At 71.7% G+C, this 57671-nt stretch carries 41 protein-coding genes, 1 tRNA gene and 2 pseudogenes; 25 read left to right on the top strand and 19 right to left on the bottom strand.

Annotation, left to right across the window (positions count from 1 at the left end; genetic code table 11):
• Nucleotides 1–26 precede the first annotated feature (26 nt).
• From HAV40_RS14700 to HAV40_RS14685, 4 genes are all read left to right on the top strand, one after another.
• Entirely contained in the window at nt 27–1784 is a 1758-nt protein-coding gene (locus tag HAV40_RS14700) for an ABC transporter substrate-binding protein (protein WP_166381544.1), read from the top strand.
• 113 nt (nt 1785–1897) lie between these two features.
• Nucleotides 1898–2911, top strand: coding sequence for an ABC transporter permease (locus tag HAV40_RS14695; protein ID WP_166381543.1), 1014 nt, complete (start codon nt 1898–1900; stop codon nt 2909–2911).
• Nucleotides 2908–4035, top strand: a complete 1128-nt coding sequence (locus HAV40_RS14690; protein WP_166381542.1) for an ABC transporter ATP-binding protein — start codon at nt 2908–2910, stop codon at nt 4033–4035. Before HAV40_RS14695 ends, HAV40_RS14690 begins: the two co-directional genes overlap by 4 nt.
• Nucleotides 4032–5039: an ABC transporter ATP-binding protein gene (locus tag HAV40_RS14685; RefSeq protein ID WP_166381541.1), complete on the top strand. Its 1008-nt coding sequence runs from the start codon at nt 4032–4034 to the stop codon at nt 5037–5039. The genes HAV40_RS14690 and HAV40_RS14685 overlap by 4 nt, the downstream gene beginning before the upstream one ends.
• 247 nt (nt 5040–5286) lie before the next feature.
• On the opposite strand, the gene HAV40_RS14680 is transcribed toward HAV40_RS14685, so the two are convergent.
• Nucleotides 5287–7503: a DNA polymerase III subunit gamma and tau gene (locus tag HAV40_RS14680; RefSeq protein WP_166381540.1), complete on the bottom strand. Its 2217-nt coding sequence runs from the start codon at nt 7501–7503 to the stop codon at nt 5287–5289.
• Between the two features lie 248 nt (nt 7504–7751).
• Between HAV40_RS14680 and HAV40_RS14675 the strand changes: the two genes are divergently transcribed.
• Nucleotides 7752–9422 (top strand): ABC transporter substrate-binding protein, encoded by a 1671-nt coding sequence (locus HAV40_RS14675; protein WP_166381539.1) that lies wholly within the window; start codon nt 7752–7754, stop codon nt 9420–9422.
• A gap of 182 nt (nt 9423–9604) precedes the next feature.
• Entirely contained in the window at nt 9605–10672 is a 1068-nt protein-coding gene (locus HAV40_RS14670) for a hypothetical protein (RefSeq protein ID WP_166381538.1), read from the top strand.
• Here HAV40_RS14670 and HAV40_RS14665 read toward each other — a convergent pair.
• Together HAV40_RS14665 and HAV40_RS14660 are read right to left on the bottom strand one after the other, a co-directional pair.
• Nucleotides 10669–10896 (bottom strand): annotated as a pseudogene (locus HAV40_RS14665) (hypothetical protein); the annotation flags it as partial. The gene HAV40_RS14670 and the pseudogene HAV40_RS14665 sit on opposite strands and share 4 nt — an antisense overlap.
• 79 nt (nt 10897–10975) lie before the next feature.
• Nucleotides 10976–11608: an HNH endonuclease family protein gene (locus HAV40_RS14660; RefSeq protein WP_409364963.1), complete on the bottom strand. Its 633-nt coding sequence runs from the start codon at nt 11606–11608 to the stop codon at nt 10976–10978.
• Between the two features lie 139 nt (nt 11609–11747).
• Here HAV40_RS14660 and HAV40_RS14655 point away from each other — a divergent pair, with 139 nt between their 5' ends.
• The gene (locus tag HAV40_RS14655) at nt 11748–13205 is read left to right on the top strand and encodes an MFS transporter (RefSeq protein ID WP_166381536.1); all 1458 of its coding nucleotides are present in this window, start codon (nt 11748–11750) and stop codon (nt 13203–13205) included.
• A 106-nt stretch (nt 13206–13311) separates the two neighbouring features.
• Here HAV40_RS14655 and leuA read toward each other — a convergent pair whose 3' ends face one another.
• Nucleotides 13312–15024 carry a 2-isopropylmalate synthase gene (gene leuA, locus HAV40_RS14650; RefSeq protein WP_409364960.1) on the bottom strand — a complete coding sequence of 571 codons (1713 nt, stop codon included), beginning with the start codon at nt 15022–15024 and terminating at the stop codon, nt 13312–13314.
• A 284-nt stretch (nt 15025–15308) separates the two neighbouring features.
• Nucleotides 15309–16085 carry a hypothetical protein gene (locus HAV40_RS14645; RefSeq protein ID WP_166381534.1) on the bottom strand — a complete coding sequence of 259 codons (777 nt, stop codon included), beginning with the start codon at nt 16083–16085 and terminating at the stop codon, nt 15309–15311.
• A gap of 297 nt (nt 16086–16382) precedes the next feature.
• Between HAV40_RS14645 and HAV40_RS14640 the strand changes: the two genes are divergently transcribed.
• The gene (locus tag HAV40_RS14640; RefSeq protein ID WP_166381533.1) at nt 16383–17648 is read left to right on the top strand and encodes an aspartate kinase; all 1266 of its coding nucleotides are present in this window, start codon (nt 16383–16385) and stop codon (nt 17646–17648) included.
• 2 nt (nt 17649–17650) lie between these two features.
• Nucleotides 17651–18712, top strand: a complete 1062-nt coding sequence (locus HAV40_RS14635; protein ID WP_166381971.1) for an aspartate-semialdehyde dehydrogenase — start codon at nt 17651–17653, stop codon at nt 18710–18712.
• A 73-nt stretch (nt 18713–18785) separates the two neighbouring features.
• On the opposite strand, the gene HAV40_RS14630 is transcribed toward HAV40_RS14635, so the two are convergent.
• The 4 genes from HAV40_RS14630 to HAV40_RS14615 form a co-directional block, all read right to left on the bottom strand.
• Entirely contained in the window at nt 18786–20237 is a 1452-nt protein-coding gene (locus HAV40_RS14630; RefSeq protein ID WP_166381532.1) for a diguanylate cyclase, read from the bottom strand.
• 442 nt (nt 20238–20679) lie between these two features.
• The gene (locus tag HAV40_RS14625; RefSeq protein ID WP_166381531.1) at nt 20680–21252 is read right to left on the bottom strand and encodes a GNAT family N-acetyltransferase; all 573 of its coding nucleotides are present in this window, start codon (nt 21250–21252) and stop codon (nt 20680–20682) included.
• Between the two features lie 121 nt (nt 21253–21373).
• Nucleotides 21374–21447: transfer RNA gene (locus tag HAV40_RS14620), tRNA-Pro, on the bottom strand.
• Between the two features lie 58 nt (nt 21448–21505).
• Nucleotides 21506–22381: a metallophosphoesterase gene (locus HAV40_RS14615; protein WP_166381530.1), complete on the bottom strand. Its 876-nt coding sequence runs from the start codon at nt 22379–22381 to the stop codon at nt 21506–21508.
• 72 nt (nt 22382–22453) lie between these two features.
• Between HAV40_RS14615 and HAV40_RS14610 the strand changes: the two genes are divergently transcribed.
• Nucleotides 22454–22909, top strand: coding sequence for a GatB/YqeY domain-containing protein (locus HAV40_RS14610; protein ID WP_166381529.1), 456 nt, complete (start codon nt 22454–22456; stop codon nt 22907–22909).
• Between the two features lie 60 nt (nt 22910–22969).
• Here the strand turns inward: HAV40_RS14610 and HAV40_RS14605 are convergent, their stop codons facing one another.
• The gene (locus tag HAV40_RS14605) at nt 22970–25363 is read right to left on the bottom strand and encodes a transglycosylase domain-containing protein (protein WP_166381969.1); all 2394 of its coding nucleotides are present in this window, start codon (nt 25361–25363) and stop codon (nt 22970–22972) included.
• A 526-nt stretch (nt 25364–25889) separates the two neighbouring features.
• Here HAV40_RS14605 and HAV40_RS14600 point away from each other — a divergent pair.
• Nucleotides 25890–26186: a WhiB family transcriptional regulator gene (locus HAV40_RS14600; protein ID WP_166381528.1), complete on the top strand. Its 297-nt coding sequence runs from the start codon at nt 25890–25892 to the stop codon at nt 26184–26186.
• A gap of 64 nt (nt 26187–26250) precedes the next feature.
• On the opposite strand, the gene bagB is transcribed toward HAV40_RS14600, so the two are convergent.
• Genes bagB through HAV40_RS14585 form a run of 3 tightly spaced genes read right to left on the bottom strand, consistent with a single transcriptional unit; the run spans nt 26251 to nt 29413 of the window.
• Nucleotides 26251–27366 (bottom strand): ArsA family ATPase, encoded by a 1116-nt coding sequence (gene bagB, locus HAV40_RS14595; RefSeq protein WP_166381527.1) that lies wholly within the window; start codon nt 27364–27366, stop codon nt 26251–26253.
• A gap of 9 nt (nt 27367–27375) precedes the next feature.
• A complete protein-coding gene (gene bagA, locus HAV40_RS14590; RefSeq protein ID WP_166381967.1) occupies nt 27376–28359 on the bottom strand; it encodes an ATPase BagA in 984 nt (327 codons plus the stop codon).
• 22 nt (nt 28360–28381) lie between these two features.
• Nucleotides 28382–29413, bottom strand: coding sequence for an Rv0361 family membrane protein (locus tag HAV40_RS14585; protein ID WP_166381526.1), 1032 nt, complete (start codon nt 29411–29413; stop codon nt 28382–28384).
• A gap of 136 nt (nt 29414–29549) precedes the next feature.
• Between HAV40_RS14585 and HAV40_RS14580 the strand changes: the two genes are divergently transcribed.
• The 7 genes and pseudogenes from HAV40_RS14580 (at nt 29550) to HAV40_RS14550 (ending at nt 39085) form a co-directional block, all read left to right on the top strand.
• The gene (locus HAV40_RS14580) at nt 29550–29708 is read left to right on the top strand and encodes a Sp36 family protein (protein WP_120317449.1); all 159 of its coding nucleotides are present in this window, start codon (nt 29550–29552) and stop codon (nt 29706–29708) included.
• A 37-nt stretch (nt 29709–29745) separates the two neighbouring features.
• Nucleotides 29746–30207 carry a RidA family protein gene (locus HAV40_RS14575; protein WP_166381525.1) on the top strand — a complete coding sequence of 154 codons (462 nt, stop codon included), beginning with the start codon at nt 29746–29748 and terminating at the stop codon, nt 30205–30207.
• A 196-nt stretch (nt 30208–30403) separates the two neighbouring features.
• Entirely contained in the window at nt 30404–31105 is a 702-nt protein-coding gene (locus HAV40_RS14570) for an MBL fold metallo-hydrolase (protein ID WP_166381524.1), read from the top strand.
• 7 nt (nt 31106–31112) lie between these two features.
• On the top strand, nt 31113–34724 hold the full coding sequence (locus tag HAV40_RS14565) for an adenylate/guanylate cyclase domain-containing protein (protein WP_166381523.1): 3612 nt from the start codon (nt 31113–31115) through the stop codon (nt 34722–34724).
• Nucleotides 34725–34754: 30 nt separating this feature from the next.
• Nucleotides 34755–35534 (top strand): annotated as a pseudogene (locus HAV40_RS14560) (serine/threonine-protein kinase); the annotation flags it as partial.
• Nucleotides 35535–35789: 255 nt separating this feature from the next.
• Complete coding sequence (locus HAV40_RS14555; RefSeq protein WP_166381522.1) at nt 35790–37067, top strand: carboxyl transferase domain-containing protein; 1278 nt, start codon at nt 35790–35792, stop codon at nt 37065–37067.
• Nucleotides 37064–39085, top strand: coding sequence for an acetyl/propionyl/methylcrotonyl-CoA carboxylase subunit alpha (locus tag HAV40_RS14550; RefSeq protein WP_166381521.1), 2022 nt, complete (start codon nt 37064–37066; stop codon nt 39083–39085). Before HAV40_RS14555 ends, HAV40_RS14550 begins: the two co-directional genes overlap by 4 nt.
• A gap of 330 nt (nt 39086–39415) precedes the next feature.
• Here HAV40_RS14550 and HAV40_RS14545 read toward each other — a convergent pair whose 3' ends face one another.
• Both HAV40_RS14545 and HAV40_RS14540 read right to left on the bottom strand, forming a co-directional pair.
• Nucleotides 39416–40492, bottom strand: coding sequence for a chaplin family protein (locus tag HAV40_RS14545; RefSeq protein ID WP_166381520.1), 1077 nt, complete (start codon nt 40490–40492; stop codon nt 39416–39418).
• 504 nt (nt 40493–40996) lie between these two features.
• Nucleotides 40997–41674, bottom strand: coding sequence for a Crp/Fnr family transcriptional regulator (locus HAV40_RS14540; protein ID WP_120317442.1), 678 nt, complete (start codon nt 41672–41674; stop codon nt 40997–40999).
• A 251-nt stretch (nt 41675–41925) separates the two neighbouring features.
• Between HAV40_RS14540 and HAV40_RS14535 the strand changes: the two genes are divergently transcribed.
• The 5 genes from HAV40_RS14535 (at nt 41926) to HAV40_RS14515 (ending at nt 46554) form a co-directional block, all read left to right on the top strand.
• On the top strand, nt 41926–43098 hold the full coding sequence (locus HAV40_RS14535; RefSeq protein ID WP_409364961.1) for a CapA family protein: 1173 nt from the start codon (nt 41926–41928) through the stop codon (nt 43096–43098).
• A 10-nt stretch (nt 43099–43108) separates the two neighbouring features.
• Nucleotides 43109–43849: an endonuclease III gene (gene nth, locus HAV40_RS14530; RefSeq protein ID WP_203671225.1), complete on the top strand. Its 741-nt coding sequence runs from the start codon at nt 43109–43111 to the stop codon at nt 43847–43849.
• 92 nt (nt 43850–43941) lie between these two features.
• Nucleotides 43942–44688, top strand: a complete 747-nt coding sequence (locus HAV40_RS14525) for a TlpA family protein disulfide reductase (RefSeq protein ID WP_166381518.1) — start codon at nt 43942–43944, stop codon at nt 44686–44688.
• The gene (locus tag HAV40_RS14520) at nt 44685–45371 is read left to right on the top strand and encodes an NUDIX hydrolase (protein WP_203671227.1); all 687 of its coding nucleotides are present in this window, start codon (nt 44685–44687) and stop codon (nt 45369–45371) included. The genes HAV40_RS14525 and HAV40_RS14520 overlap by 4 nt, the downstream gene beginning before the upstream one ends.
• Nucleotides 45372–45375: 4 nt before the next feature.
• Entirely contained in the window at nt 45376–46554 is a 1179-nt protein-coding gene (locus HAV40_RS14515; RefSeq protein ID WP_166381517.1) for a MarP family serine protease, read from the top strand.
• A gap of 65 nt (nt 46555–46619) precedes the next feature.
• Here the strand turns inward: HAV40_RS14515 and mycP are convergent, their stop codons facing one another.
• Both mycP and eccD read right to left on the bottom strand, forming a co-directional pair.
• Nucleotides 46620–47846, bottom strand: coding sequence for a type VII secretion-associated serine protease mycosin (mycP, locus tag HAV40_RS14510; protein WP_420837235.1), 1227 nt, complete (start codon nt 47844–47846; stop codon nt 46620–46622).
• A gap of 148 nt (nt 47847–47994) precedes the next feature.
• A complete protein-coding gene (eccD, locus tag HAV40_RS14505) occupies nt 47995–49446 on the bottom strand; it encodes a type VII secretion integral membrane protein EccD (protein WP_166381515.1) in 1452 nt (483 codons plus the stop codon).
• A 120-nt stretch (nt 49447–49566) separates the two neighbouring features.
• On the opposite strand from eccD, the gene eccCa reads away from it, so the two are divergent.
• Complete coding sequence (gene eccCa / locus HAV40_RS14500) at nt 49567–53574, top strand: type VII secretion protein EccCa (RefSeq protein WP_166381514.1); 4008 nt, start codon at nt 49567–49569, stop codon at nt 53572–53574.
• Nucleotides 53575–53775: 201 nt separating this feature from the next.
• Here the strand turns inward: eccCa and HAV40_RS14495 are convergent, their stop codons facing one another.
• Nucleotides 53776–54267, bottom strand: coding sequence for an inorganic diphosphatase (locus HAV40_RS14495; protein WP_155391294.1), 492 nt, complete (start codon nt 54265–54267; stop codon nt 53776–53778).
• Between the two features lie 802 nt (nt 54268–55069).
• On the opposite strand from HAV40_RS14495, the gene dacB reads away from it, so the two are divergent.
• Complete coding sequence (gene dacB, locus HAV40_RS14490) at nt 55070–56608, top strand: D-alanyl-D-alanine carboxypeptidase/D-alanyl-D-alanine endopeptidase (RefSeq protein ID WP_166381513.1); 1539 nt, start codon at nt 55070–55072, stop codon at nt 56606–56608.
• 5 nt (nt 56609–56613) lie between these two features.
• Here dacB and tilS read toward each other — a convergent pair whose 3' ends face one another.
• Complete coding sequence (gene tilS, locus HAV40_RS14485; RefSeq protein WP_239086157.1) at nt 56614–57513, bottom strand: tRNA lysidine(34) synthetase TilS; 900 nt, start codon at nt 57511–57513, stop codon at nt 56614–56616.
• Between the last annotated feature and the right edge of the window lie 158 nt (nt 57514–57671).

The following is a 57671-nucleotide window of genomic DNA, read 5'->3' as shown; positions in this document are numbered from 1 at the left end:
GACCGCTCCCCCCAGGGAGGAAGTTAGTGAGAAACAAGGGAAGGGTGCTGGCGGCGGCCTCGGCCGTCTTCGCACTCGCGGTGACCGCAGCCTGCGGCTCCGGCGATGACACTCCGAAGACCCAGGAGGTGAAGCCGGAGTTCAACGCCGCGCTCACCTCGGTGTTCAACCCGTCTGACAAGCCGGGTGGCACGCTCAAGATGGCCATCTCGTCGGACTGGGACTCTGTCGACCCCGGCGACACCTACTACGGCCTCTCCTGGAACCTGGTCCGCCTCTACGGCCGGTCGCTGGTCATGTTCAAGCCGGTTCCCGGGTCGGGCAGCTCCGAGCTGGTCCCGGACCTCGCCGACAGCCTGGGCGTGCCCAGCGACGGCGGCAAGACCTGGACGTACAAGCTGCGCGCCGGCGTCAAGTTCGAGGACGGCACGCCGATCACGTCGAAGGACGTGAAGTACGGCGTCATGCGGTCGATGGACAAGGAGGTGCTGGTCAACGGCTACACCTACTTCAACGACACGCTGGCGCTCGAGGCCGACTACAAGGGCCCGTTCAAGGACAAGGCCGCCGACACCAAGGCGATCGAGACCCCGGACGACCAGACCATCGTCTTCCACCTGAAGCAGGCCTTCGGCGGCTTCGACTACTTCGCGATGCTGCCGGCCACGGTGCCGGTGCCGGCCGCGAAGGACACCGGTGTGAAGTACAAGGAGCACGTCGTGGCCTCCGGCCCGTACATGTTCGACACGTACGAGGCGGGCAAGGGCTTCACGCTCAAGCGCAACCCGAACTGGGACAAGGCGACCGACCCGAACCGCAAGGCGCTGCCGGACGCGTACGACGTCAAGATCGGCCTGAACGCCGACGACATCGACAACCAGCTGATCTCGGGTGACCTGCACGTCGACATCGCGGGCACCGGCGTGCAGCCGGCCGCGCTGCCGAAGGTGCTGCAGAACAACGACATCAAGGCGTACGCCGACAACCCGGCCGTCGCTCGCCTGTGGTACACGTCGATCAACCCCAAGGTCGCTCCCTTCGACAAGAAGGAGTGCCGCGAGGCCGTCATGTACGCGATGGACCGCACGTCGTACCAGGCCGCTTTCGGTGGCGAGTTCGCCGGTGGCCAGATCGCGACGAGCATCATGCCGCCCCAGATCCCGGGCTACGCGCCGACGGACATCTACCCGGCGGGTGCGGACAAGAAGGGCGACCTGGACAAGGCGAAGGCCGCACTGCAGGCCTGTGGCAAGCCGGACGGCTTCGACGTGACGATGGGCTTCCGGGCCGAGCGTCCCAAGGAGAAGGCGACCGCCGAGGCGTTCCAGCAGGCGCTGGCCCGCGTGGGCATCAAGGTCACCCTGAAGGGCTTCCCGACCGGCGACTACTTCTCGCTGTACGCGGGCAAGCCGTCCTACCGCAACAGCCCGTCCACCGGCCTCGGTCTGATGACCAACGGCTGGGGCGCGGACTGGAACGACGGCTTCGGCTTCCTGTCGCAGATCGTGGACAGCCGGGTCATCCGTGACTCGGGCGGTTCGTCCAACCTCTCCGTCATGCTCCCCGAGGTCGACGCCCTGATCGACCAGGCGGTTGCCGAGACCGACGTCAAGAAGCGCGAAGCGCTCTGGGCCCAGGTCGACAAGCGCGTCATGGAAGAGGCGGTCATCCTGCCGGGTGTCTGGGCCAAGGCTCTGACGCTGCGCGGCAAGGGCGCGACCAACGTCTTCGTCAACGAGGCGTTCGGCCAGTACGACTACCTCTCCATGGGTGTGGCGCAGTAAGCAGCACACCTGCTCCAACCCACCTGGCAATCATCAAAGGTAGGTGAAGGCGCAGGGTGGCCGGTCCGGCCGGGCTCGAATGCCCGGCCGGACCGGCTGCCCAAGCCGAAATCGTGGTCACTTTCTTCATCCGCCGGACCATCGGCGCAGTGCTGATGCTGTTCGTGGTCAGCATCGCGACGTTTCTGATCTTCTTCGGTCTGCCCCGCCTCGCCGGTGCGACGCCCGAGACCTTCGCCGCGCGATACCTCAGCCGCACCGCCGACGCGCATGCACAGCAGGTGTTCGCCGAGAAGCTGGGTTTCTACGACCCGCTCTGGATGCAGTACGGGCGCTGGATCAAGGCGATCTTCGTCGGCACCGACTACGACTACGGCACCGGCATCGAACACTGCGCCGCCCCCTGCTTCGGCTACTCCTTCCGCACCAACCACGCGGTGTGGACCGACCTGCTCGACCGGATGCCGGTCACCGTCTCACTGACCGTCGGCGCGTCGATCCTGTGGCTGGTCACGGGTGTCGGGGTCGGCGTGCTGAGCGCGCTGCGCAAGGGCAGCTTCTTCGACCGGGCCGCGATGACGGGCGCGCTGGCGGGCGTCTCCCTGCCGCCGTACTTCACCGGCCTGATGTTCCTCTACTTCTTCAGCTACCAGTTCGACCTGACGGCGCCGGGCGGCACCTACGTCGACTTCACCGACAATCCAGGCGAGTGGGCGTACAGCCTGATCCTGCCGTGGATCACGCTGGCGATGCTGAACGCGGCCGCGTACGCGCGGTTCACCCGAGCAGGCATGCTCGACACGATGGGCGAGGACTTCATCCGTACCGCGCGGGCCAAGGGCCTGCATGAACGGGTGGTGGTCACCAAGCACGGCCTGCGCGCCGCGCTGACCCCCATCATCACGATCTTCGGCCTCGACGTCGGCCTGCTGCTCGGCGGCGCGATCCTCACCGAGAGCACCTTCGGGCTCAAGGGCCTGGGCTACTTCGCCATCGACGCCATCGGCAAGCAGGACTTCCCACAGATCATGGGCGTGACGATGTTCGCGGCGTTCTTCGTCGTCGTCGCCAACCTGATCGTCGATATGCTCTACGCGGTGGTCGACCCGCGGGTGAGGCTGTCATGAACACTGTGATCTCTCCTCGGCAGGATCCCACCAGCGGGCCGTTCCTCGAACTGCGCGACCTGAAGGTCCACTTCCCGACCGACGACGGCCTGGTCAAGTCCGTGGACGGGCTGTCCTTCTCGCTGGAACGCGGCAAGACCCTCGGCATCGTGGGCGAGTCCGGCTCCGGCAAGTCCGTCTCCAGCCTGGGCATCCTCGGCATCTACCACCGCCGCAACGCGAACGTGTCCGGCGAGATCTGGCTGGACGGCCAGGAACTGGTCAGCGCGTCGCCGGAGACCGTACGCGGGCTGCGCGGCAAGCGGATGGCGATGATCTTCCAGGACCCGCTGTCGGCGATGCACCCCTACTACACCATCGGTGACCAGATCATCGAGGCGTACCGGGTGCACCACAAGGTGTCCAAGAAGGTCGCCCGCAAGCACGCGATCGACCTGCTGGCCAGGGTCGGCATCCCGCAGCCGGACAAGCGGGTCGACGACTACCCGCACCAGTTCTCCGGCGGTATGCGGCAGCGCGCGATGATCGCGATGGCGCTGTCCTGCGACCCCGAGCTGCTGATCGCCGACGAGCCGACCACGGCGCTCGACGTGACGGTGCAGGCGCAGATCCTCGACCTGATGCGTGACCTCCAGCAGGAGTTCAACTCCGCGCTGATCATCATCACGCACGACCTGGGTGTCACCGCCGAACTGGCCGACGACGTGCTCGTCATGTACGGCGGCAAGTGCATCGAGTACGGCACCGCCACCGAGATCTTCGAGAACCCGCAGCACCCGTACACCTGGGGTCTGCTCGGTTCGATGCCGCGGCTCGACCAGCCGGTCACCGAGCGGCTGCTACCCATCAAGGGCACCCCGCCGTCGCTGATCAACGTCCCGTCCGGCTGCTCGTTCCACCCGCGCTGCGCCTTCGCCGAGAAGACCGGCGGGCTGGACAGCACCGTGGTGCCGGAGCTGGAGCTCACCGGCAGCAGCGGGCACCGGGTGCGCTGCCACCTGCCCGCGCAGGTGCGTCAGCAGATCTGGCGGGACGAGATCAAGCCGACCCTGGAGGGCGAGCGCAGCGTGGCGAGCATGTCCGAGCTGCCGTCCGCCTCCCACGAAAGCGAGGAGTTGGCATGAGCGAGGCTTTGCTGTCGGTCCGCGGGCTGCAGAAGCACTTCCCGATCACCAAGGGCGTGCTGCGCCGCAAGGTGGGCGCGGTGCAGGCCGTCGACGGCCTCGACTTCGACGTGCGGCCGGGCGAGACGCTCGGCCTGGTCGGCGAGTCCGGGTGTGGCAAGACCACGACCGGCCGGCTGCTGACCCGGCTCATCGAGCCGACCGCCGGCAACATCACCTTCGAGGGCCGGGACATCTCGCACCTGTCGCAGGGGCGGCTCCGGCCGTTCCGGCGCGACCTGCAGATGATCTTCCAGGACCCGTACTCGTCGCTGAACCCCCGGCACACGGTCGGCGCCATCGTCGGCGCGCCGTTCCGGATCCAGTCGGTGAAGACCGAGCACGGCGTCAAGCGCGAGGTGCAGAAGCTGCTGGAGCTGGTCGGCCTCAACCCGGAGCACTACAACCGCTACCCGCACGAGTTCTCCGGCGGCCAGCGCCAGCGCATCGGCATCGCCCGTACGCTGGCCCTGAAGCCGAAGATGATCATCGCGGACGAGCCGGTGTCGGCGCTGGACGTGTCCATCCAGGCCCAGGTGGTCAACCTGCTGGAAGACCTGCAGACCGAGCTCGGCCTGACCTACGTCGTGATCGCGCACGACCTGTCGGTGGTGCGCCACATCTCCGACCGGGTCGCGGTGATGTACCTGGGCAAGATCGTGGAGATCGCCGACCGGGAGTCGCTGTACCGCGCACCGCGTCACCCGTACACGGCGGCGCTGCTGTCGGCCGTGCCGGTGCCCGACCCGCGCCGCCGCGAACTCGGCCAGCGTGAGCGGATCCTGCTCACCGGCGACGTGCCCAGCCCGATCAACCCGCCGTCGGGTTGCCGGTTCCGCACCCGCTGCTGGAAGGCGCAGGACGTCTGCGCCACGACGCCGCCGCCGCTGGTCCGCCACGGCGACGACATCGAAGGCCACCTGGCCGCCTGCCACTTCCCCATGGCCCTCGGCGAAAAGCGCTGACCCACCACGACGACAAGGGCCCCGAGGCACACCAGCCCCGGGGCCCTTCCCCATCTCTTCACCCACCCCGACCACCCACCCTGACCACCCACCCCGACCACCCGTCCCGCCGCCGGGCGCCCCGCCCCACCTGTCGCAACTCTTAAAAAGTCGCGCCTTCCGAGGCGTCCTGTGGCCGCGACTCTTTAAGAGTTGCGGCACGAGGGCGGCGCGCGGCGGCGCGAGGGCGGCGGTGGGGTGGGGTGGGTTAGTCGAGTTTTTCGAGGTTGAAGCTGCGGCGGAGGGATTCGACGGCGGCCTGCTCGGTGGTCTGGCGGGCGGTGGCGGCGTCGACGATCTCGTCGGTGGGCTCGTCACCGGGGTCGAAGCCTTCGATGGTGCGCGGCGGGGGGCCGTCGTACTCGGGGTCGTACGGCGGTTCCTCCAGCGGGGGGCCGTCGTCGGCAACCGGTGCGCGGCGTCCCGTGGACTGCGCGGGTGCGGGTGCTGCCGGGGCGACCCCGCCGACGCGGGCCGGAGTGGGCCAGTCGTCCCCGGCGGGTGCCGGGGTGCGGGAGGGGGCGGCCGCCTTCGGGGCGGTGCTGCGCGGCGGCGCGGAGGCCGGAGCCGTGGCCCCGGCGCGCGGCGCGGCGGCGCGGGGATCCCCGCCGACCTCGCAGCGCAGCTGCCACTTGCCGCCGAGCACCTGGTGCACGGCGTCCATCAGCGGCGTGGGGTCGTTCTCCACCCCGTTCGCGTGGATCTTGTGCTTGAACAGCAGCACCAGGGTGTTGCCGTCGATGTCGCGCACCACTGCCTCGCGGGCGAACGCCGCAGCCTTCTTGCTGCTGCGGCCGACCATGCGCACGATCTCGTCCCAGGACCGGCGGACGGCCGTCGCGTCGTCCGCCCCGGCCAGGGGCGCGTTCGGCGCGGCGGGCTCGGGCGTGCGGGCGGGTGCGGCACGGGCCGGTTCGGGCGCGCGGGACTGCTCCACGGGCCGCACCGGTTCGGGCGTACGGGCCGGGTCGGCCGCCGCCCAGGGATCGGCGACCTCGTAGGACGAGTCGTCACCCGGCGGGGTGGTGCCGGGATGCTGGGCCGAGCCGGAGTCCTCTGGCGCGGCAGGCCGGGCGGTCGCGCGGGCGGGCTGGCTGTGCGCCGCTGCGCTGGCCGCCGCCGCCCGTGCGGCTTCGCGGCCCGTGGCAGGAGCGGCGGCGTGGGCGTTCGGGGCGTCCTGGGCGGTCCGCTGGGCAGGACTGGGGTCGCGCTGGGGGTGGCTGGTCTCGGCGCGGGCGTCGGCGGCCGGGCGGGTGGCCGCGCCGGGCACGAAACCGGTCTCCAGCCGTTCCAGCCGCTGGAGCAGGGCACCGCCCGACTCGTCGGCGGCGGGCAGCAGCATGCGGGCGGCGATCAGCTCCAGCAGCAGCCGGGGCGAGGTCGCGCCGCGCATCTCCACCAGGCCGTTGGCCACGATGTCGGCGCAGCGGGACAGTGTCGCCGGGCCGAGCTGGGCGGCCTGTGTCTGCATCCGGGCCAGCTGCTCCTCGGGCACGTCGAGCAGGCCCTTTTCGGCCGCGTCGGGCACCTGGCGCAGGATGATCAGGTCGCGCAGCCGCTCCAGCAGGTCGTTGGCGTATCGGCGGGAGTCGTGCCCCGCCTCGGCGACCCGGTCGATGGCTCCGAACGCGGCCGCGCCGTCACCGGCGGCCAGCGCGTCGATCATCTCGTCGATCAGTGCGTTGTCGGTGACCCCGAGCAGCGACACCGCGCGGGCGTACGTCACGCCGTCCGGGCCCGAGCCCGCGATGAGCTGGTCGAGCACGGACAGGCTGTCGCGGGCCGAACCGCCGCCCGCCCGGACCACCAGTGGCAGCACCAGCGGCTCCACCGCGACCTCTTCGAGCCTGCAGAGGTGCTCCAGGTAGGGCCGGAGTGCGTTGGGCGGCATGAGGCGGAACGGGTAGTGGTGGGTGCGCGAGCGGATGGTGCCGAGCACCTTCTCCGGCTCGGTGGTGGCGAAGATGAACTTGACGTAGTCCGGCGGCTCCTCGACGAGCTTGAGCAGCGCGTTGAAGCCCGCCGACGAGACCATGTGCGCCTCGTCGATGATGTAGATCTTGTAGCGGCTGATCGCGGGCGCGAAGAACGCGCGTTCACGCAGCTCGCGGGCGTCGTCGACGCCGCCATGGCTGGCCGCGTCGATCTCGATCACGTCGATCGAGCCGGCGCCGTCGGAGGCCAGCGCCTTGCACGACTCGCACTCGCCGCACGGCTCGGGCGTCGGGCCCTGGACGCAGTTCAGCGAGCGGGCCAGGATGCGCGCGCTGGTCGTCTTGCCGCAGCCGCGGGGCCCGGAGAACAGGTAGGCGTGGTTGATCCGGCCGCTCTTGAGCGCCTGGATCAGCGGCTCGGTGACATGATCCTGACCGATCACCTCAGCGAAGGTGCGGGGCCGGTACTTGCGGTACAGCGCCAGGGCCACGGGGCGTACACCTCCTACGAACGTCGCCCGCTACCGTACCGCGCAGGTATGACCACCGGCCTGCTGGACCGGCGCGCGCGGCGGTCCCGTTGGGCGATATGTCGCACGCTGTCCGTCCCTGTTCCGAACAACGGTTCGGTATCAACTCCCCGCCCGCCCGTGCCACGACGTATCGACCGCCGTTAGGGTCGGCCTCGGGTGACCCTGTGTCGTCGAGTTATCACGCATATAGGACAGAGGTGGCCGCGATGCGCGCACGACGGTGGCGGATCTGGTCGGCGGCGGTCGCGGCGGGAGCGCTGCTGCTCGCCGCCGGCTGCACGGGCGACAAGGCCCGCCCGCCGGTCACCGCGTCCAGCCCACCGCCGGCCGTGAGCACCGAGGACACCCTGGTCTTCGCCATGGGGCAGATCCGCATCCTGGACCCGGCCCTCTCGCCCGACGCCGAGTCGCTGCGCATCACCCGGCAGGTGCTGGAGACCCTGGTCCAGGCGGAACCGGGCGGTGCGGTGGCGGCTCCGGGCCTGGCCGAGACGTTCTCGGTCGACGGCAGCGGCACCGTCTGGACGTTCCGCCTCCGGCCGGGCGTGACGTTCCACGACGGCACCGCCCTGGACGCCGCCGCGGTCTGCGCCAACTTCGACCGGTGGTATCGCCTGCCCGCCGCGTTGCAGGCCGGTGACATCACCGCCGCCTGGCAGATGGTCTTCGGCGGCTTCGCCAAGAACTCCTCCAGCCGCCTGGCGGCGAGCCTGTTCAAGTCGTGCACGGCCCGTGACGCGGCCACCGCGGAGATCGCGCTGACCCGGGCCAGCAGCCGCTTCCCGGCGGCCTTCACGCTGCCGTCGTTCGCCATCTCCAGCCCGAAGGCCCTGCGCGAGCAGGCAGCCGACAAGCCGGTCAAGGGCAGCCGCTATCCGGCGTACGGGAACAAGCCCGTGGGCACCGGTCCCTACCGTTTCGTGTCCTGGGACAAGGCGGCCCGCAAGGTGGAGCTGGAGGCGTTCGACGGCTACCACGGCACGGCCGCCAAGGTGCGGCACCTGATCTTCCAGACCGTGGAGGCGGGGCTGCGCAAGCAGGCGCTGCTCGACGGCAAGATCGACGGCTACGACCTGGTCGCCCCAGGGGACCGCAAGGCGCTGGCCGAGCAGGGCTTCCACGTGCTGACCCGGCCCGCCTTCAACACCCTCTACCTGGGCATCAACCAGCGTGGCAACCCCGCGCTGGCCAAACCCGAGGTGCGCCAGGCCATCGCGTACGCGATCGACCGGCAGCGCCTGGTCAGCGAGGCCTTCCCGGAGGGGGCGCGGCTGGCGCTGAACTTCCACCCCGAGCTGCTCCCCGGCTGGAACCCGGGCGTCGCGGCGTACCAGTACGACCCGGCGAAGGCCAAGGAGCTGCTCGCCGCAGCGGGTTACGGCAGCGGGCTCAAGCTGCGCTTCCACTACCCCCGCAACGTGACCCGGCCCTACCTGCCCGACCCGAAGAAGATCTTCGAGCTGCTGGCCGCCGACCTGCGCGCGGCCGGGATCGAGGTGGACGGGATCGAGCAGCGCTGGACGCCGGACTACCTCAACACGGTGTCCAAGGGCACCGCCCACGACCTGCACCTGTACGGCGTGACCGGCAACTACGGCGAGGCGTACGACTTCATGGGCCAGCTGTTCGCCAAGCCGACCGCCGAGTTCGGGTTCACCGACGCGGACCTGTTCGCGAAGCTCAAGCAGGTCGACGGGATCGGCGACCCGGTCCAGCGCCGCCCGCTGTACGAGCAGCTCAACGCGCGGCTGCTGGAGTCGCTGCCCGCCGTGCCGCTGGCCCACGGGCCGGACGCGCTGGTGCTGGACAAGAACCTGATCGGTCTCACGCCCAGCCCGCTCACCGACGAGGACTTCGCCACGGCGCTGTTCAGCTGAGTCCGGCGCCGACCCCCACGCGCGGGAACGTCGCGTGTCGCGTCGGGCGGAATGTCAGGTTCTGTAGTTGTACGCGGTAGCCTGCCACCTTGCCAGAGCAAATCGACCCGCGTCAGGCGGGACGGCGCTGCGCGCACGGGCGCCGTGCCGCGCTCGATGGGGGAATCGTGGTACGTGCCTGGATGACCGTCGCGTTCGGAGCCGCCCTCGGGCTCGCCGCCGGTCTGCCCGCCGCTGCCGCACCGGCCAAGGACGGGCTCAAGCTCGACCTGCCGGCCGCGGCCGGGGCCACCGCACTCGGCAGCGCCGACGACGTCGTCGGGCTGACCAACACCACCGGCCACGACCTGAGCAAGGTCGTGCTGCAGGTCCGGCTGACCGGCGGGCTCGCCCAGCGGGTCGAGCTGGCCGGAGCGGACTGGTGCGACCACACGAAGACCACCGCCACCTGCAAGGTCGACCGGATCACGCCCGGCCAGGGCTTCACGATCCGGCTGGACCTGCGGGCGCGGGCGAAGGCCCCGCTGGGCGCGGCGGGCACGGTGTCGGTCAGCGCCCGTGGCGTCGGCGTGCCCGCGGCGTACGGCACGTTCGGCGTCGCGGTGGCGTCGCCGCCGTACACCGACGTGGCGGCGGTCGCCGAGCAGGCGCAGGTCTACCTGCACACCGGGGACACCGCGACGATGGGGGTGGAGTACCGCAACACCGGCCCGGTGCCCGCGCTGCTGCGGGTCGCCGACCCGGTCACTGCCGGCTTCGACGACATGACCTGGCTCGACTGTCCCGAGGACGACGGCGACGCCTGCCTGCTCCAGCTCCCGGCCGGGCAGTCGAAGCGGCTCGGCTTCACGATGCGCCTGACCGGCCCGGCACCGGCGGAACCGCATGTGGCGATGACCGTCGAGGGCGCGTACGACCGGATCGTCACCGACAACCTGGCCGTCTACCCGGTGTGCGTGTACGACACCGGCCGCTGCACCCGGCACCTGCCCGGCACCCGCAGCGACGTGTTCGCCGCACCCGCTCCGCGAGCCGAGCCAGCCCCCGGGCCGGACGCCGAGAACCAGGCGGTCGCGCTGACGCAGCCCGAACACGTGCCGGTCGCGGTGGAGCGGGAACTCGCCGCCGAGGAGCCGTACAGCCTGCTCGACGAGGTCACCGGCATCCTGGTGTACTCCCTGCTGGCAGTGCTCATCCTCGGCACCAGCGTCGCGCTCGCCCTGCGCAAGCGCGCCGCCGACCGGGGCTAGCCCTCGGGCCGGTTGAGCAGGCCCACGGCCAGCGCGTGCAGGGCCTGGGCGGGGTCGGTGACCGGCACGGTCGCGCCGGTCACCGTGTACCACTCCTCGGCGCCCAGGTACTGCACGCGGAGCCGGACGGTGCCGTCACCGGCCGGCTCCGTGGCGAGCGTCAGCTCACCGGTGACCACGCCCACCTCGTCGGTCATGACCCCGCCAGGCCCGGCGACGATGTTCGTGATCAGCTCGCTCATGCCACGAACCCGCTACGCGCGTCCGCAGCATGGGGGCCGGTGCTTCGCTCGCCACACACACTCATGCACACAACCCCAGCATGTCGGTCAGGGCGGCCTTCTCGGCCGTGGTCACGGTGAGTTTCCAGTAGGTCTTCACCGTGATCCATTGTTGCGCATAGGTGCACCAGTAGTCCTTCGATGGCGGTTTCCAGGTCGACGGGTCCTGGTCGCCCTTGGACCGGTTGCTGGTCGCCGACACCGCGAACAGCTGCGGCCGCTCCAGGTCGTTGGCGAACTGCGAGCGCTTCTCGTTGGTCCAGTCGTCGGCGCCGGAGCGCCACGCGTTGGCCAGCGGCACCATGTGGTCGATGTCGACCTTGAGCGGGTCGGTGGTCTTGAGGCCGTCGTACACGCTGGACCACTCGCCGCCGGTGACGTTGCAGCCGCTGAGCTTGATGTTCTTGCCGTCGCGGGCGAGCACGGTGTCGCGCACGTCGCAGTTGGACCCGGCCTTGTTCCAGTGCGGGAACTTCTCCCGCGTGTAGCCGGTCATCGGCCGCGCGGTGGCGACCTTCAGGTTGGACAGCGACGCGAGCGCGTTGCTGCCCGCGTTCGGGTCGACGTTGACGCCACCGGGCCCCGCCGGGCTGCCGGGACCGCTGTCGACCGGGTCGCATGCCGTGGTCGCGGCGGCCGCGACGGCCGCCACCAGGAGTAGGAGAATTCTGGTACGTCTGGGGGGTTTGGGGGATCGCACCCGCTCACCATACGAGCAGTCCTCACCATCACCACGTATCCCTCACCTTCGCGTTCCCGCGCGCGGCGCGGCCCGCGGGACGACAATGGACGGAATGGAGACGACAGGACTACGCCTGAGCAGCGCCGCCGGGCGGGGCACGCTCGCCGCGGCGGTGCTGGCCTCCGGCATGGCGTTCCTCGACTCCACCGTGGTCAACGTCGCGTTGCCGACGCTCGGGCGGGAGCTGGGCGCGAGCCTGGCCCAGCTGCAGTGGGTGATCAACGGATACACCCTGACCCTGGCCGCTTTCGTGCTGCTCGGCGGCGCGCTGGGCGACCACCTCGGACGGCGTCGGATATTCGTCACCGGCGTCGTCTGGTTCACCCTGGCCTCGCTGGTGTGCGGGATCGCGCCGAACGTCGAGACGCTGATCGCCGCCCGGGTGGTGCAGGGCATCGGCGGGGCGCTGCTGGCACCGGGGTCGCTGGCGCTGCTGCAGTCCTCGTTCCGGGAAGGGGACCGGGCCCGCGCGATCGGCGCCTGGTCCGGGCTGGCGGGCACCACGACGGCCCTGGGCCCGTTCGTCGGCGGTGTGCTGATAGACCAGGTGTCCTGGCGCTGGATCTTCCTGATCAACCTGCCGCTGGCGGCGGCCGTCGTCTGGCTGTGCAAGGTGTACGTGCCGGAGAGCCGCAACACCGCGACGGCGCACCACTTCGACGTCGCCGGGGCGCTGCTGGGCGCGGCCGCGCTGGGCGGTGTCACGTACGCCCTGATCGCCTGGCCGGAGCGGGGCTTCGTGTCGCTGCCGGTGCTCGGCGGGTTCGTGGTCGGGCTGGCCGGGGCGGTCGCATTCCTGCTGGTCGAGCGGGCCCGCGCGATGGGCGCGATGATGCCGCTGCGGCTGTTCAGCTCGCGCGTGTTCTCCGTGCTCAACCTCTACACGGTGCTGGCGTACGGCGCGTTCGGCGGCTTCTTCTTCCTGCTCGTCATCTACCTGCAGACCGGGCTCGGCTACGACGCCCTGGAGGCGGGCCTGGCCACCCTGCCGATGACCCTGGTCATGCTGGTCGGCTCGGAGCTGTCGGGCGCGGCGGCCACGAAGTTCGGCCCGAAGGTGCAGCTGACCATCGGTCCGCTGTGCTGCGCGGCCGGGATGATGCTGATCCGTGGCATCACGCCCGGGGTGAACTACTGGACCGGGATCCTGCCCGGCGTGCTCATCTTCGGTGTCGGGCTGACGCTGCTCGTCGCACCGCTGACCGCGTCCGTGCTGTCCGCCGTCGAGGTGCGGTTCGCGGGGGTGGCCAGCGGCGTCAACAACACGGCGGCACGGGCCGGTTCGCTGCTCGCCGTGGCGGCGCTGCCGCTGGTCGTGGGCCTGTCGGGCGAGGAGTACGAGAACGGGGCCGCCCTGGGCGTGGCGTTCCACGACGCCGGGATGTGGTGCGCCGGCGCGATGGTCGTGGCGGCCGTGCTGGCCCTGTTCGTGTGCGGCAGGGTCCGCCTGGACCGTGAACCCCCCACCGCCGCCCTCCCGCAGGTCATCCAACGGGGCCGCTGCCCCTGATCCGGCCGGCGGTCCACTCCACAAGCAGCCCGCGGTCCACTTCACAAGCAGAAGGAAGGGCACCGTCCTAACGGATGTTAGGAAGGTGCCCTTCCTTCGATTGCGATCAGTGGCGGTTGACGGCGCTCGCGACGGCCTTCAGGGAGGCGGTCACGATGTTGGCGTCGACGCCGACGCCCCAGCGGGTCTCGCCGTCCACGTCGCACTCGACGTACGCGGCGGCCTGCGCGTCGCCGCCGGAGGTCAGCGCGTGCTCGGCGTAGTCCAGCACCCGCACGCTCACCCCGTGGTCGCTCAGCGCCCGGATGAACGCGTCGATCGGGCCGTTGCCGACCCCGGTCAGGCTATGCGAGGTGCCGTCCAGATCGGCCTCCGCGACCAGCTCCACCTTGCCGTCGACGGTCGCCACCGAGTACGAGCGCACCGCCAGGCGGCGGTCGGTCAGGTACTCGTCGGCGAACACGGCGTACATCTCGGCGGGCGTGACCTCGCCACCGGCGTCGTCGGTGCGCCGCTGGACGACGCCCGAGAACTCGATCTGCAGGCGGCGCGGCAGGTCCAGCTGGTGCTCGGACTTCATGATGTACGCGACGCCGCCCTTGCCCGACTGCGAGTTGACCCGGATGACCGCCTCGTAGGAGCGGCCCAGGTCCTTCGGGTCGATCGGCAGGTAGGGCACGCCCCACTCGAACTGCTCGACCGGCACCCCGGCCTTGTCCGCCTTGCGGGCGTGCGCGTCCAGACCCTTCTTGATCGCGTCCTGGTGCGAGCCCGAGAACGCCGTGTAGACCAGGTCCCCGGCGTACGGGTGGCGCTCGTGCACGGGCAGCTGGTTGCAGTACTCCACGGCGCGCTTGATCTCGTCGATGCCGGTGAAGTCGACCTGCGGGTCGATGCCCTGGCTGAACAGGTTCAGGCCCAGGGTGACCAGGTCCACGTTGCCGGTGCGCTCGCCGTTGCCGAACAGGCAGCCCTCGATCCGGTCCGCGCCCGCCAGCAGGCCCAGCTCGGCGGCGGCGACACCGGTGCCCCGGTCGTTGTGCGGGTGCAGGCTCAGGATGACGGAGTCGCGGCGCGGCAGCCGCCGGTGCATCCACTCGATCGAGTCGGCGTACACGTTAGGCGAGGCCATCTCGACGGTGGCGGGCAGGTTGATGATCAGGGGGCGGTCCGGCGTCGGGTCGATCACGTCGATGACCGCCGAGCACACCTCCAGCGCGTACTCCAGCTCGGTGCCGGTGTACGACTCGGGGGAGTACTCGTACCGGATCTCGGTGTCCGGGGTGATGATCTCGGCGTACTTCTGGCACAGCCGCGCGCCGTCCGTCGCGATCGCGGTGATGCCGTCCTTGTCCAGGCCGAACACCACCTCGCGCTGCAGCGTGGAGGTCGAGTTGTAGAAGTGCACGATCGCCCGCTTCGCGCCGCGCAGGCTTTCGAAGGTGCGCTCGATCAGGTGCTCGCGGCACTGGACCAGCACCTGGATGGTCACGTCGTCCGGGATCAGCTGCTCTTCGATGAGCTGCCGTACGAACGAGAAGTCGGTCTCGCTGGCGGCCGGGAAACCGACCTCGATCTCCTTGTATCCCATCCGCACCAGCAGCTCGAACATGCGGCGCTTGCGGTCGGGGGACATCGGGTCGATCAGGGCCTGGTTGCCGTCGCGCAGGTCCACCGCGCACCACTGCGGGGCGGCGTCGACGCGGCGGGTCGGCCAGGCGCGGTCGGGCACCTCTACCTGGAACTGTTCGTGATAGCCGCGGTAACGCTGGTACGGCATCTTGCTGGGGCGCTGAGCAGCAGCAGACATGGGTTCCATGCTCCTTGACATCATGTGTTTCGCGCGTGGTCCGGCGGCGGAATGTGCCCAAGAGAACATCGGCCGTCATCAGATTCGTTGAACCGGCAACTTCTCGGTCAACCAGGAACGTGAGGGACCAGCGGGCGAGCGCACGTCGCTACTCCGCGACGAGGTGCCGGTCGGTCAGACCTCGTCGCGGCGGCGAAGCAGGAGGCTCACGCAGCACATGATGTCGACGACTCTACGCCCACGGATCGCCGTCGTGCCCGGAAGTCCGCCCAGTGGGACGCGGGTCCCGCTGGTCAGGCCTTGGGGGACGGGGAGGCCGAGGTGCTGGGGGACGGTTTCGGGGACGGCGGCGCGGTCAGCGGGAGCGGGTTGCCGGGCACGACCGGCCCCGGGAGCTGCACCGAAGGCGGGGCGAGGCCGGGCGTGCCCTCCAGCAGCAGCGTGCCGAAGGCGACCTTGGCGGCGGTGAGCGTGCCGTCGATCTCGTAGCAGTAGATGCCCGCGTCCAGCGGCAGCGTCATGCTGGCCGCCGAGGACTCCACCGAGTAGCACGTGCCGCGGGCCCCGGGCAGCGGGGCGACCTCGGCCACCGCGAGCGCGAGCCGCCGGTCGGTGAGCATGTTCTGCCAGTCCGTGATCAGGTGCTGGATCTTCAGATCGGCCTTGGCGGGCAGCGCCCCCGCGATCCTCACGCACCCCGAGTACGGGTGGTTGCCCGCGGCCAGCGCGCACTGGTGCAGCGCGTTGCCCGCGAAGACCAGCGCGATGTCGACCGCGCCGCTGTGCGCGCCGCCGGGCACGTCGATGCGCCAGGTGCCGTCCTGGGCGCGGGTGACGACCACCCGGCGGTCCGGCCGTTTCGGGCTCTTGAAGGTGTACGCGGCCACCTGCCGCAGGTCCTTGGCGGCGGCCGCGCGGGCGGCGAGCTGTGCCCGCGGCTCGGTCGGCATGGCCGCGACGGTGGACCGCGGGGCGGCCGACGACGCCGCCGTCTCCGGCGTGTCGCCACCACAGGCGGACACCGACCAGCAGGCGGCGATGAGACAGAGGGAGAGGACAGCCCGGCGCACGCGCCCATTCTTTACCCTGCGCGGCACGAACTCCGCCCATGACGCGCCCCGATCCGCGCATGATCGGCCGCGGCCCAGGAAACCCCCGGTCTGTGGTGCGCGTCACAGCCGTTAAATCCTGCGGCGGCGATGCGGAGGAGGCGGGCGACTGCACGGTGCGAGCCGCCGTACGAAAGAGGATCTCGGACTTCCCGGGGCGCGCTGCCCGACAGCTGGGATCGACCCGACCGGGGCGGCCGGAGCCGCCGCTAAGCTGAAGCGTCCTTAGTCCCTGAGGTGGAGAGGAGCCGTGCAACCGTGGCCCTCGTGGTGCAGAAGTACGGCGGCTCGTCAGTCGCCAATGCTGAGCGGATCAAGCGGGTCGCCGAGCGCATCGTCGCGACGCGGAAGGCCGGCAACGACGTGTGTGTGGTCGTCTCCGCGATGGGCGATACGACCGATGAGCTGATCGACCTGGCACACCAGGTCAGCCCGCTGCCGCCGGGGCGCGAGTTCGACATGCTGCTCACCGCCGGCGAGCGCATCTCGATGGCGTTGCTGGCCATGGCCATCCACAACCTGGGCTACGAGGCGCGCTCGTACACCGGGTCGCAGGCGGGCGTCATCACCACCTCGGTGCACGGCCGGGCCCGCATCATCGACGTCACCCCGGGCCGCCTGCGCGGCGCGCTCGACGAGGGCGCGATCGTGATCGTGGCCGGTTTCCAGGGCGTCGCCCAGGACACCAAGGACATCACCACGCTCGGCCGGGGCGGCTCGGACACGACCGCCGTGGCGCTGGCCTCCGCGCTGAAGGCCGACGTCTGCGAGATCTACACCGACGTCGACGGCGTCTACACCGCCGACCCGCGCATCGTGCCCAACGCCGCCAAGGTCGACCAGATCACCTACGAGGAGATGCTGGAACTCGCCGCCTCCGGCGCGAAGATCCTGCATCTGCGCAGCGTGGAGTATGCCCGCCGGTTCGGGCTGCCGATCCACGTCCGCTCGTCGTACTCGAACAACACCGGCACCCTCGTGACGGGATCAATGGAGGACCTTTCCGTGGAGCAAGCACTCATCACCGGCGTCGCGCACGACCGCAACGAAGCGAAGATCACCATCGTCTCCGTGCCGGACGAGCCGGGCGAGGCCGCGTCGATCTTCCGGGCGCTCGCGGACTCCGAGATCAACATCGACATGATCGTGCAGAACGTCTCCACCGAGGCCTCCGGCCGCACCGACATCTCCTTCACGCTGCCCAAGGACGACGGTCCCACCGCGATGGCCGCCCTGCAGAAGATCCAGGAGCGGGTCGGCTTCAAGGGCCTGCTCTACGACGACCACATCGGCAAGATCTCCCTGGTCGGCGCGGGCATGCGCTCCAACCCCGGCGTCACCGCCACCTTCTGCGAGGCGCTGGCCCGCGCGGGCGTCAACATCGAGATCATCTCGACCTCCGAGATCCGCATCTCGGTCGTCTGCCGCGACACCGACCTCGACAACGCCGTGCGTGCCGTGCACGACGCGTTCGAGCTCGGCGGCGACGAAGAGGCCGTGGTGTACGCCGGGACCGGCAGGTGACCATGACCCATAAGCTGCCCACTCTCGCCGTCGTGGGCGCCACCGGCGCGGTCGGCACGGTGATGCTCGACATCCTCAGCAACCGCCGCAACGTGTGGGGCGAGATCCGGCTCATCGCCTCCGCCCGCTCGGCAGGCCGCCGCCTGCCCGTACGCGGCGAGGAGATCGAGGTCGTCGCGCTCACCGAGGACGCGTTCGACGGCGTCGACGTCGCCATGTTCGACGTGCCCGACGAGGTCTCCGCCTACTGGGCGCCGATCGCGGCGGCCCGCGGCGTGATCGCGGTCGACAACTCCGGCGCGTTCCGGATGGACCCCGACGTGCCCCTGGTCGTCCCCGAGATCAACCCCGCCCAGGTGCGCAACCGGCCCAAGGGCATCATCGCCAACGCCAACTGCACCACCCTGGCGATGATCGTGGCGATCGCCCCGCTGCACAACGCGTACGGCCTCAAGGAGCTGGTGCTGGCCTCGTACCAGGCCGTCTCCGGGGCCGGGCAGGTCGGCGTGGACACGCTGCACGACCAGATCGCGAAGATCGCCGGGGACCGGGTCCTCGGCACGCGGCCCGGCAACGTGCGGCACGCCGTCGGCGACGACCTGGGCCCGTTCGCCGCACCCGTCGCGCTGAACGTGGTGCCGTTCGCCGGTTCCCTCAAGGACGGCGGCTGGTCCAGCGAGGAACTGAAGATGCGCAACGAGACCCGCAAGATCCTGGGCCTGCCCGATCTGAAGGTCAGCGCGACGTGCGTACGCGTCCCGGTGGTCACCGGCCACTCGGTCGCCGTACACGCCGTCTTCGGCTCCGAGGTCGACGCCATGGGCGCCCGCGAGGTGCTGCAGGGCGCACCCGGCGTGATCGTCGTCGACGACCCCGCGGCGGGCGAGTTCCCCATGCCCATCGACGCCGTCGGCACCGACCCGTCCTGGGTCGGCCGCATCCGCCGCGCCGTCGACGACCCCCGCGCCCTGGACTTCTTCGTGACCGGCGACAACCTCCGCAAGGGCGCCGCCCTCAACACCGCCCAGATCGCCGAACTACTGGCCACCGAGCTGCGCCACTGACCCGTACGCAGGAAGGGCACCTTCTTGACGCTCCGCGTTGGAAGGTGCCCTTCCTCACGTCCTGGCAGCGCCGCTACGGGGCGAGGCGCACGCCGTTGCGGCCGTTGCGCTTCACGGCGTACAGCGCCTGGTCGGCGCGGTACATCGCGGCCTCCGGCGGCTCCAGCTCGCCCTGCACGGCCACGCCGACGCTGATCGTTCGCCCGGTCGCCCGTGCCGCCGCGACCAGGCGCTCGGCGACCAGCAGTGCCTCCGCGGCACTGGGCACGTCGATCACCGCCACGAACTCGTCGCCGCCCACCCGGAACAACTCGTCGCCGAGCCGCAGCGCCTGCTGCAGCGCGACGGCCATCTGCACCAGCACCCGGTCGCCCGCCGCATGGCCGAGCGTGTCGTTGACCGCCTTGAACTCGTCGATGTCGATCGCGAGCAGCGCGGTCCGGCCCGGCGTCGCGTTGGCGAGGCGGTCCCCGAACGGCCCGCCGTGCCGCAGGCCGGTCAGCGGATCGGAGTTGGCCTGCACGTGCAGGCGGCGCAGCGTGGTCAGCTTCTCCAGGCACGTGCTCGCCTGCGCCGCCAGCAACTCCAGCAGGTTCACCAGCGCGCTGTCCGGCACGATCGCGGTCTCGTCCAGCACCACCAGCGCACCGACCGACGAGGACACCACAGGCGTGCCCGCGCCGAGCGGCACCGCGATCATGGTGCGCACCCCGGCGGCCGTCAGCGCCTCGAAGCCCCGGGCGTCCAGCACCGCCGGATCACCCAGGGTGTACGACGCGCCGTACCGGCAGGCCTCGTCGAGCAGCGCGGCGAGCCGGTCCGGTTCGATCTGCCCCAGCCGGGCGACCAGTGGCCGGTCGCGGGGCTCCGGTGAGCTGGCCGCGACGACCACCCGCAGCTCCTGCTCCTCGGGCAGCAGGTCCGGGGCGGGCCGCAGCAGCACGGCGGCGGCAAGGCCGGTCACCTCACGTGCCGCGCGGCAGGCGCGGAGCAGCACCTCGGCGTCGGTCTCGGCGTTGGTGAGCGCGAGCGCGTGGCGTAGCAGCTGCTCGCTGCGGGTCTCGGCGGGCGGCCCGCCGAGCTCACTCAGGCGTGCCCCGAGCAGCCGCCCGGCCTCGGTGAGGGTCTCCTCCCACCCGTCCAGCGGCTGTGCCTCGGCCCACTCGGCGTTGATCACACCGACCGGGTGCCCGGTGCGGTCGATGATCGGCGCGCAGATCTCCGAGGTGATCGGCGGCCCGAGCCGGATGTAGTCCGGGTCGTTGGCGACGTCGAGGATGGTGACGGGCTTGCCGCTGGCGTACACCCGGCCGACCACGCCGTGCCCCAGCGGGACGGCGGAGAACACCTGCCATGCGCCGCTCGCCGAGACGCACCGGAGCTGGTCCTTCACGTGCAGCAGCGCCTCGATCAGGGCGGGGGTGTGCCGGCTGAGCACGGAGACCGTGACGTTGCAGGCTTCAACCGCGCTGCGGGAGGTTCGCAGTGCTGCGGAGACATCATCAATGATGCGAGGAAGGGGCACGGGGCAGGATTTCGCTCTTTGGTCGAGGGTAAGGGGCTTACGGCGGCCAAGCTTACTCACCGTAGGCAGGTACAACGGCCATTATGAAAATCGTTCGCCCAGCGTGACCATCGGTTGAGTGGGCATCCGTGCCCTGCTCACCGGTCCAGGTCGAGGTGATCCCCGCCTCCTCGTCCCGCTGAATGGGACACCGGCGACGATAAGCACTGATCATCGACGGATGACGGTGTCCAACGGCGCGTCACTCGGCGTGACTGAACGGTCCCGGCCAGCGACACGTCACCCGTTCGGGTGAATTCTGCTGCTGCGGTGCGCCTACGGAGGTGGGTGCCGGTTGGAGATCGGCGTTTGAGGTCAAAACATGAGGTCACGCCGCATGTTTTGACCTCGAACAGCGATCTTCATCGGAAGGCGTGCGTGAAAGGGCCTGGCGGGGGTGGGATCAGCTGTCAGGGGCAGTGGCGCGGGCTCGCCATTCACGGGCCAGGACGGCGAAGGTGAGCTGGTCGGCCCATTCGCCGCCGAACAGGTAACTCTCGACGTGGTGGGCCTCGCGACGCATACCGAGCCGGGCCATCATCCGGGCCGACGCCTCGTTGCCGCCGTGGCATCGGGCATAGACCCGGTGCAGGCCGAATTCGCCGAAGCCCCAGTCCAGCAGCGCCGAGGCGGCCTCCGTGGCCAGCCCGCGCCCGCCGTGGTCGGGGTGGAAGACGTAGCCGAGTTCGGCCGTACGGTCGGTTTCGCTGCGCCAGACCAGTTCGACGGTGCCGATCACCCCGGCGTCGGTCGTCACGGCCAGGGTCAGGCAGTCGCCCACCGCGTTCAGGGCGTCCTCACGCGCCATCGCGGCCACCGACGACAGCGACTGCTCCCGGGTGCGCGGGCCGACGCCGAGCATCCAGCGCACGACGTCGGGGCGGGACTGCCACGCGTACACGTCGTCGAGGTCGTCCAGCGTGATCGGGCGCAGGACGAGCCGCGTGGTGTGGATCGGGTACGTCGGCTGGAACATCAGGCGATCCTAGGGCAGGCGCTCTACCAGGGAGATCGGCTGAGACCGAAGGACGCAGGGAGCCGACCCTGAATACACCGAAGGCCCAGGTCAGATTTCTCTGGCCTGGGCCTTCTCTCGGTCGGGGTAGCCGGATTTGAACCGACGGCCTCTTCGTCCCGAACGAAGCGCGCTACCAAGCTGCGCTATACCCCGAAGTGGTGCTCCGAAATACTAGCTGACCCGGTCCCCGGCTCCAAAACGGGTATCCCCCTCAGCGTGGGATGAGTGTGAGCAGGGTCGCCTCGGGGCGGCAGGCGAAGCGCACCGGAGCCGTCGGATGTGTGCCCAGCCCGGCCGACACGTGCAGCCAGGACCGGTCCCAGCGGTGCAGCCCGCGGGCCAGCTTGCGGTCCAGCCCGCAGTTGGTGACCAGCGCCCCGACGCCCGGCACGCGGACCTGGCCGCCGTGGGTGTGCCCGGCGAGCAGCAGGTCGAAGCCGTCGGCGGCGAACGCGTCGAGGATCCGGGGCTCGGGCGCGTGGCTGAGGGCGATGCGCACCGCGGCGGTCGGGTCGGCCGGTCCGGCGGGGTAGGCGTCCAAGTCGATGTGGGGGTCGTCGACGCCCGCCAGGTCGACGACGCGGCCGCCGGCCTTCAGCGTGGCGCGGCTGTTGTTGAGGTCGACCCAGCCGGCTTCGAGGAAGGCCGCGCGCAGGTCCTCGAAGGGCAGTGCGACGCCGTGCTCGTAGTCACGGTCGTCGCGGAAGTAGCCGAAGGGGTTCTTCAGCACCGGGCCGCTGTAGTCGTTCGAGCCGAAGACGAACGCGCCGGGCAGTTCGAGCAGCGGCTCGTACGCGGCGAGCACGCCGGGCACCGCGTCCGGGTGGGCCATGTTGTCACCGGTCACCACGACCAGGTCGGGGTCGAGCCCGGCCAGCTCGCGTACCCAGCGCTGCTTGCGCAGTTGCCGGGGTGTCAGGTGCAGGTCGGACACGTGCAGCACCCGCAGCGGCTCGGCCTCCGGGGCGAGCAGCGGCACGTCGTAGCGGCGCAGCGTGAACCAGTTGCGTTCGATCAGCGTGCCGTATGCCAGCGCGCCCGCGCCGACGACGGCGGCGCCCAACACGATTTTCCCGAGCGGACCCATGACGCTAAGAGTAGTTTCATCGCCCGGGGGCACCACAGTGCCGTCGGATGTGCGGAGCACGGAGAGGTGGGTATGGGCACGCTCAAGGAGCGCCTGACCGAGGACATGCGCTCGGCCATGAAGGCGCGGGACGAGATGGTGACCGGCACGCTGCGGATGGCGCTGGCCGCTGTCGGCGTCGCGGAGGTCGCCGGGAAGGCCAAGCGGGAGCTGAGCGACGAGGAGGTGCTCGCGGTGCTCGCCAAGGAGGCGAAGAAGCGCCGCGAGGCCGAGGTCGCGTTCGCCGACGCGGGCCGCGCCGAGCAGGCCGCGAAGGAGCGGGCCGAGGAGGCAGTGCTGGCGCGGTACCTGCCCCAGCAGCTCACCGATGTCGAGATCGCCCGGCTGGTGTCCGAGACGCTGGCCGCGGGCGGCTTCAGCGGCATGGGCGCGATGGGCCCGGCCATGAAGGCCGTGCAGGCCGCGGTGGCCGGTCGCGCCGAGGGTGGCAAGGTCTCCGCTGAGGTACGCCGCCAGCTGGCTGCCTGAGCGTCTCAGCCGACAAATGGGCGAGGCCCCGTTCGCGTGGTGCGAACGGGGCCTCGTCTGTCAGTTACGCGGTGGTGGGCCGCCTGGTCCGCTGCCGGGCCCTGTGGAGGGCTTGGCGCCCTTGCCGTTGCTGATCTCGATGACGACGACGCCCTTGCGGATGGTCCGGCCGGTCGGCGTGGTGCCCGCCGCCATCCCCTTCGCGCACTTCGAGTCGGTCTGCTCCGGGGCGGTCTCGACCTCGAAGCCCTTGGCCCTGAGGATCGACCTGGCCTGTTCGACCGTCTTGCACTCCACCGAGGGGATGGAGATCTGGTCGCCGTTCGCGATCTTCGTGCTCGGTTTCGTGAAGGCCAGCGTGGGCTTGCCCTTCATGAAGTCGCCCAGGGTCCGCTGCACGGCCGGGTTGATGACCGCGTGCTTCATGCCCCGGGCGAAGGCCCAGTCGGGGTTGGTGAGGAAGCCGGAGATGGTGAGCTGCCGGGTGGACAGCGTCAGCGTCGCCGAGTTGTCGTCGTCGGTGGTGCCGGACTTACCCGTGATCGGCTTCTTGACGATGCCGCGGGAGTCCCGGTTGGTCGCGTGACCGTCGCACTTGCCGAAGGCGGAGTCGTCGCCGCCGGGGCAGCGTCCGGCGTCCACTGCCGCGCGGGCGATGTCCGGCGCGATGACCTGCTTGCAGCGCTTGTCGGCGACGGACAGGTTGTTGCCCTTGATGTCGGTGATCGACTGCACCGGCGTGGGCTCGCAGTAGAGGCCGTCAGCGACGATCGTCGCGTACGCGTTGGCCAGTTCCAGCGGTGTGGTGGTGGACACACCCAGCGTGAACGCGCCCCACTGGCTGGCGTTGTTGGAGTAGCCGAGGTCGTCCTGGTTGGTGTTCGGCTCGTCGTGGAAGGTGATGCCCATCTTCTTGGCCACGTTCACCACGTTCTGGATCCCGGCCATGATCGCCAACGGGACGAAGTACGTGTTGACCGAGCTGCCGAAGGCTGTCCACATGTTGTGCACGCCGCCGCCCCCGCCGCTGGCGCAGTAGAAGCCGCCGCAGTTGGCGTTCGGGCCGCTGATCGGGAACTTGGTCACGTACTGCTTCTTGGTGGCGATGGTGGTCGCCAGCGGGTAGCCCTTCTCCAGCGCCGCGATGATCGTGAAGATCTTGAACGCCGAGCCGGCCTGGTAGCCGGTGAACCCGTCGCCGCCGGTCATCAGCGGGTTGGTGGTGTTCGGGTACGTACCGCGGATGCCCTTCTTCCTCTTCTCCGGGTTCGTGGAGATCTTGTTCGCGGGCTTGTTCTTGTCGTCGAGCTTGAAGTTGCGGTTGACGGCCAGGGCGCGCACCCGGCCGGTACCGGGCTCGACCGCGGCCAGCATCAGCGCCCGGGAGTCGTTCACCGACACCTGCCTGAGCACGTTCTTGTTGGCCGCGTTCTGGGCCACCGGGTCCAGCGTGGTGACGATGCGGAAACCGCCGGACTTGAGCTGGCGCTCGCGGTCGTACGCGGTGGAGCCGAACACCTCCTGGTCGTTCCACCAGCGCTGGAAGTAGTCGCAGAAGAAGCCCCAGGCGTTCTTGGTGGACTGCACGCAGCCGTTCGGGGTGATCTTGCCGACGATCTTCAGCGGCTCGGCCTTGGCCAGTGTGGCCTGCTGCCCGGTGAGCGCGCCGGTCTCGGCCATCTCGCTCAGCACGTAGTTGCGGCGGTCGACGGCGGTCTTCTCGCCGTCGCCGGTCTCGACGCTGTACGTGCCGGGGAACTTCACCAGCGCGGCCAGGAACGCGGCCTCGGCGGCGGTCAGCGTCTTCGGCTCCTTGCCGAAGTACACCTGCGCCGCGGCGTAGATGCCGTATGCCCGGTTACCGAAGTATGCGGTGTTGAGGTAGCCCTCGAGGATCTGCTCCTTGCTCATCCGCTGCTCGATGGCCATCGCGTAGCGCATCTCGCGGACCTTGCGCTTGGTGGTGTCCTCGGTGGCGTCGACGACCTCCTGCGCGGTGTCGGCCGAGTACGAGATCGACAGCCGGACGAACTGCATGGTCAGCGTCGAGGCGCCCTGCTCCACGTCGCCGGCCTGCTTGTTGGCCACGAACGCGCGGGCGATGCCCACCACGTCGACGCCGTTGTGCTCGTAGAACTTCTGGTCCTCGGCGGCCAGGATGGCCTGCTGGACGATCTGGGGGATATCGGCGATCGGCAGGTCGCGGCGGTTCTCGTCGTACATCGTCGCGATCAGCGTCTTGCCGTCGTTGGCGTAGACGTAGCTGATCTGGGGGGAGCGCTTGACGACCAGCTCGTCGGGGAGCTGGCCGAAGGCTTCACCGCCCGCCTTCGCGGCCAGTCCGGACAGTGCCACCGCGGGGAATGCGGCCGCAGCCACCACCACTCCGGCAAGCAGGCCGCAAATCAGGAGAGATGCGGCGTTGGCCAGTATGTTGTGGTCGCGCTTTCGCATCAGGGTCACCGCCTCAGGTTACGTGAGCGATTTTCGGTGTCGCGTGCCGCACCATACCGGTTCAGGCTGCATGGGCAGGGTGCGCCGCAGTGTCGCCCCCGTCGCCCGCAACCGTTTCGGGCATGTGCTCGTTGTCCAAGACGCACGACCCCTGGCGTGTGGTTGCGTCGCCTCGGTCACGAGATGTCCCCCCGGGCACTTGTGGCCGCCCCGTTACTCGCATTTCGACGCTCCGCCGCGGGCCGCCGGACCCCCGTCCTGGCCCGCGGGCGGGGGTCGCCTCCGGCGCGCGTACTCGCTGCTCAGGTGCTGACTGGGCGCAGTTAAAGACCTTTTTCCGCCATTTTGGCTGGCAACGTTGCGTAATCGTCTGACTACGGAGCATGATGGGCGAGCGAGTAACGCACACCGTTCGCTTCGGTTCGGGGGAACCATCCGGGGGGATGTGCCCTGCTCAGCGGGCCTTTGGTCTGCCGAAAAGGGCAAGTCGCGAGCGGTGAGGGAACGTCAGGGGGGACGTGGACACATGGGCATGGTCAACGATTGGCCCAGTCTCGCGGCGTGCCGGAACGGGGATCCGGACGCGCTGTTCGTTCAGGGCGCGGAGCAGAACGTCGCCAAGAGAGTCTGTCGCGGCTGTCCGGTGAGGTACGAGTGCCTGGCGGACGCACTCGACAACCGCATCGAGTTCGGCGTCTGGGGCGGCATGACCGAGCGGGAGCGCCGCGCACTGCTGCGCCGCCACCCGCACGTGGCGAGCTGGAAGCGCGCCTTCGAGGTCGCCATGCAGGAACAGGACCGCCGGGAGCTGGTCCGGGCCTGACTGATCCACCCATCTCATCATCGGAGGGCCGTTTCCGCCGCGATGGCGGGAACGGCCCTTCGGGTCACTCCTCGCGGGCGGCCAGCGCCGCGCCGATCGCCCGCAGGCCGGTCAGGTCGTGCACGTCGGTCGGCTGCGCGGGCACGTAAGCGATCGGGACCTGCGGGAACTCGTCGGTGAAGCCGGTCGACACCTCGCTCTCGCGGGCCACCTGCCGCATCAGCAGGGCATGCACCTGCAGCGCCTGTGCGGTCAGCGTGTGCTCGTCGGCCAGCTTCTCGGCCGCCTCCGCGCTGTCGGCGGCCGACAGGTCCGGCAGCTCGGACCGGTGCACCCGGTTGAGTACCAGCCCGGCGAGCGGCATGTGCTCCGCGCCGAGCCGTTCGGCGAAGTAGGCGGCCTCCCGTACGGCGTCCGGCTCCGGGGCGGCCACCACGAGGAACGCGGTCTGCGGGTCCTGCAGCACCCGGTAGGTGCGGTCGGCCCGCTCGCGGAAACCGCCGAAGGTCGAGTCCAGCGCCGACACGAAACCGGACAGGTCCGTCAGCAGCTGCGCGCCGAGGATCTTCTGCACCGCTTTCGAGAACACCCCGAAAGAGGCCGTGACCAGGTTGAACATGCTCCGTCCACCGGCCCGCGCGGGCACCATCAGCAGCCGCAGCATCCGGCCGTCCAGGAAGCGCCCCAGCCGCGCGGGCGCGTCCAGGAAGTCCAGCGCCGAGCGGGACGGCGGGGTGTCCACCACGATCAGGTCCCACCGGTCGGTGGCCCGCAACTGGCTCAGCTTCTCCATCGCCATGTACTCCTGCGTTCCGGAGAACGTCGAGCTCATGGCCTGGTAGAAGGGGTTCGCGAAGATCTCCTTGGCCCGCTCGGGCGCGGTATGGCTGAGCACCACCTCGTCGAAGGTGCGCTTCATGTCCAGCATCATCGCGTGCAGGTCGCCGTCCCCGGTCAGGCCTTCCACCGGGCGCGGGGTGTTGTCCAGCTCGGTCAGGCCGAGCGACTGGGCCAGCCGCCGGGCCGGGTCGATGGTCAGCACGACGGTGCGACGGCCGTGCTCCTCGGCGGCTCGCACTGCCAGGGCCGCGGCGGTGGTCGTCTTGCCGACCCCGCCCGAACCGCAGCAGACCACGATGCGTACGCCGGGATCTGCCAGCAGGGCGTCCACGTCGAGCATGTGCTCAGCCTAAGGGGCGGGGCGCAACAGTCCGGCAAGGTGCTGGACACCGGCCAGGTCCACCCCGTCCGGCAGCAGCGGCAGCTCGACCACCGGGCGGCCCAGCGTGTCCAGTTCGCCGCGCAGTTCCTCCTCCAGCGCGCGCCGCGCCTGGTGGTCGCGCGACTCGTCGAGCAGGGCCGTCACCGTACGCCGGTCGGCGGGCAGCCCGGCCGCGGTCAGCCCGCGCTTGAGCTCGGCCTGGGTGACCCGGCCGTCGTCGAGCAGCGGCGGGCGGGCGCAGTTCACGATGATCTTGCCGACGCTGATGTTGAGCGCGGTCAGCTCGTGCAGCGCGTCGGCGGTCTCCTGCACCGGCATCTCCTCCAGCAGGGTGACCAGGTGCACCGAGGTCATCGGCGAACGCAGCAGCGCGGCCACGCTCTCGCTCTGCGACTTGATCGGGCCGATCTTGGCCAGCTTCGCGGCCTCGGCGGTGACGTTGAGGAAGCGCCCGATCCGGCCGGTGGGCGGCGCGTCGAGCACCACCGAGCCGTACACCCGGCGGCCGCTGTCGTCGGTGCGGGTCGTCGCCTCCTTCACCTTGCCGGTGAGCAGGATGTCGCGCAGGCCGGGGGCGACGGTGGTGGCGAAGTCGATGGCGCCCAGCTTGCGCAGCGCCCGCCCGGCCGCGCCCATCCGGTAGAACATCTCCAGGTACTCCAGCAGCGCCTCCTCGGGGTCGACGGCGAGCAGCCGCACGTCCACCCCGGCCTCGCCGAGGCGGCGCTCGGCGTACGGCAGCGGCTCCAGCTCGAACAGCTGGGCCAGGCCCTGCCGCCCCTCGACCTCCACCAGCAGGGTGCGCTGTCCACCCGCGGCCAGCGCGAACGCCAGCGCGGCGGCGACGGTGGTCTTGCCGACCCCGCCCTTACCGGTCACCACATGCAGGCGGGCCGGCCAGGCAGTGTCACGTGCACTGCGCCGGGCCGGCCCGTCATTACCGTCGTTCAGCACCCCTCGATGGTGCCAGGTGCTACTTGACCTCGCAGACGAACCATCCCTCGTGCTTGACCAGGGTCAGGGTGAGCTTCTGCTCGGACATCTTCTCGTCGCTGGTGACCAGCTTCACAGTGACGTCGGCCGTGGCCTGGGTCGCCGTCTCGCCGGAGATCTTCGGCGTCTCCCAGGTGAAGTTGGGGCCCTTGAGCTGCGCCGTCTGGGACTTGATCTCGGCGATCTTCGCCTCGATCGCCTTGCGGTCGCGGGCGTCGCCGCAGACCAGCTTCTCGGCCGCGTCGGCGTTGCCGCCGCTCTTGTAGATCGCGGTGAGGAAGCTCTGCGTCGCGTCCTTGGCGGTCGTCGCGCCGGTGCCCTCGGTGTTACGGGTCAGCAGCACGTACGCGCCGATGCCGCCGCCGCACAGCAGCAGGAGCACGCCGAGCACGATGCCGATGATCAGCGGAGCCTTGCTCTTCTTGGGCGGCGCCGCCGGCGCACCGGGCGCGCCCGGGTACGTCATGCCGGGGTAGGCGGGCTGTCCCGAGGTCGGGTAGGCGGGCTGTCCGGAGACCGGGTACGCGGGCTGACCCGAGGTCGGGTAAGCGGGCTGTCCGGAAACGGGGTACGCGGGCTGTCCCGCGGCCGGGTACGCAGGCTGCCCCGAGGTCGGGTAGGTGGGCTGGCCCGACGTGGGGTAACCGGGCTGGGCCGGGTACGCGGGCTGGCCGGACGTCGGGTACGCGGGCTGGCCGGAGACCGGGTAGCCGGACTGCGGCGGGGTCGGGTACGCGGCGGTCGGCGGCGTCGGGAAGGCCGGGGCGGGGGTGCCGGAGACCGGGGCGGGCGCGCCGGACACCGGCGAGGCCGGCTTGTTCTCCGCGATCGGCAGCGTGGCCGGGGTCGGCTGGGCCGGGGTCGGCTCGGCCTCGGGCGGCAGCGGCACCGCGGGCTGCGGCGTCGTCGGCGGCGTCACCGTCGCCGAGGCGAACGGGTCCGACGGCGGCGGGTACGCGGGCTGCGTCGGCTGCGGCGTGGTCGGCTGCTGTTCGTCGTGCGGCTGGGTCATGCGGATCTCCCCTGGTCATTCTTTTCGAGGCCGCGACACTCAGCTGCCCCCGCGGCGGCTCAGCTTAACCGCACCTCGCACCCCCACGCAGCAGGGATCGACCGGCGAGATCTTGATGGCACGTTAGGTTATGCCCATGACGAAGTGGGAGTACGTCACCGTGCCTCTGCTGGTCCACGCGACCAAGCAGATCCTTGACAACTGGGGCGCCGACGGCTGGGAGCTGGTCCAGGTCGTGCCCGGCCCCAACCCGGAGCAACTGGTGGCCTACCTGAAGCGGCCCAAGTCCGCCTGAGCACAACCCCGCGGATCCCGCGGTGAAGGAGACAAAGATGTCTGAACCGTACGAGAAGCTTGCTGAACTGGGCCTGAAGCTGCCCGAGGTCGTCCCGCCGGTGGCGGCGTACGTGCCCGCGCTGCGTTCGGGCAACCACGTGTACGTCTCCGGCCAGCTGCCCATGGCCGACGGCAAGCTGCTGGCCACCGGCAAGGTGGGCGCCGAGATCAGCGCCGAGCAGGCGAAAGAGCTGGCCGCCCGATGCGCTCTCAACGGCCTGGCCGCACTTGAGTGGCTGGTCGGCCTGGACAAGGTCGTCCGAATCGTCAAGGTGGTGGGCTTCGTGGCCTCCGCCCCCGGCTTCACCGGCCAGCCCGGCGTCATCAACGGCGCGTCCGAGCTGTTCGGCGCGGTCTTCGGCGAGGCCGGCAAGCACGCCCGCAGCGCCGTCGGCGTCGGCGAGCTGCCGCTGGGCTCCCCGGTCGAGGTCGAGCTGATCGCCGAGGTCCGCGACTGACACCCGTCGCGCGGGTGTGACCGCCCGATTTCGATACACGTTGGCCTATCTGGATGAAGACGATCGCGTTTCTTTCATCCAGATAGGCCAACGTGTATGTAAGGCGGGGGCGTGGCCCGGCGGTGGAGTGCCGCGTGCTGAAATCCGATCACCTCGTCGGCGGGCGACGCGCTCGGGGCTCAGTAGAGTTCTCGGCATGACGGCGCGGCTGACCTCGGAACTCCTCCCGGCGTGGGTGACCTGGCTGCGGGCCCCCAATCCCGGCCCGATGACCCTCGACGGCACGAACACCTGGCTGCTCGACGACGGCACCGTGATCGACCCCGGCCCTGACGACCCCGCCCACCTCGATGCCATCGTGGCCGCCGGCCCGGTGCGCCGCATCCTGGTCACCCACGGCCACCACGACCACGTCGAGGGAGTCGCCACCCTGGCCGCGATGACCGGTGCGAGCGTCGGAGAGGCCCCGGACTGGCTGACCGTACTGGACACGCCAGGGCATACCGCGGATTCGGTGTGTTTCGTCGCGGAACGCGACGGCAGGAAGGTCGTCTTCACCGGCGACACCATCCTGGGCCGCGGCAGCAGCGTCGTCGCCTGGCCCGACGGCGACGTCGGGGCCTACCTGGCCAGCCTGGACACGCTGACCGGCTACCCGGTGCCGGGGCTGCCCGGCCACGGCCCGGCACTGCCGAACTGCGCGGTGGCCGCGGCCTGGCTGCGGGCGCACCGGCTGGAACGGCTCGACCAGGTGCGGGACGCGGTCAAGCAGGGTGCGAGCACGCCAGAGGACGTGGTCGACCTCGTCTACGCCGACGTCGACCCGGGAATCCGGTTCGCCGCCGAGTGGACCGTGCGGGCACAACTGGCGTACCTGGCGACGTTGAGCGAGCTGTGAAGCTGCCATGACCTGTCCTGTCTGCGGGACCGTGCCGGTCCCGGCCGCCCGCTTCTGCCACCACTGCGGCGCGGCCCTGCCCGCGGCGGCGACGCTGCCCGCCACCGAGCGGCGCGTCGTCACCGTGCTGTTCGGCGACCTGTCCGACTTCACCTCGTGGTCGGAGGAGCTGGACCCGGAGCGGGTCGGCGCGGTCACCGACCGGGTGCTGTCGGCACTGGCCGGTGCGGTGAAGACGTTCGGTGGGCACGTGGACAAGCTGACCGGCGACGGCATCATGGCCGTGTTCGGGGCCCCGGTGGCGCACGAGGACGACGCCGAGCGGGCGGTGCGGGCCGCGCTGTCGATGCAGCGCGCGGTGCGCCGGGTGCTCGACGACGAGCGCGGCGGCGGCGCGCCGACCGGGCTGCGGCTGGGCCTGAACACCGGGCCGGTGGTCGCGGGCGTGCAGGCGGGGCTGGAGTACACGGTCATCGGCGACACCGTGAACACCGCCGCGCGGCTGGCCGACGCGGCCGCCGTCGGCGCGATCTACGCGGGGGCGCGCACGGTCGCGGCGACCGGGTCGGTGGCGGGCTGGCGCAACCTGCGGCCGCTGCGGCTCAAGGGCAAACGCGAACCCGTCGAGACGTACGAGCTGCTGGGCCTGCACGACGCCCGGGGCAGCCGGGCGGGGCTGGGCGAGGAGGGCCCGTTCGTGGGCCGCGAGCCCGAACTCGGGCGGGTCGCCGGACGCCTGGCCGAGGTCGTCGACCGGGACGAACCGCGGGTGCTGGTCTTCACCGCCGAGGCGGGCATCGGCAAGACCCGGTTCGCCTCCGAGGTCGAGCGCTTCGCCAACGGGTACGAGGTCAGCGCGGGCCGCTTCGCGGCGCGTACGCAGGCGCGGGTGCTGTCGGTGCGCTGCGCCGCGTACGGCGAGCGCCGCCGCCTCGCGCCACTGTCCGACCTGGTCAGGCTGGCTATCGGCCTGCCCGCCGACAGCGCCACCGCGGTCACCCGGCAGGTCGCCGAGGAGCGGCTGCGCCGGCTGACGACCCGGCTGACCCAGCGCAGCGAGCCCGGCAAGCCGGTCAGCGTGGACGTCGACGCCCTGCTGTCGCTGCTCGGCTACGCCGACCCGAACGAGCTGGCGCAGTGGCACGGACTGTCCGGCGACGACCCCGAGCAGCCCGGCCGGGACACCGCCGTGCTCGCGGTCGCCGTGGCCCGGCTGCTCGACGCGCTGGCCACCGAGTCGCCGCTGGTGGTGATCGTCGACGACCTGCACGACGGCACCCCGGAGACCCTGGACGCGCTCGGCTTCACGCTGGAGGAGCTGACCGGGCCGGTGCTGGTGCTGCTGCTGGGCCGCCCCGAGCTGGTGCGCCGGGCCGGGCAGCTGACCCGGGTCGCCGACGCCGAGGCGAACACGCTGCCCGCGCTGCGCGGCGCGGACGCGGCGCGGCTGCTCACCGCGTACCTCAAGGGCGGCCGGCTGCCGCAGGCCGACGAGGACCGGCTGCTCAGCACCGCCCAGGGCAACCCGTTCTACCTGGCCGAACTGACCACGCTGCTGATGGAGCGCGGCGCGCTGACCAAGGCCGGTGCGCAGTGGCGGCTCACGCCGGGCTCGCTGGGCAACCAGTTGCTGTCGCGGGACCTGGCCGCCGTGCTCGCCGCCCGCATCGACGCGCTGCCCACCGAGGCCCGCGCGGTGCTGCGCGACGCCGCCGTGGTCGGCGACACGGTGCCCGCAGGCGCACTGGAGGCGCTGCGCGAGCGCCGCTCCGGCCGGGACGGCCGCCCCGCCGCCGTGGTCGCCGTCGAGCTGGACCGGGCCGTCGACGAGCTGCTGCAGCGCCGCATGCTGCGCCGGGTGCGGGGCGGCTTCGCCTTCGCCACCCCGCTGCTGCGCGAAGCAGCGTACGGCGGCGTCGGCAAGGCCGACCTCGCGGACCGGCACGCCTTCCTCGCCCGCTGGGCCGCGCCCGGCGAGCCGCCGGTGCAGGTCTCCTCGGGACGTACCGTGCCCGGCCTGACCGGGGTCGACGAGGCGATGCGCGACGCGTTCGTGGCCGAGCACGCCGAACGCGCCACCCGGCTGGCCGACGCGGTACGGCTGCGCCCCGACGTGCCCGCCCGCCAGGTCGCGCCGCTGGGCGTGGCCGCGCTGGGCCGGGCGGCCCGCCGGGCGGGGCAGTCCGGTGAACCCGCCGAGGCCGTCGGCTACGGCGAGCGCGCCGCGCGGCTGGCCCCCGGTGCGCTGCCGCTGCCCGACCGGCTGGTGCACGCCCGCTCACTGCTGCAGTACGGCCGCCTCGCCGAGGCGCTGCACGACGCCGAGAAGCTGGTCGCCGACGCCACCGACTCCCCGCGCACCCGGGCCGGTGCGCTGCTGCTGGCGGGCCGGGCACAGGTGGCACAGGGCGACCCGCAGCACGCGTACCGGCTCTGGTCGGAGGCACTGTCCACGGCGACCGACGCCGAGCTGCCCGGCGAGCGCGCCGAGGCGATGCGGCGGCTGGGCATGGCCGACTTCCTGGGCGGGCGGCTGGGCGACGCGTCCAGCCGGTTCGCCGGGGCGTACCAGATCGCGGTCACGGCGGGCGACCGCAAGTCGCAGGCCTGGTCGCTGCAGAACCTGGCCTGGGTGACCACCACCCGCGGCGACTTCGCCGGGGCCGACGCGGCGCTGGCCCGCGCTGCGCGCCTGTTCGCCGAGGCCAAGGACCCGGTGGGCCGGGCCTGGCTGCGCGGCACGACGGCGTTCGCCCGGCTGCTGTCCGGGCGGCTCAACGAGGCCCTGCGCCTGGCCCATGTGTTCCTGCCGTTCGGCGAGCGGGTCGGCGAGTCGTGGGCCGTCGGCACGCTGCGCGCGGTCGCCGCGTTCGCCGCCGCCGAGCTGGGCGAGCTGGGGGAGGCCGACCGGGAGGCGCGACGGGCCTATCGCGACTTCGCCGCCGCCAAAGACGTCTGGGGACGTGGCTTCGCACTGGTCGCGCGGGGTGTCGTGGCGCGCGGGCTGGGCGAGTACGGGCACGCCGAGGATCTGCTCGGCGAGGCGCTGGAGGAGGGCGCGAAGGTCGGCCATCCGCTGCTGGTGGGCATGGCCGGCACGGTCCGCGGCTTCGTGGCGCTGGACCGCGGCGACTTCGAGGCCGCCGAACTCGACGCCCGGTCCGTGCTGACGATGGTCTCGCCGTACGGCGTGCTCGACCCGGCCCGGGTCGGCCCGCGGGCGCTGCTCGGCGCGGCCCGGCTGGCCGCGGGCGACACCGCGATGGCGATCCGGCTGCTGACGCCGGTGGCGGCCGCGCCGCACGCGCCGTCGATGCTGTACTCCCGCCGCCAGGGCGTCGCGCTGTACGCCGAGGCGCTGCTCGCCGCCGGGCAGATCGAGGAGGCGCTGGCCGCCGCGGAACTGGCCGAGTCGCTGCCCGCGGTCGACGTGCGCAGCCTGGTGCGCTCCGCCACGGTGTACGCCCGGGTCCTGGCCTCGGCCGGGCAGGATGAGCAGGCGCAGGTCACGGCCGAGCGCGCGCGGGCGCTCGCGGACGGGACCCAGCAGACGAGCGAACGTGCCGTTGCATTGGCGACATGGGGTGCCATCACATCGGGGCGAGGCGCTACCGTCTAGCCCGTGAAGTACACGCCCGCCTTCCCGGAGATCCCCGGTCTCTCGGATCTGTCGCTGCTCGCCGTCGGCGGATACGCGACCATCTTCCGGGCCGTGCAGGGGTCGGTCGGGCGTGAGGTCGCGGTCAAGGTCGAGAACCGCACCATCGACAGCGACCGGGACCGGTCGCGTTTCCTGCGCGAGGCGCGGGCCGCGGGCAAGATGTCCGGGCACCCGCACGTCGCCGACCTGTTCGACGCCGGGGTGACCGCCGACAACCACCCCTACCTGATCATGGAGCTGTACGCGGGCTCTTACCAGGACCGCATGCCGCTGCGCCCGCACGAGGTCCGCGACCTCGGCGTGAAGATCGCCGACGCGCTCGCCGACGCGCACGAGCGCGGCGTGGTGCACCGCGACGTGAAACCGGCGAACATCCTGATCAGCAGCTTCGGCGAGCCCGCCCTGGCCGACTTCGGGCTGGCCATCCTCGCCGAGATACGCGACCCCGACATCACCCTCGACGTGATGACCCCGGCGTACGCCCCGCCCGAGGCGTTCCGCCGCGCCGACCCCGCCGCCGCCGGTGACGTGTACGCGCTCTGCGCCACCCTGTACGCCCTGCTGCGCGGCGCGCCGCCGCGCTGGGAACGCGATCACCCGCCGGGGCTGCTCACGCTGATCGAGATGTTCGCCCTGCCGGTGCCGGACCTGCCCGAGGTGCCCCTCGCGCTGTGCGCGATCCTGCGCCAGGGCATGGACAACGACCCGGCCGCCCGGCCCACCGCGCGGGCCCTCGAAGAGCTGCTGGCCGCCGTCGACCTGGACGGTCCGGCGCAGGAGGACACGTCCACGGTCGACGTCTCGAACGTGGACCCGCCGACCGTCCCCGTCCAGCGGCAGGGTTTCTTCGGCAACCTCATCGACAAACTCTTCCAGTGATCGGATAGACGCCCGCACCTGCGCGTTTGCTTCACCCGCCCGCGCCGGTACGGCACGACGCGCCGCAGGGCGCGTGTCGCCCTCCTTGAACCACTCGTTGCTCTGGTGTCAACAAGCGGTGGAGCACCGAGGAGCAGGTTCACCATGGCGACTCTCGACACCGCGCTGGACCCCCGCGCGCCCTCCTTCCTGGACAACCGAAGCACCGCACAGGCGGGCCTGCGCGCGCTGGACCACGCGCACGCGCAGGCCCGCGACGGCGGTGGCGAAAAGGAGGTCACCCGGCACCACGCCCGCGGCAAGCTGCTGCCCCGCGAGCGCATCGAACTGCTCGTGGACTCCGACACCGCGCTGCTGGAACTGGCCGCCACGGCGGGCCGGGAGGCCGGCGAGCCGGTCGGCGCCGGGCTGGTGACCGCGCTGGGCGTGGTCGACGGCATCGAGTGCATGCTGATCGCCAACGACCCGACCGTGTACGTCGGCGGCCCCGCCCAGGCGGGCCGGGCGAAGTTCGCCCGCGCCGTCGAGCTGGCCGGGCGGCACCTGCTGCCGCTGGTGCTGCTGCTGGAGTCGACGCCCGAGGAGCAGGGCCGCCACGGCCTGCCCGACCCGTGTTTCGCGCGGCTCGGGCGGATGGCCGCCCCGGTGCTCTGCGCCGTCTTCGGCCCGCTCGACGCCTGGCTGGCCCCGCTGCCGGACCTGGCCGACCACACCATCACGGTGCGCGGACGCGCCGACGCCGGACGCATGGACATGGTCGCCGAGGACGAGCGCGACGCGCTGCGCATGGTGCGCCAGACGGTACGGCGGCTGGTCACCTACCAGCGCGGGCCGCAGTCGGACACGGTCGAGCCGCCCCGGTACGACGCTGAGGAGCTGCTCGCCGTCGCCAGCGCGAACCCGGCCGCGGTCACCGAACCGCGCGAGGTGCTGGCCCGCGTGCTCGACGGCTCCGACCTGGACGAGTTCCGCCCGCAGCGGGGCGCCGCGCTGCTGGCCGGGTTCGGCGCGGTGCACGGCCACCCGGTGGCGGTGCTGGCCGCGACCGGCCCGGTGATCGACCCCGACAGCGCCGACAAGGGCGTGGAACTGGTCCGGCTGGCGGGCAAGGCGAACGTGCCCGTGCTCGTACTGGCCAACCCGGCCGGGCACACCCAGGCGGACAGCTCCGCGCTGCTGCTGCGGGCACTGGCCCAGGCCGACCGCATCACCCTGGTGCTGGGCGGCTCGCCCGGCTCCTGGGCGCTGGCCGGGCCGGGCTTCCGGTTCAGCTGGCCGGTGGGCGACCTGTCCACCGAGCCGTACGACGGTGTGATCGACCCGCGCGACAGCCGGACCGTGCTGGGCATCTGCCTATCGGTGAGCGCGTCGCCCGCCCGCAGGGCACCGGGCGGCGCGCCAGAACGTGAGGTGGCGTCATGATCCGCAGACTGCTGGTGGCCAACCGGGGCGAGATCGCCCGCCGCATCTTCGCGACCTGCCGGGCGGTCGGCGTGGAGACCGTCGCGGTCTACTCCATCGCCGACACCGACTCCCCGTACGTCGCCGAGGCCGACTACGCCGTGCAGCTGCCCGGCTCCGCGCCGAGCGCGACGTACCTGCGCGGCGACCTGATCCTGGCGGCGGCCCGCAAGACCGGCGCGGACGCGATCCACCCCGGCTACGGCTTCCTGGCCGAGAACGCCGACTTCGCCGCGATGGTCACCGACGCCGGTCTGACCTGGGTCGGCCCGCCCGCCAAAATCATCTCGGTGATGGCCTCCAAGATCGACGCGAAGGCGCTGCTGGCCGAGGCCGAGGTGCCGGTACTGCCGAGCTGGACCGACCCGTCCGCGGTGGACGAATACCCGGTGCTGGTCAAGGCCGCCATCGGCGGCGGCGGCCGGGGCATGCGCATCGTGCGCGACGCCGACTCGCTCGGCGAGGCGGTCTCCTCCGCCCGGCGCGAGGCCTTCGGCGCGTTCGGCGACTCGACGGTCTTCTGCGAGCGCTACGTCGAGCAGGCCCGCCACATCGAGGTGCAGATCGCGGCCGACCAGCACGGCAACACCGTGACGCTGGGCGAGCGCGAGTGCTCCATCCAGCGCCGCCACCAGAAGATCATCGAGGAGGCCCCGTCCCCGGCCGTCTCCCCGGAACTGCGCGAGAACCTGTGCGCCGCCGCCGTCCTGGTCGCCGAGGCCGTCGGCTACGTCGGCATCGGCACGGTCGAGTTCCTGCTCAGCCCCGACGGGGAGTTCTTCTTCCTGGAGATGAACACCCGGCTGCAGGTCGAGCACCCGGTCACCGAGTGCGTCACCGGCTTCGACCTGGTCCGCCTCCAGATGTACCTGGCCGAGGGCGGGCAGCTGCCGTTCGTGTCCGCGCCGCCGATGCGCGGGCACTCGATCGAGGTCCGGCTGTGCGCCGAGGACCCGGCCAGCAACTGGCTGCCCGCCACCGGGCAGGTGCACCGGTTCGAGGTGCCCGAGGTCTCGGCCCAGTTCCGGCCCATGCTCCAGCCCGGCATCCGGGTCGACTCGGGCGTCGAGCCCGGCACCGTCGTCGGGGTGCACTACGACTCGCTGCTGGCCAAGCTCGTCGCCTGGGCACCGACCCGGTACGAGGCCGCGCGCATGCTCGCCGGAACCCTGACCCGGACCCGCATCCACGGCCTGGTCACCAACCGTGACCTGCTGGTCCGCGTGCTGCGGCACCCGGCGTTCCTCACCGGCCAGATCGACACCGGCCTGCTCGACCGGCAGCCCGAGGTGTTCGCGCCGCTGCTGTCCTCGGTGGAGGCGGTCCGGCTGAGCTGCCTGGCCGCGGCCCTGGCTGCCGCCGCCCGGCGGCGGGCCGCGGCCCCGGTGCAGCGCGGCATCCCGTCCGGCTGGCGCAACGTGCCCACCGGAGCACAGACCGTGGTGTACGACGGACCCGCCGGCCCGGTCGAGGTCGGCTACCGCCTCGACGGCACCGGAGCGCTGGCCCAGTGGTGGGTCCGCGCCGTCGACCCCGAGGAACTCGACCTCGCGGGGCTGGGCCAGGTCGGCCAGATCGACGACCACCCGCCCGTCGCGGTCGTCACCGCCGCCCCGGACGAGGTCGTGCTCGACGTGGCGGGCATCCGCCTGGCCCTGCACGTGCACGAGGTCGGCGCGACCGCGTACGTCGACAGCGCCGAGGGCTCGCTCAGCCTGCGCCGCCTGCCCCGCTTCCCGGAGCCCGTCCAGGAGCTGGAGGAGGGCTCGCTGACCGCCCCGCTGCCCGGCGCGGTGGGCCGCGTCCTGGTCGCCCCCGGCCAGCGCGTCGGTGCTGGAGACCTCCTGCTCACCCTGGAGGCGATGAAACTGGAGCACCCGGTGCACGCCCCCGCCGACGGCGTGGTCGCCGAGGTCCGCGTCCGCCCCGGCGTACTCGTCGACACCGGCGCCCTCCTAGCCGTCCTCACCCCCGCCTGACCCACCCCCTGCCGCAACTCTTGAAGACTCGCGCCCTCAGGCTGGTCCTGAGGGCGCGAGTCTTTAAGAGTTGCTGACGGTCGGCGGAGGCCGGACGGGGGTGGGGGTGGGGGGCAAGAAGGACGTCCCCCGGGGGACTGGATGGTGTCCGGTCCGGGGGACGTCCTGTGGTGGTGCGTTGGCGCCAGCGCGGGTCTTCGGTCAGCGAAAGGGAGTCGCGCTGGTTGCCGGCCTGCCGGCGAGGTGAGGCGGGTGCAGTGTTTCGCCGGTTCCGGTCCGCGGGTGACTTCTCACGTCATCGTGGGCCGTGCCCGCCGGCAGGCCGGACGGCTACTGGTTGGCGGACGCGCCGCCGACGCTCCAGGCGGCCGCGTCGCCGAGCACGCCGACGGCCACGCCGCTGACGTTGATCGGGATCTGGATCGGCGCGTACACCTGGGTGCCGTTCAGGATGCCGTGGTTACCGGCACTGATCATCTTCACGTCACCACCGTGGCGGTGCTTGGCCTGGTGGTTGTGGTGGTCGTGGTCGTGACCGTGGTCCGGGCACGGCTGCGGACGCGGCTTCGGCTTGGGCTTCGGGTGGTGGTTGTGGCCGCCACCGTTGCCGCCGCAGCCGCTGTTGCACGTCGTGCCGGTGCCGCCGCCGTTGCCACCGGTGCTGTTGTTGCCCTCGGCGGCGTCGCTCTCGGTGTCGAACCGGCCCGTGGTGCCGACCGCGTCCAGCGCGTCGAGGTCGATCGCGTCGGCGCCGCGCGCCACGCCCTGGTTGCCCAGCATGCCGCCGACGACCGGCAGGCCGCCCTTGGTCAGGCCGCCGACCAGCGGCAGGCCGCCGTCACCGAGGTTGCCCACCAGCGGCAGGCCGCCGTTGCCGAGGCTGCCGACCAGCGGCAGGCCGCCCTTGGTCAAGTTGCCCACCAGCGGGAGACCGCCGTTGCCGAGGCCGCCGACCAGCGGCAGGCCGCCCAGCAGGTCACCGGACTCGGTCGACTCACGGTCGTAGTCGCCGCCGCAGTGGCTGTCGCACTGGTGCTTCTTCTTCTTGTGGTGGTCGCCGTGCATGTCGGCGCTCGCGCCGCCCTTGCACTTGGCCGCGGCGTTGCCCAGCACGCCCGCGGCGACGCCGCACACGTTGATCGGCGCCTGGATGGGCGCGAAGACCTGGGTGCCGTTCAGGACGCCGTGGTTGTTGGTGCTGATCAGACGGGCGTCGAAGACACCGTCGAGCTCGGCGGCGCTGCCACCGGTGCAGCTCGCGATCGCGTCGCCGCCCACACCCGCGGCGATGCCGCAGAGGTTGATCGGAGCCTGGATCGGAGCGAAGACCTGGGTGCCGTTGGCGACCCCGGTGTTGCCCGCACTGATGACGGTGGCCTCGGCGTACGCGGCGGTGCCGGTGGCCATGACTGCGCCGGCAGTGAGCGCGCCGGCCTTCAGTGAGCGTCGAACCCACGTGTTCATAGTGGTAGGGACCTCTTTCGATCGTCGGAGACATCCGACCGACCGATCGAGGCGGCGAGAGAGGTGTCCAGTTCGCCCAGACACAGGCGAAAGGTCACCGCACGATCGGTCACTGTGGACACGTCTAGCCGCGCTCAATGTGCGAGGTTCGCGACCAGTGGGACCAACGAAGTCCCACCGGGGCTGACATGTCGGCGACAAGTTCCCGACACTTTGACCAGCCAATATGTACAGGTATGTCCGGATTTGAACCCAGTCCACCAGGTTCCGCGGATCGCCCGTCGCAACACCTAACGACGCGGACTCTCATCCGTCGCTCGGCCCACCGGCACCAACCGAACGTATGACTGATCCGTTCCCCGAGCGGTGTCACGCACCGGGGCCGGACATGGGTGCGCCCACCGTCTCCCGCCGGCGGGCGGGGAGGTGGGCGCGTGGTGCGGAAGGTCAGACGCGCGCGCGGCGGGCCAGGCGCTCCGGGTCCAGGATGATGACGCTCTTACCGTCCAGGCGCAGCCAGCCGCGCGAGGCGAAGTCGGCCAGGGCCTTGTTCACCGTCTCGCGGGAGGCGCCGACGAGCTGCGCCAGCTCCTCCTGGGTGAGGTCGTGGGTCACCCGGAGCACGCCGCCGTCGCGGGTGCCGAAGCGGCCCGCCATCTGCAGCAGGTTCTTGGCGACCCGGCCGGGCACGTCGGTGAAGATGAGGTCGGCCAGCGCGTCGTTGGTGCGGCGCAGGCGGCGGGCCAGCACGCGCAGCAACTGCTCGGCGATCTCGGGCCGGTTGTTCAGCCACGGGCGCAGGGCCTGCTTGCGCAGCCGCGCCAGGCGCACGTCGGTCACCGCGGTGGCGGTGGCGGTGCGCGGTCCGGGGTCGAACAGGGACAGCTCGCCGAGCATGTCGGAGGGCCCCATCACGGAGACGAGGTTCTGCCGGCCGTCAGCGGCGCGTCGACCCAACTTGATCTTGCCGGAGAGTACGATATAGAGGCTGTCGCCCGGCTCGCCCTCGTTGAACACGATCTCGCCCTTGCGGATCTCGATCGTTTCCATCTCACGAGCAAGCGCCTCGGCGGCCTCCGGGTCGACACCCTGGAAGATCCCGCTACGAGCCAGCACCTCGTCCATCGCCTACCTCCATCGACGCGGATCGTGGGCATACCGTGGATTAACTCGTCGCTACACGTACGCCGCGCGAGGTCAGTCTAGGCGCACGCAGGTGGCAACCGGACGCCAACCCCCGTAATCCTGCGACCTGCTCCGGTGCCGGTCATGGCACTGGGCGGGTAGAGTGCCCGGCGATGTCCACACACCCCCTGAGCCGCCCCGATACCCCCGCAACGTCCGCGCAAACGCCGCCCCGCTCCACCCTGGACCGGGTGTTCGGATCGCTTCGCGCGCGTCCGGGGGTCTCCGCCGCGGGCGCGATCGTGCTGCTTGTCACAGTCGCCGGCCTCGGCTTCTCCGCGCTGACCTCGCCCGCTGACGCGGTCGAGGCGCAATGGCACGCGCCCGAGGGTGCCGCCGTCGCGCCGACGACCGCGCCCGCCGAGCCGTCCGCGGCACCGACGGCCAACGCCATCAGTATGTCCGCGACCGGCGACATCATCATGGGCGACGCGCCGCAGGATCTTCCGCCGAACGGCGGTAAGGGCTACTTCGACAAGATCAAGCCCCTGCTGCCCGCGGATCTGGTGATGGGCAACCTGGAGCAGCCGATCACGGACGAGACGGGCACCGGCAAGTGCCCGCAGCCCAAACCTGGCGAGCCGGTCAACTGCCACCAGTTCCGGGTGCCGCCGTCCTATGCCGGTCACCTGGTGGACGCCGGGTTCGACCTGCTCAACACGGCCAACAACCACAGCCGCGACTACGGTCAGGCCGGGTTCACCAACACCCAGCGGGCGCTGGACGCGGCCGGGCTCAAGCACACCGGGGCCACCAACCAGATCACGGTGGTCGAGGTCAAGGGCGTGAAGGTGGCGGTGCTGGGCTTCTCGTCGTACGCCGGGAACAACAGCCTGATCAACCTGACCTCGGCCAAGAAGGTCGTGGCCAAGGCCGCGGAGCAGGCCGACCTGGTCGTGGTGCAGGTGCACATGGGCGCCGAGGGCGCCGAGAAGAGCCACGTGCGGCCGGGCACCGAGACCTATCTCGGTGAGAACCGGGGCAACCCGCACGCCTTCGCGCGCGCCGTGATCGACGCCGGGGCCGACCTGATCATCGGGCACGGCCCGCACGTGGTGCGCGGCATGGAGTTCTACAAGGGCCGCCTCATCGCGTACAGCCTGGGTAACTTCGCCGGTGGCGGCCAGCTGCGCAGCGAAGGCCGCCTGGGCTGGGGCGGGGTGCTGAAGGTGACCCTGAACCCCGATGGCAGCTTCGTCTCCGGCCAGTTCCAGTCCACGATCTTCAGTGGGACACACGGCGTGCCGCAGCCGGACACCAAGGAACGCGCGCTCGGGCTGATCAGCCAGATGACGAAGGAGGACTTCGGCAAGACCGGCGCGGTCCTGAGCGCGGACGGGGCGATCGGCGCACCCGCGACGTAGGCTCTCTGCCGTGGTAACGGTGACGGGCGAGACCGAGCTGGCGCGCAAGCGCCGGGTCAGGCGGATGGCGCGGGAGCTCGCCGTCATCCATCCTGACGCGCACTGCGAGCTGGACTTCACCGACCCGCTGGAGCTGGCGGTCGCCACCATCCTGTCGGCGCAGTGCACCGACGTGCGGGTCAACCTGACGACGCCGGCCCTGTTCGCGAAGTACCGCACGGCGGCCGACTACGCCGGGGCGGACCGCGTCGCGCTGGAGGAGATGATCCGCCCGACCGGCTTCTTCCGGAACAAGGCGGCCTCCCTGATGGGCCTAGGCCAGCAGCTCGTCGACCGGTTCGGCGGCGAACTGCCGCGTACGCTGGCGCAGCTGGTGACGTTGCCCGGCATCGGCCGCAAGACCGCCAACGTGATCCTGGGCAACGCCTTCGGGGTCCCCGGCATCACCGTGGACACTCACTTCCAGCGACTGGTCAACCGCTGGGCCTGGACCGGCGAGACCGACCCGGTCAAGATCGAACACGCGGTCGGGGCGCTGGTCGAGAAGCGCGACTGGACGATGCTGTCGCACCGGGTGATCTTCCACGGCCGCCGGGTCTGCCACGCCCGCAAACCCGCCTGCGGGGCCTGCCCGCTGGCGAGCATGTGCCCGTCGTACGGCATCGGCCCGGTCGACCCCGCCGAGGCGGTCAAACTGCTCAAGGGCCCGCGCACCGCCGAGATCGCGGCTCTCGCCGGGATCGGCGCATGAGCGCCCCCGGCCGTCCCGGCGCAACGCGCCGAACCCCGTCGCGACGGACCTCACCTGCCCGCAGGCCGCACTTTCCCGGAAAGCGCGTGCTCATGGCCGCCGCACTGGCGGCACTACTGGCCGGATGCACCGGACCGGGCGCGACCGAGCCGAACGAGCCGGTGCCGCAGCCCTTCAAGGCCTGCACCTCACTGACCGGCGGCGGCTCCCCGGCCCCTGCGGCGTCGCCCCCCGCGCCGACGTCCAGCCCTGCGCTGTCGAGCCCCGGACCGTCGCGCCCCGCGGGCACCCCGACGACCGGCGTGCAGGACGCGATCGGGCCGACTCCCGGCGGCCCGGAGACCCCGATCGGGAGTCTGCCCTCGCTGCGCGCGACCCCCGTCGCCCCGTCCGGAGCCGCCGCGTCCAGCGGCCCGAAGACCAAGACGATCCGGCTGCCGGAACTGGCCCTGGAGTGCATGGCCGGGGGCGACCCCGTGCGGCTGGCCGACCTGCGCGGGCCGCTCGTCATCAACCTGTGGGCGTCCTGGTGCGCGCCGTGCCGCAAGGAGCTGCCCGCGTTCCAGCGCTTGGCCGACGGCGGCCGGGTGCCGGTGCTCGGCGTGGTCACCGAGGACAGCCGCGACGCCGCCGCCTGGCTCGCCGACGAGCTGAAGGTCAGCCTGCCGAGCGTGTACGACCGGTCCGGCGCGCTCAAGGCCGCCGTGGGCGAGAACGTCCTGCCGATCACGCTGTTCGTCGGCCCGGACGGCACCGCGAAGGTCTACCGCGACGTCGCGCTGACCGACCAGACCCTCGGCGAACTCGTCCAGCAGCACTTCGGTGGGGGGAAGGCATGAGCGACGTGGTGACCCGGCAGCCGCCGGCGTGGTTCGAGCCGCTGCTGACCAGGGTGCGCGCCGCGCGCGCCGTCGACTTCACCCGCATCCCGACGCCCGACGAGGGCGGTCGCCCGGCCGCGGTGCTCATCCTGCTGGCCGAGGGCGAGCAGGGGCCCGACGTGCTGATCATGCAGCGCTCCGCGACCATGCGTAACCACGCGGGCCAGCCCGCCTTCCCCGGCGGCGCGGTCGAGCCGGAGGACGCCGACCTGACCGCGACCGCGCTGCGTGAGGCGAGCGAGGAGGTCGGGCTCGACCCGGCCAGCGTCACCGTGCTCGCCCAGCTGCCCACGCTGTGGATCCCGGTCACCGACTTCCTGGTCACGCCGGTGCTGGCGTGGTGGCACACGCCGCATCCGGTCGGCGCGCACGACCCGCGCGAGGTGGCCCACGTGGCCCGGCTGCCACTGGCCGAGCTCGCGGACCCGGACCACCGGCTGCGGGTGCGCCACTCCAGCGGGTGGATCGGCCCGGCCTTCCAGTCGCGCGGCATGCTCGTCTGGGGCTTCACCGCCGGTGTGCTGTCCACCCTGCTGGACCTCGGCGGCTGGGCGCGGCCCTGGCCGACCGATCGGATCGAAGCCCTGCCCACTCCGCCCGCCACGCTTAGTGGCACCGCCGATGTCCCTTCCGTAGGCTGAGCCGATGTCGATCGTCGACGGTGTCCTGATCCTGCTGCTGCTGCTGTTCGGGGTGAGCGGCTACCGGCAGGGTTTCGTGGTGGGCATGCTCTCGTTCATCGGGTTCTTCGGCGGCGCCCTGATCGGCCTGCAGCTCGGGCCGCTGCTGGCCGGGTTCGCCGACGACTCGGTGGTCAAACTCGTGGTGTCGCTCATCGCGGTGTTCGGCCTGGCCGTGCTCGGTCAGTCGCTGGCCGGCTGGTGGGGCGGCAAGCTGCGGCGGGCGATCACCAACCGGGCCGGGCAGACCGTCGACGACCTGGGCGGCGCGGTGGTCTCGGTCATCGCCGTGTCACTGGTGGCCTGGCTGGTCGCGGTGCCGCTGAGCGACGCCTCCCAGCCGTGGCTGGCCAAGGCGGTGCGCAGCAGCAGCCTGCTGTCGGCCATCGACTCGGTGATGCCGGGCGAGGCGAAGACCCTGACCGAGGCGCTGCGCGACACCGTCGACACGAACGGCTTCCCCGAGGTGTTCGGCGACCTGGTGCCCACCCAGGTCAAGGAGGTGCCCGCGCCGGATCCGAAGCTGGCCGGGTCGCAGGTCGTGCTGAACGCCAAGAAGTCCGTGGTCAAGGTGCTCGGCAGCGCGCCGAGCTGCAGCCGCCGCATCGAGGGCTCCGGGTTCGTCTTCGCCGACGAGCACGTGATGACCAACGCGCACGTGGTGGCGGGCACGAAGACGATCCGCATCGAGCTCAACGGAGCCCGGCTGACGGGCAAGGTCGTGGTGTACGACCCGGAGCGCGACCTCGCCGTGATCCATGTGCCGTCGCTGAACGCCCCCGTGATGCGCTTCGCGAACTCGCCCGCCAAGACCGGGGCCGACGCGATCGTGCTGGGCTTCCCGCTGGACGGGCCGTACAACGCGCAGTCGGCGCGGGTGCGCGACGTCGGCGACATCACCGGCCCCGACATCTACGAGGACGGCACCGTCACCCGCGAGGTCTACACCATCCGTGGCCTGGTACGCAGCGGAAACTCGGGCGGCCCGCTGGTCGGCTCGGACGGCAGCGTGCTCGGCGTGATCTTCGCCGCGGCCGCCGACGACCCGAACGTCGGGTACGCCGTCACCGCCGACGAGGCCTCCACGGTCGCCCTGATGGGCCGCACCCGGACCAGCGCCGTCGGCACCGGCAAGTGCGCCTGAGCCTCCGGCAGCCGAGCCGCTGACCAGCGCACAGCGCCCTCGGCGGCCACCATGCGCTGGCGGCGTCAACGGCTGTAGGGCAGCCTGTTCGAACGCAGGCCCGCGCGGCGTAGCGCGGTGACCGCTCCACCGGTCAGCGCGACGACCCCGACCAGGGCCAGGTTCAGCCCGCCGCGCTCGCGACGGGGCAGTGCCCCGGGAGGGGCGGTGGCGGACGGCGACGCGGCCGGTGTGGGTGTGCCCGACGGGTGCGGCGGTGCGGTGCCGAAGCCCGCCTTGCCCGGCCGCGGGGCGGTGTCCAGCGTGTTCACCCGGACCGGGGCGACCTCGGCGGTGAGCGCGGCGACCGGGTCGACCAGCCCGTAGCCGAAACTGTCGTCGCGCCCGGCCGGGCCGAGGTCCTGCGCGGTCTTGATCAGGCGCTGCACCACGTCGGCGGCGGGCATGTCCGGCCAGCGGGACCGCACCAGCGCCGCGGTCGCTGAGACCAGCGGGGCGGCGAAGCTCGTGCCCTGCACCTTCCAGTAGCCGCCGGGCCGCGCGCCGACCAGGTCCGTGCCGGGTGCGGCCAGCACCGCCTGCGCGCCGGTCAGCGAGCCCTGCCAGAGCTGGTGCTGGGTGCCGGGGGCGATCGCGGTGACGGCGAGCACGCCCGGTTCGCGGGCCGGATACCAGATCTCGGTCGGGCCGCCGGTGCTGACGTTGCCGACGCAGGCCACCACGACGACGTCCTTGTCGAACGCGTAGTCGATGGCCTCGGCCAGCGCCTCGCTGGCGGAGCCGCCGCCCAGCGACAGGTTGATCACCTTCGCGTCGTGGTCGACCGCCCAGCGGACTCCCTCGGCGACCACCCGTGAGTCGTCGTACTTGTTGTCCTTGTCGAGCACCCGCACCGGCAGGATCTTCGCCTTCGGCGCGAGGCCGACCACCCCGCGGCCGTCGTCGGACCGGCCCGCGATCAGCGCGGCGACGGTCGTGCCGTGGCCGACCGGGTCGTCGCGGCCGTTGCCGGAGTTGTCCACCAGGTCGAGCCCGCTCAGCACCTGGCCGTTCAGGTCGGGGTGCTCGCCGACGCCGGAGTCGACCACGGCGACGGTGACGCCCGCGCCGTCGGCCAGCTGCCAGGCGCGGTCGGCCTTCAGCGTGGCCAGTTGCCACTGGTCGTCGGCGGTTCCGCCGCGCGACGCCCGCTGCTCGGCGGCGGCCCGCTGCTGCACCACGTCCAGCGCGGGCACGTCCTGCGGTGTGGTCGCGGCGAGGCTGCCGGCGGCGGCCAGGGTCAGTGCGCCCACGACACGTAGCAGCGCCGTCGCATCTTTCCGCGGCACGGCGCTGACCAGTCGGGTCGTCCGGAGTCTGGGCACAGTTCCGCCATTCTCACACGGCTTTCCGCCGGGAGAAAGAATTGCCGCTCGTCAAGCTGACGCGAGCGGCCGGAGGCTACGCCGCCCAGCCCTGGATCAGTCCGTAGACGTCGAGCACCCAGGCCGCGACCGGCACCACCGACACGACCACGAGCAGGTCGAACAGGTCCGCCGCGCGGCCGATGTACGGGGAGGGGGGCTTGCGGGACCAGGTCTGCCCGGCGAGCACGACGACCATGGCCAGCACCACGGTGCCGACCGCGAAGAACGCGCGGCTGCTGCCCTCGGACAGCCACACCGCCGCGCCCAGCAGCAGCAGGTGCCCGAACAGGCCCGCGACGACCAGCGGCACCCGCTGGCGCACCGTGACGAACAGGCGCGAGCGCAGCAGCAGCGCCGTCGCGCACACCGCGACGAGCACCCGGCCCGCCGTGCCGCCCGAGACGACCAGGATCAGCCCGGCCGCCGCCATCAGTACGGCGTATCCGATGAGCATGCCCGTGAGCAGCTCCTCCGAGCGCGCCACGGCCGCGAACACGCGGGAACGGTCGGGCAGGTCCGTGGCCGCCCCACGGCTCGCCGGAACCGTCGCGAACGCGTTCTCGCCGTCGGCCGGGCGCGGCGGGACCACCGAGGGCACCGGCACCTTGCCGAACCGGATGGCCAGCACCGGCACCAGGCCGATACCGCAGACCAGGGCGCTGACCAGGACCGCGGCCGCACCGGCCGCACCGAGCCCGGACAGCAGCGCGGTCAGCGCGCCGAGCAGGCCCGCCGTGCCGCCGGCGGTGAACACGCGCAGGCCGTGGCCCACGCCCGCGGCCCCGAGCATCGCGAACAGCAGCACCGCCACGCAGCCGACGAGCAGCTGGGCCGCGCCGAGCCAGGACGGCAGCCCCGGCACGCCCGCGCCGTCGGCCCCACCGAGCACCAGCGCGCCGCCCGCGAACGCGTACGGCAGCGCGAAGCCCGCCAGCGCGCTGCCGGTGATGCCGTCGCCGTACGCCCGCGACGCCAGCACGCCGCCGACCAGCAGCAGCACCGCGACGGTCAGGCCGAGGTAGCCGCCCGGCGTCCACTGCGGACCGCCGTGCACCAAGGCCAGCACGCCCGCCACGAGCAGCACGCCCGCACCGACCAGGGTGGCCATGCGGGTCGCCGCCGGAGTCCACACGGTGCCGCGGCGGCGCGCGCCCTCGGCGATCGCCTCGACGACGTCGTCGTACTCCAGCTCCGGCCACTGCTCCTGAGCGGGCACCAGGTGCAGGATCTCACCGTCGCGGACCGACTGCTGCTGCAGCGACTGCGTCTCGGTCAGCGGGCTGCCGTCGGGGCGGCGCAGCACCCAGCCGCCGTGCTGCTCGCCGTCGTCGGCGAGCCCGACCCCGGCGTGACGCAGCAGATCCGGGAGCAGATCCACCACCGTCACCTGCTCGGGCAGCGCCACGTCGACGCGGCGCTGCGGCGTGTGCAGCGTGATGCGGGCAAGGCCGGTGGGGGACGCGGTCGTGGCGACGGGGTAGCTCACCCGGTACGTCTACCACGTCGCGCCACGGTGCGTCATCCCGCGCCGTTCCCGCGCACGGGCGCGGAAACCTGGCATGGCCTAGCATGGCGGGCGGCCGACCGTCTTGGGGAGGGCGTCGCAATGGGTACGGTGATCGTCAAGCGGGCGCCCCGGCGGCCCGCGCCGGAGATCCCGGCCGGAGAGCTCGTCATCGACGCTCCACCGGAGATTCCGCAGGCCGCGGGTGGCCGCTGGCAGCAGGCCATGATGATCCTGCCGATGCTGGGCAGCGGCCTGGGCATGGCGATGATGGTCGGCCGCGGCAACGGCGACAAGATGTCCTATGTGGCCGGCGGCATGATGGGCGTCTCCAGCCTCGGCATGATCGCGGCGAGCCTGATGAACGGGGCCGGTCAGCCCAAGAAGGCCGAGATGATGGCCGCCCGCCGCGAATACCTGCGCCACCTGGCCGGGCTGCGCCGCCGCGCCCGCCAGACCGTCCAGCAGCAGCGTACCGGCCTGTACTACCGCCACCCCGACCCGCAGCGCCTGTGGTCCACGGTGGACAGCTTCCGGCTCTGGGAGCGCCGCCCGCACGACCCCGACTTCGGCATCGTGCGCGTGGGCATCGGCCCGCAGTCGCTGGCCACCCCCCTGCTGCCGCCCGAGACGCGCCCGCTGGAGGAGCTGGAGCCGATGACGGCGGGGGCGCTGCGGCGCTTCCTCGACGCGTACTCCGTGGTCCCCGATCTGCCGGTGGCGCTGTCCGTGCGCGGCTTCGGCCGGGTGTTCCTGCGCGGGGACACCGCCGCGCCGCGCAACGACGGCATGTACAGCAGCAACACGGCCACGGCGGGCTCCGCCGCCGACCACCGCGACGGCGGCGACGTGCACGGCCTGGCCCGCGCGATGCTCGCGCAGCTCGCCGTGTTCCACGCGCCCGACGACCTGATCATCGCGATCTGCGGCTCGTCCTACCGCCGCGAGGCGTGGGACTGGGCCAAGTGGCTGCCGCACCACCAGCACCCGAGCAAGGTCGACGCGCTCGGCCCGGCCCGGCTGTTCGCCACCTCCGCCCAGGAGATGGAGGGCCTGCTCGCCGAGGTGCTCGCGGGCCGCCCGCGCTTCGGCGGCGGTGAGGGCGCGCCGCACGTCGTCGTCGTGCTCGACGGCGCGGACATGGCCGGGTCGGGGCAGCTCGCCCTGCCCGAGGGCCTGTCCGGCATGACCATCCTCGACCTGGACTCCCCGCCGCCCCGCCTGCTGGAACGCGGCATGCTGACCCTGGAGGTGCGCGGCCGCGAGCGGGCCCTGCACACCGTCACCTCGGCGTCGGTCGCCGAGGTGGGTGTCGCCGACCGGCTCAGCGTGATCGAGGCCGAGGCGCTGGCCCGCCGCCTGGCCCCGCTGCGGCTGTCCGCCACGACCATCACCAGCAGCAACGCGATGACGTCGGAGAAGGGCCTGGCCGACCTGCTCGGCATCCCCGACCCGGAGCGCTTCGACGTGGCGTACGGCTGGTCGCCGCGCGCGAGCCGCAACATGCTGCGGGTCCCGCTCGGCGTCGGTCCGGACGGCTCGCCGGTCGAACTCGACATCAAGGAGTCGGCGCAGGACGGTATGGGACCGCACGGCCTACTCGTCGGCGCGACCGGCTCCGGCAAGTCGGAGCTGCTGCGCACGCTGGTGCTCGGCCTGGCCGCGACGCACTCGTCCGAGCAGCTCAACTTCGTGCTGGTCGACTTCAAGGGCGGCGCGACGTTCGCCTCGCTGGACCGGCTGCCGCACACCTCCGCGGTCATCACCAACCTGGAGGGCGAGAGCCACCTGGTCAACCGCATGGGCGACGCGATCACCGGTGAGGTGCTGCGCCGCCAGGAGCTGCTACGGGCCGCGGGCAACTTCGCCAACCTCAAGGACTACGAGAAGGCGCGTACGGGCGGCGCGGCGCTGGCCCCGCTGGCCTCGCTGTTCATCGTCTGCGACGAGTTCTCCGAGCTGCTGACCGCCAACCCCGACTTCATCGACATCTTCGTCCAGATCGGCCGGGTCGGCCGGTCCATCGGCATCCACCTGCTGCTGGCCAGCCAGCGCCTGGAGGAGGGCCGCCTGCGCGGTCTGGACACCCACCTGTCGTACCGCATCGGCCTGCGCACCTTCTCCGCGATGGAGTCGCGGGCCGTGCTGGGCGTCGGCGACGCCTACGACCTGCCCAAGGCCCCCGGCCACGGCTACCTGAAGTTCGGCTCGGAGCCCCTGCAGCGCTTCAAGGGCGCGTACGTGTCCGGCTCGTTCAAGAAGGCCGGGGAGACCGCCGCGCGCCGCGTCGACGGCCGCGACCTGGTCTACGACTTCAGCAACCACTTCGTGCCGGTGCCGCAGCGCCCGGCGAACGCCGAACCCGAGGTCAACTGGGATGTCCGCCCGGGCGAGAGCCTGATGGACGTCATGATCGAGCGCATGGTCGGCCAGGGCCCGCCCGCGCACCAGGTGTGGCTGCCGCCGCTGGACGTCTCCGACCCGCTCGACCTCGCCTTCGGGCAGCTCGGCCTCGTCGAGGGCCGGGGCCTGACGGTCGCCAACCCGGATCTGCGCGGCGCGCTGCGGGTGCCGGTCGCCATCGTCGACAAGCCCGCCCAGCAGCTGCGCGACCTGCAATGGCTGCGGCTGGGCGACGGCGCGGCCGGGCACGTGGCGATCGCGGGCGGCGGCCAGAGCGGCAAGTCGACGCTGCTGCGCACGCTGATCACCGGCCTGGCGCTGACCCATACGCCGCAGGAGGCCCAGGTCTACTGCCTGGACTTCGGTGGCGGCTCGCTCGGCGCGCTGCGCGAACTGCCGCACGTCGGCGGCGTCGCCGGACGCCAGGACGCGCTGATGGTCCGGCGCACCGTCAGCGAGGTCGCGCAGCTGCTCAACATGCGCGAGACCCGCTTCGCCGAGCAGGGCATCGAGTCGATGGCCGCCTACCGGCGGCTGCGCGCGGCGGGACGGTTCACCGACGACCCGTACGGCGACGTGTTCCTGGTCGTGGACGGCTGGAGCACGCTGAAGGAGAGCTACGAGGACCTGGACCCGGTCATCACGGACTTCGCGACCCGCGGTCTGGCGTACGGCGTGCACGTCGTGGCGACCTCGCTGCGCTGGCGCGACTTCCGGGCCAACATCCAGGACCAGTTCGGCAGCAAGATCGAGCTGCGGCTGGGCGACCCGAGCGACACCATCTGCCGGGTACGCAAGATCGCGCCCCAGGTGCCGTCGCGCCCCGGCTTCGGCCTCACCCCCGACGGCCTGTTCTCGCTCGCGCTGCGGCCCGACGTCGACGCCGTCGGCAACCGCGACGAACTGATCCAGCACATCGCCAAGCACTGGGACGGCATGCCCGCGCCCCGGGTGCGCATGCTGCCCAGCGTGTACGCGTACGAGCGGATGCCGCTGGAGACCGGCGGCGAGTGGACGCTGCCGATCGGCCTCGCCGACGATCTCACCCCGGCGACCGTCGACTTCTACGCCGACGTGCACCTCACGGCGTTCGGCGAGAGCGAGAGCGGCAAGTCGACGCTGCTGCGCCAGATCGCCCGGACGATCACCCAGCGGTACACGCCCGACCAGGCCAAGATGATCATCATCGACCCGCGGCGCAGCCTGCTCGGCGCGGTGACCACCGAACACCAGCTCGCCTACATCAGCAACCTGTCCCAGATCCGCGACTACGTCGAGGCGATCCGGGTCCGGATGGAGGAGCGGCGGCCGCCCGACGGCACCCGCCCGCAGGACATGCCGCTGCGGCCGTGGCTGGCCGGGCGCGGCGAGTTCTTCCTCATCGTCGACGACTACGACGTGGTCGTCTCCGGCGGCAGCCACCCGATCGAGCCGCTGGCCGACTTCCTGTTCCAGGCCCGCGACGTCGGCCTGCACCTGATCGCGGCCGCGGGCGCCAACTGGGGCGGCAACCGGTCCAGCTACGACACGGCGCTGTCACGCCTGGCCGCCGCCAACGCGCCGTACCTCATGCTCTCCGCCGAGAACATCGTCACCGCACCGTTCGGCAGCCGCATGAAGTACGACCGCATGCCCCCCGGCCGTGGCCGCCTCATCACCCGCCGCGGCTCCCGCCTGGTCCAACTCGCCGAACTCCCCGCCTTCTAACCGCCTGAACCAGCCCACCCGCCAGACCGCCCACCCGCGGGGTCTCGGCGGCCTCCAGGCCTCGCCGCCCGGCGGCCTCCGGCCCCCGCCGCCCCCGCCCGGCGGCCTCCGGCCGCCCCCTGCCGCAACTCTTAAAGACTCGCGGCCTCAGGACAGTCCTGAGGCCGCGAGTCTTTAAGAGTTGCGAACGTGTGGTCGGCCTCAGTGGCCGCCGTCCTCCTTGGCACGCGCGTAGGAGCGCACGATCTCGGCTTCGGCCTCGGTGCGGCCGACCCAGGTCGCGCCCTCGACGCTCTTGCCGGGCTCCAGGTCCTTGTAGACCTCGAAGAAGTGCTGAATCTCCAGGCGGTCGAACTCGGCCACGTGATGGATGTCACGCAGGTGCTCCAGGCGCGGGTCGTCGGCCGGCACGCAGAGGACCTTGTCGTCGCCGCCCTTCTCGTCACGCATGCGGAACATGCCGATCGCGCGGCACTTGATCAGACAGCCCGGGAACGTCGGCTCCTGGACCAGCACCAATGCGTCGAGCGGGTCGCCGTCCTCGCCGAGGGTGTTCTCGATGAACCCATAGTCGGCGGGGTACTGGGTGGAGGTGAAAAGGGTGCGATCCAGCCGGATCCGCCCGGTCTTGTGGTCGACCTCGTACTTGTTGCGCTGCCCCTTAGGGATCTCAACCGTGACGTCGAAATCCATTTCACACTCCCATTGGCCTGTTAGTTCGCCGACGTTGGCGAATTTTAGCTAGTCTCGCCTGGCTGGTTTCGGGCATCGGAGGAGGGCCGCTTTGGGGAGGCAAGGTTCACACTACGGGGCCGAACCCGGAGATGCCGCGGGTTCGCCGTCCGGCCCGCCGGGCGAGTGGGTGTGGAACGGGCAGGAGTGGGCTTGGCAGGCCCGCAGCGGTTATCCACAGGCTTCGGACCAGCAAAGCAGCGGGTATCCACCGGCTTATCCACAGAGCGCAAGCCCCCGACCGGGTGGTTATCCACAGGATGTGCACAGCACTCCCCAGGATCGACAGACTTACGACAGTCGTCCACAGGCCGCCCCGTACGGCAATCAACAGGCGTACGGCAACCCGCAGGGTGCTGCCGCTCACGGCCAGCCCCAGCCCGGCCAGCCCGATTCCTACGGCTCCACCCCGGCCGCACCCGGCCGCGGCTCCGCCCAGGTCCCGCAGGCCCAGGTGTCCCCAGGCCGCGGCTCCGCCCAGGTTCCCCAAAGCCCGGTCTCGCCGGGTCACGGATCAGGCCGCGTCCCGCAAGGCCCGGTCTCACCGGGTTACGGTGCTGCCCAGGTCCCACAGGGACAGCCCGGTTACGGCTCGGCCCAGGCTTCGCAGGGCCAGCCGGGCTACGGCTCGGCCCAGGTTCCCCAAGGACAGCCCGGCTACGGATCGGCCCACGCACCGCAGGGCCAGTACGGCTCCCCGCAGGCACCACGCGGCCAGGGTCCCGCAGGTCATGGCTTCGCCCAAGGGCCGCAGGGCGCGGCGATGCCGTCGGGCGGTCCGAACCCGGCGACCCGGCCCGGTGAGTACGGCCGCCCCGCCGAGCCCGAGTCCGTCGCCCCTAAGGCAGGCAAGCCGAAGAAGCGCCGCAAGGGCGTGCTCGTCACCGCGCTCACGCTGGTAGTCGCGCTCGGTGCGGGACTCGCCGGGGTCGCCGTGTTCAAGCCCGACCTGATGTCGAACCTGCTGGATACCCCCGACTGGCAGTCGCCCAGCGCGGCACCGCCCGCCGAACCGGCCGCCGCGCCGGTGCTGGCGGCCCTGACCGACGCCCCGATCCCCGACGCCGCCCAGCTGAAGAAGATCCTCGACCCGCTGGTGATCGGTTCGCCGCTGGGCAGCAGCGTCAGCGCCTCGGTGGTCGACGTCACCACGGGCGAGGTCCTCTACGAACGCGCGCCCACCGAAATGATCACCCCGGCGTCGAACACCAAGCTGGTGACGGCGGCGGCCGTCCTCGTCACGCGGGGTCCCGACTACCGGATCGCCACGCGGGTGGTGGCCGGGCCGAACCCGGGCGAGGTGGTACTGATCGGCGCGGGTGACGCCACCCTCGGTGTGACCTCGAAGAAGTTCTACGAGGGTGCGGCCCAGCTCGACGATCTCGCGGCACAGGTCAAGAAGGCGATGGGCAGCACCCCGATCACCAAGGTGATCACCGACGGGAGCCTGTACGCCGGGCCTGTCACGTCGCCCGACTGGCCGTCGGACACCCTGAGCGAGGGCACCGTCTCCCGGATCACCGCATTGATGATCAACGGTACGCGGTCCAACCTCAAGCAGCAGGTGATGCCGTTCACGTGGTACGGCGATCCCGAACGTGCCGCCGGTGACGCGTTCGCGAAGCTGCTCGGGCAGACCACCAGCGCCAAGGGCAAGGCCCCCGTGGCGGCAGCCACCGGCTCGGCGGGTCCGTCGCCACAGGGCAGCGCTGCCGCGGCCGGACCTCCGGCACCGGGTACGGAACTCGGTGTGGTGCATTCGGCGCCGCTGCTGCGCCAGGTCGAGCAGATGCTGACCGAGAGCGACAACACGCTGGCCGAGGCGCTGGCGCGCCAGGTCGCGCTGGCCAAGGGCCAGCCCGCCTCGTTCGCCGGGGCCATCGCCGCGCTGGAGCAGGTGGTGACCGAACTCGGGCTGGACGCGACGCAGAGCGACCTGCTGGACGGCTCCGGCATGTCGCCCAAGAACAAGATCTCGCCGAAGGTGCTGACCGGACTGCTGGTCAAGGCGGCAGGCGGCACCGACTCGCACCTTTCCGACTTCTTCAACGGCCTGCCGGTGGCCGGCTGGTCGGGCACGATGCAGGCGCGGTTCGCCAAGTCTAAGGCGGCATTCGGCGTGGTACGGGCGAAGAGCGGCACCCTCAACGGCGTCAATGCGCTCGGCGGTGTCGTGCAGACCGCCGACGGGCGCCTGCTGGCCTTCGCGGTGCTCGCCGACGGTGTACCGGTCGACCGGGACACCGCCCAGAACGCGCTCGACAGGATAGCGGCGGCGGTCGCCGTCTGCGGCTGCCGCTGAACTCCTCAGCCGCCGGTCAGCTCACCTGACCGGCGGCTGACTGCCTTCCCGCCCGGCAGCAGCGTCGGGCCCTGCCCGTGCCAGGTCGTGACCAGGGCGTCCAGGGCCGCGACGTGGCGGTGGGTCAGCGCCGCGCGGGGCGCGCCCAGCTCCGCGGCCCACGCGTGCAGCACGCGGGTACGCAGCGCCGTCGGCAGCCCGCCCAGCTCCGCGACGGACAACCCGGCGGGCGTACGGCAGCGGCGCAGCGCATCCCCGGCCAGCTCGTCGAGCAGGTCGGCGTCCGCGCCGAGCAGGGCCGCGGACCGGGCCAGATTGGCCACCACCCCCTCGCCGAGCGCGGCGACCAGCGCGGGGAGCGCGTCGGCCCGCACCCGCGACCGGGCGTACGAAGGATCGGTGTTGTGCGGGTCCTCCCACGGCACCAGGTTCTGCGCCGCGCAGGCGGCCCGGCAGGCCGAACGCGGCACGTCCAGCAGTGGCCTGCTGAACCTGGCTCCGCCGTGTTCCCGATGCGCGGGCATCCCGGCCAGCCCGCGCGGTCCGGCCCCGCGTGCCAGCGCCAGCAGCACCGTCTCGGCCTGATCGTCGCGGGTGTGTCCGAGCAGGACCGTCGCCGCACCGAGCCGCCGGGCCGCTTCGGCCAGCGCCGCGTACCGCGCCTCCCGCGCCGCCGCCTCCGGCCCGCCCCGCCCGCCGACCTCGACCGTCGCGACCTCGACCGGCTCGAACCCCTGCTCCCGAGCCCACCGCGCGACCTGCTCAGCCCGTCCCGCCGACCCCTCCTGCAACTGATGGTCGACGGTCACCAACCCGGCCCGCCACCCCTCCCGCCGCGCCACGAAAGCAGCCCCCGCCGCCAGCGCCAGCGAATCCACCCCACCCGAACAAGCCACCAAAACCAACCGCCGCCCCCACTCGCCCCCCGCCCGGCCGACTTCCGGCCGCCCTCCCTCCTGCCGCAACTCTTTAAGACTTGCGGCCTCCGCACCCCCCTGAGAGCGCGACTCTTTAAGAGTTGCGGCAGGGGTGGGGGCAGGGGCGGGCGGGGGCGAGGGCGGGG

Source organism: Catellatospora methionotrophica (genome assembly GCF_011297335.1).
GTDB classification, from domain to species: domain Bacteria; phylum Actinomycetota; class Actinomycetes; order Mycobacteriales; family Micromonosporaceae; genus Catellatospora; species Catellatospora methionotrophica.
The sequence above is the reverse complement of the archived record's forward strand: the minus strand, read 5'-3'. Positions and strand labels throughout refer to the sequence as shown.

What these genes read in the sequence shown, in the direction of transcription:
- HAV40_RS14690 (WP_166381542.1), top strand. Translation starts at nt 2,908, where the DNA reads ATGAACACTGTGATCTCTCCTCGGCAGGATCCCACCAGCGGGCCGTTC.
- HAV40_RS14685 (WP_166381541.1), top strand. Translation starts at nt 4,032, where the DNA reads ATGAGCGAGGCTTTGCTGTCGGTCCGCGGGCTGCAGAAGCACTTCCCG.
- HAV40_RS14675 (WP_166381539.1), top strand. Translation starts at nt 7,752, where the DNA reads ATGCGCGCACGACGGTGGCGGATCTGGTCGGCGGCGGTCGCGGCGGGA.
- HAV40_RS14670 (WP_166381538.1), top strand. Translation starts at nt 9,605, where the DNA reads ATGACCGTCGCGTTCGGAGCCGCCCTCGGGCTCGCCGCCGGTCTGCCC.
- HAV40_RS14655 (WP_166381536.1), top strand. Translation starts at nt 11,748, where the DNA reads ATGGAGACGACAGGACTACGCCTGAGCAGCGCCGCCGGGCGGGGCACG.
- leuA (WP_409364960.1), bottom strand. Translation starts at nt 15,024, where the DNA reads ATGGAACCCATGTCTGCTGCTGCTCAGCGCCCCAGCAAGATGCCGTAC.
- HAV40_RS14635 (WP_166381971.1), top strand. Translation starts at nt 17,651, where the DNA reads ATGACCCATAAGCTGCCCACTCTCGCCGTCGTGGGCGCCACCGGCGCG.
- HAV40_RS14625 (WP_166381531.1), bottom strand. Translation starts at nt 21,252, where the DNA reads ATGTTCCAGCCGACGTACCCGATCCACACCACGCGGCTCGTCCTGCGC.
- HAV40_RS14615 (WP_166381530.1), bottom strand. Translation starts at nt 22,381, where the DNA reads ATGGGTCCGCTCGGGAAAATCGTGTTGGGCGCCGCCGTCGTCGGCGCG.
- HAV40_RS14610 (WP_166381529.1), top strand. Translation starts at nt 22,454, where the DNA reads ATGGGCACGCTCAAGGAGCGCCTGACCGAGGACATGCGCTCGGCCATG.
- HAV40_RS14605 (WP_166381969.1), bottom strand. Translation starts at nt 25,363, where the DNA reads ATGCGAAAGCGCGACCACAACATACTGGCCAACGCCGCATCTCTCCTG.
- HAV40_RS14600 (WP_166381528.1), top strand. Translation starts at nt 25,890, where the DNA reads ATGGGCATGGTCAACGATTGGCCCAGTCTCGCGGCGTGCCGGAACGGG.
- bagB (WP_166381527.1), bottom strand. Translation starts at nt 27,366, where the DNA reads ATGCTCGACGTGGACGCCCTGCTGGCAGATCCCGGCGTACGCATCGTG.
- HAV40_RS14585 (WP_166381526.1), bottom strand. Translation starts at nt 29,413, where the DNA reads ATGACCCAGCCGCACGACGAACAGCAGCCGACCACGCCGCAGCCGACG.
- HAV40_RS14580 (WP_120317449.1), top strand. Translation starts at nt 29,550, where the DNA reads ATGACGAAGTGGGAGTACGTCACCGTGCCTCTGCTGGTCCACGCGACC.
- HAV40_RS14575 (WP_166381525.1), top strand. Translation starts at nt 29,746, where the DNA reads ATGTCTGAACCGTACGAGAAGCTTGCTGAACTGGGCCTGAAGCTGCCC.
- HAV40_RS14570 (WP_166381524.1), top strand. Translation starts at nt 30,404, where the DNA reads ATGACGGCGCGGCTGACCTCGGAACTCCTCCCGGCGTGGGTGACCTGG.
- HAV40_RS14565 (WP_166381523.1), top strand. Translation starts at nt 31,113, where the DNA reads ATGACCTGTCCTGTCTGCGGGACCGTGCCGGTCCCGGCCGCCCGCTTC.
- HAV40_RS14555 (WP_166381522.1), top strand. Translation starts at nt 35,790, where the DNA reads ATGGCGACTCTCGACACCGCGCTGGACCCCCGCGCGCCCTCCTTCCTG.
- HAV40_RS14550 (WP_166381521.1), top strand. Translation starts at nt 37,064, where the DNA reads ATGATCCGCAGACTGCTGGTGGCCAACCGGGGCGAGATCGCCCGCCGC.
- HAV40_RS14545 (WP_166381520.1), bottom strand. Translation starts at nt 40,492, where the DNA reads ATGGCCACCGGCACCGCCGCGTACGCCGAGGCCACCGTCATCAGTGCG.
- HAV40_RS14540 (WP_120317442.1), bottom strand. Translation starts at nt 41,674, where the DNA reads ATGGACGAGGTGCTGGCTCGTAGCGGGATCTTCCAGGGTGTCGACCCG.
- HAV40_RS14525 (WP_166381518.1), top strand. Translation starts at nt 43,942, where the DNA reads ATGGCCGCCGCACTGGCGGCACTACTGGCCGGATGCACCGGACCGGGC.
- HAV40_RS14520 (WP_203671227.1), top strand. Translation starts at nt 44,685, where the DNA reads ATGAGCGACGTGGTGACCCGGCAGCCGCCGGCGTGGTTCGAGCCGCTG.
- HAV40_RS14515 (WP_166381517.1), top strand. Translation starts at nt 45,376, where the DNA reads ATGTCGATCGTCGACGGTGTCCTGATCCTGCTGCTGCTGCTGTTCGGG.
- eccCa (WP_166381514.1), top strand. Translation starts at nt 49,567, where the DNA reads ATGGGTACGGTGATCGTCAAGCGGGCGCCCCGGCGGCCCGCGCCGGAG.
- HAV40_RS14495 (WP_155391294.1), bottom strand. Translation starts at nt 54,267, where the DNA reads ATGGATTTCGACGTCACGGTTGAGATCCCTAAGGGGCAGCGCAACAAG.
- dacB (WP_166381513.1), top strand. Translation starts at nt 55,070, where the DNA reads ATGCCGTCGGGCGGTCCGAACCCGGCGACCCGGCCCGGTGAGTACGGC.